Genomic DNA, 57,671 nt, shown 5'->3' with positions numbered 1-57,671 from the left:
CATGCATTATAAGACAATACTGCCGGACAAATGAGGAAGCTGGTTTATTACAGAAGCAGTTTCCGAATTATTTGCGCATATGAAATTAACGAGACAACTATTGAATAAAGGGAAATCTGATTACTTATCTCACCTTTTTTAGAATATGTATGTACACCGGGCAGCCAAAAGGCTGCCCGGTATCTTTATCTGCTTTTACCATTTAGATTAAGCATATTAGTTTTTATGATGAATTTTCTCACTCCAATAGTTTTGCTTGTAGGAAACATTTTTAAATTGTAGAATATAAATAAGTAAAGGCAAAAATTTTTATCTAAAATGTTTCCTTAGTGCAAAACTTATTTATAAGAGAAACTTAATTCAGGGATGGAGTGAATGAAGGATGAACAGTACAGAGAGGATTGTAGAAAAAGCCTGGAAAAAAGAAAACAGACGGGCCAGCCTTGAAGAAGTCCATAAAACGATACCCATAAAAAAAACTGGCAGTTTTTTCAGGAAATTGCTCGGATTTATTGGACCTGGTTACCTGGTTGCAGTGGGATATATGGATCCCGGGAATTGGGCAACGTCCATTGCAGGAGGATCAGCTTATGGATATTCCCTGCTTTCAGTCATTTTAATTTCTAATTTAATGGCTATCCTTCTGCAGGGGCTTTCTGCTAAATTGGGAATAGTATCCGGCAGGGATTTGGCACAGGCGTGCAGGGACCATTTCAGCAAGCCGGTTTCCTTTGTTTTATGGCTATTATGCGAACTTGCCATTGCTGCCTGTGATCTGGCAGAAGTAATAGGGGCTGCCATAGCTTTAAATTTGCTGTTTGGAATTCCTCTCGTGTACGGTGTGTGCATTACGGCCTTTGATATCCTGCTGATTCTGCTGCTCCAAAATAAAGGATTCAGGTATATGGAGGCCTTTGTTATTTCCTTAATCGTCACTATAGCCGTCTGTTTTGGCATTGAATTATTTTTATCTAAGCCTGATATGGGCGGTGTTTTAACAGGATTTGTACCAAGTTCAGAGATCGTTTCAAACCCGGCCATGCTATATATTGCTCTTGGAATTCTTGGAGCTACTGTTATGCCTCACAATCTGTACCTTCATTCATCGATTGTCCAGACAAGGGATTTTGATAATACAAAGGAGGGAAAGAGGTCTGCCATCAGGTTTGCAACAATAGATTCTACCATTGCCCTCATGCTTGCACTATTTGTAAATGCGAGCATCCTCATATTATCAGCTGCCGCCTTTCATAGTACAGGGCATCATGATGTAGCCGAGATACAGGATGCTTATCATTTATTGGATTCATTGCTTGGAACTGGAATTGCAGCCATATTATTTGGGGTGGCGCTGCTTGCTTCCGGCCAGAATTCCACTTTGACAGGCACACTTGCCGGCCAGATTGTGATGGAGGGTTTTCTCAATATTAAATTAAAGCCATGGCTGCGCCGTTTAATCACCAGGATGATAGCGATTATCCCGGCAGTCATTGTAACTTTGATTTCTGGTGAAAAGGGAACAGGGCAGCTTTTAATCTTAAGCCAGGTTATCTTATCACTTCAGCTATCCTTTGCTGTCATTCCTCTTGTTATGTTTACCAGTGATAAAAATAAAATGGGCGAGTTCGTCAATAAACCCTGGATCAAATGGCTAGCCTGGTTCACGGCTGCTATAATCGCTATCCTGAATGTTTATCTGCTTTGGGGAACATTCTTTTTATAAGGCTGTTTTCGTAAACTTTGCTGCTATGGAACAAGTGGTTGATTTCCGCTCCAGGATGCTCGCTTTCTGCGGGGCGGGGGTGAGCACCCTCGGCGGCGCCTGCTGGATCTCATCTGTTCCGCTCAAAAGCAGAGGTTTCACCTTACGCTCCAATTAACCTGACTAAACAATGGGATCACCTCACAAGGGCCGAAATATAAAAAGCTGTACTTTTTCAATATTGATTAAGTACAGCTTTTTTGTTTACGGCTTTTTTGTAATAGGGACTCTTTTCACTCACCATAACCCGCTGTGCACAATAATGGATTCTATTTTATGGAATAATCCTTAAAAATAAAGATTAGTCCTCCTGAGACTATATTGATATTTTAAATAATATTAGGCGATCGGTATAAACGGCATGTATGCTCTGCGGCATCACTTCGAGTGCAGCTTCGAGGGGCGGAAACCGCGGCCTGGTTCATTTTATCACTTAAGGAAGTTTAGCTGATTCGGAGGAAGGGTAATTAAAAGTGACTAAAAGTTATAGTGTAATAGAAAGGGGAGGTTAATGTGCAGGAAAGCTTTCGCATAACGGTAAATGGAGTCGAAATGGAAACAGATAGGGAGAAGAGTGTACTAGAAGTTCTTTTGAACAGTTCAGTTGAAGTGCCGCATGTTTGCTATCACCCCAGCTTAGGGCCAATAGAAACATGTGATACGTGTATTGTAAAAGTGAACGGCGAGCTGGTAAGATCTTGTTCTTCACATATAAATGATGGAGATATAATTGATACCAATGCTCCGGATGTTAAAGAAGCCCGGGTCATTGCCATGGATAAGATTCTTTATAACCATGAGCTGTATTGCACGGTTTGTGATTATAACAATGGAGGTTGTGAAATACATAACACCGTGAAGGAGATGAAAGTTAACCATCAAAGCATTCCCTTTGATCATAAACCATATGTTGAAGACAATTCCAACCCATTTTACCGCTATGATCCGGATCAATGCATTCTTTGCGGCCGCTGCGTAGAGGCATGCCAGGATGTTCAGGTGACTGAGACTCTATCCATTGATTGGGAACTTGAACGGCCTCGGGTCATTTGGGATAAAAATGTTCCTATCAATGAATCTTCTTGCGTTTCTTGCGGACATTGTTCGACGGTTTGCCCATGCAATGCGATGCTTGAAAAAGGCATGGTCGGTGAAGCGGGCTATCTGACCAATATTGCTAAACAAACCCTTCGGCCCATGATTGAAGTGACTAAGGGTGTTGAAACCGGCTACGGTTCCATTCTTGCCATTTCAGATATGGAATCAGCCATGAGGGAAGAACGCATCAAAAAAACCAAAACCGTCTGCACATTCTGCGGAGTAGGCTGCAGCTTTGATATTTGGACAAAAGACAGGAAAATCCTGAAAGTTGAACCACATGCAGAAGCACCGGCCAATGGAATTTCGACTTGTGTGAAAGGAAAATTCGGCTGGGATTTCGTCAATAGTGAAGAACGCCTTACAAAGCCGCTTATCCGGGAAGGAGATTCTTTCAGGGAAGCAGAATGGGATGAAGCTCTGACATTGATTGCAGGCAAATTCACTGAAATCAAAACACAGCATGGTCCCGATTCTCTGGCATTTATTACTTCTTCAAAGTGCACCAATGAAGAGTCTTATTTAATGCAAAAACTGGCAAGGGCAGTAATAGGCACAAACAATGTGGATAATTGCTCAAGATACTGCCAAAGCCCTGCAACCAAGGGATTGATGAGGACTGTAGGCTACGGAGGGGATTCAGGTTCCATTACGGATATTCAGAATTCTGAGCTTGTCATCATAATTGGCTCTAATACTTCAGAAGCCCATCCTGTTCTTTCGACAAGAGTGAAAAGTTCGCATAAATTACGAAACCAAAAACTGATTGTAGCAGATCTCAGAAAGCACGAAATGGCAGACCGTTCAGATTTATTCATCCAGCCGCGGGCCGGATCTGATCTTGTTTGGCTGTCGGCTGTAACGAAGTATATCATTGACCAAGGCTGGGCAGATCAGGAATTCCTCGATAAAAAAGTAAACGGCCTGGAGAAATATATAGAAAGCATCCAGGGCTTTACACTGGAATACGCCGCACGTGAAACTGGTTTATCACAGGAAGTGCTGATTCAAATTGCCGAAATGATTCATGAAGCAAAGTCCTCATGTATTCTTTGGGCTATGGGGGTTACCCAGCATGTTGGAGGAAGTGATACCAGTACAGCCATTTCAAACCTGCTGCTGATCACTGGAAACTATGCCCGTCCGCATACAGGTTCTTATCCGCTGCGCGGCCATAATAATGTACAGGGGGCCAGTGATTTTGGATCAATGCCAGACGCCCTGCCAGGGTATCAGATGGTTACAGATGACGCTGTACGTGCTAAATATGAAAAAGGATGGGGAGTCAAGCTTCCTGCGAAACCAGGTATGAACAACCACGAAATGATTGAAGCCATCCATTCAGGCAAATTAAAGGCTATGTATGTTAAAGGAGAAGAAATGGGACTGGTTGATTCCAACATCAATCATGTGCATGCCGCATATCAGGAGCTGGATTTCTTCGTAGTGCAGGATATGTTCCTGTCGCGTACAGCGGAATATGCGGATGTTGTTCTTCCGGCAAGTCCAAGCCTTGAGAAAGAAGGAACTTTTACCAATACAGAACGCAGGATCCAAAGGCTTTACGAGGTACTGGAGCCGCTTGGCGATTCCAAGCCGGACTGGAAGATTATCATGGAAGTCGCCAATCGCCTTGGTGCAGGATGGAGCTATGATCACCCATCCGATATTATGGCGGAAGCAGCCATGCTGTCTCCAATCTATGCAGGTGTGACGTATGAAAGATTAGAAGGATATAAGAGCCTTCAATGGCCAGTTGCTGCGGATGGCAATGATACTCCTGTTCTATTTTTGGATAAATTCCCGTTTGATGATGGGAAGGCCCGCCTATTCCCGGTAGAATGGACTCGGCCTATCGAGTTCGGTGAAGAGTATGATATCCATGTCAACAACGGACGCATTCTCGAACATTTCCATGAAGGCAATATGACTTATAAATCCAAAGGGATTTCTTCAAAAACGCCAAGTGTATTCCTCGAAATTTCTCCTGAGCTTGCGGAGGAAAGAGGAATAAAGGATGGAACACTTGTCAGATTGACTTCTCCTTATGGAAACGCGAAGGTAAAGTGCCTGATCACAGACAGGGTAAAAGGAAAAGAAGTATATCTTCCTATGAATGACTCGGGAGATGCGGCCATTAACCTGCTGACAAGCAGCCATGCCGATAAAGATACAGATACACCTGCTTATAAAGAAACATCGGCCAAAATGGAGATTTTGAAAGTAGAAGGAGTCAATCCATTGCCTAGAATAAATCACAGAAATGGAAATCCTCAGCCGCAAATCGGTGTCCAGGTTCAGAAAAAATGGGCAAGGAAGGATTATACATTCCCAGGTGATGCTGTGAAGCGGCACAGAAAAGAGGAGGTTGGGCATAATGGCTAAAGCAATCAGGAATATCGAAAGAATTAAGATTTCCAAAGAGGATAAGCGGAAACAGGACCTCGAGGAAATAGAACATGCACTCCTGAAAAATAAGGATGCCATTTTAGAATCTTTGCAGGTAATGGAATATATGCAAAGCCGCGGAGTTTTAGCTATGATGAACGGCTTGCTTGGCCAAAGCGATAAGGTGCTGGATATTCTGGTGAAAACGGCTGACAGGCCAGAAACGACCAATATGCTTAAAAATCTTCTGCTTATGGTCGGAACGCTTGGTGTACTTGATGTTAAGCAATTGGAGCCAGTTATTTTAAAAGTGAATTCAGGGATTGCGAGAGTGGCTGAAGCGAAGGACACGGAGGAAAAAACAAGCTATTTCGATCTGGTCCGTTCCCTTAAGGATCCGGAAATCAACCGGGCACTGACCTTCATGCTTACCTTCTTAAAGGGAATGGGGCAGGATACGAAGGAACAGGAAAGAAATACGATGGAGCCTCATCATCAGGAACATGAAAAAAGAAAGAACCGGGATTTACGGTAATGAAGAAGGAGGAGGGGGAGGGAATTCCTCCTCTTTTTTTTAGCTTAAGTTTATGCAGCATTATTATGGAAGAATCATTGTTTTGCAGTAAATAAACACAGCCTGCTCCATTTATGCTGCAAAATGCGTTACGTTTCCGAAAAAGGGCAATATTTGTTAGAGTAGGGTAGTAACGGGATGAAAGGCAGGTACAATTATGAAACAGGAATTATCCAATAAGAAAATTAAGTTAATTGCCTTAGATATGGACGGAACACTGCTTAATGAAAATGACGAGGTTTCTGAAGAAAACCGGAAGGCGATTAAAGCAGCGGAAGCCAAGGGAGTTAAAGTAATTTTAAGTACAGGAAGATCGTATCCCCGCTGCAGTGAATATGCTAAGGCTTTAGAGCTTTCATCTTATCTGATAACGGTAAATGGCGGCGAAATTTTTGACAGCAGCGGCAAACTCATCGAGAGGACATCCGTAAATACAGATCTTGTGCAATGGATGTGGGATTTAAGCCAGAAGCATAAAACACATTATTGGGCGGTAAGCTCTGAACAAGTATATCGTGCAAATATGCCTGAAAATATCCATGATTCAGAGTGGATTAAATTTGGCTTTGATATCGATGATGACGCCGTAAGGGAAGAAATTCTGCAAGAGCTCAGAAACGATGGCACATTGGAAATCTCAAACTCCAGTCCGACAAATATTGAGGTAAATGCATTGGGTGTCAATAAAGCTGTAGCGATTGAAAAAGTGTGCAGCTTTATGGGACTAGCCATGGAAAATGTCATGGCTTGCGGTGACAGCTTGAATGACATTGCGATGATTAAAGAAGCAGGCATTGGAGTTGCCATGGGAAATGCACAGAAAACAGTGAAGGATACTGCTGATTGGGTGACTGCTACCAACCGGGAAGACGGTGTGGCTAAAGCCATTCATAAATGGGTGCTTGACGTAAAATAATGAGAAGGTTTTGTGAAGGTGGTTATTTTTATTGTGATCTGCGGGAGATTCCATTGTTAAACAGGGCAGGGTGTAGTGTGCGAGTCTTCTGCGTGATTAGCTGGATAGGTGAGAATGCCTGAAGGAGACTCACCGCCCCGACCGCCCTCGGTAAACAAACAACCATCTTGATCGTGCAGAAAACAGCCAATAATAATGAGGTGGATGCTATACAGCATTCACTTTTTTAAAACAAGACATTCTAACATTATTTATAGGTGAATTAAATCGGCAGGTAATGACTTAGGGGGGAACATGATGACAAAGGATGAGTATGATGTAATTTTTTTTGACGGAGTCTGCAATTTCTGCAATGGGGCCGTAAACTTCATCATAAGGCACGATTCCCGCTCACGGTTTAAATTTGCCTCTCTGCAGTCTCGCTGCGGGGAACAGTTTTTAGATCGGCATCCACATCTGAAAAAAGTGGACTCTATAATCCTTCTCGAGGGGGGCAAAACGTATACACATAGTTCAGCTGCATTAAGAATTGCCGGTAAAATGGATGGTATCATTAAAGCGGCTGCTCTTCTATTCATCGTACCGAAACCTTTTCGCGATTACTTATATAACATTCTGGCCAAAAACCGATATAAATGGTTCGGCAAAAGAGAGACATGCCGCATTCCGACCAAAGAGGAAAGAACCCGTTTTTTATAAACTACCATAAAGGTTCTTCCTCGGCGGAAAGGCAGAGACTGAAGGCCGCCCATAGCCCGGCACTCAAAACACAGCATAAGGAAAGTGATATGAATCAGCATGGGAAAATCCAATATTAATGGAGCGATAAATAAAGCAGATAACTTTTTTCGTGATTTCAGGGAAATATACTGAAAATGCCCGCAGTATAAACATGCCTTTTCTTATAGATTGTTGTTTTTTAATATGTTTTGTAAAGCGAACCCGTTGTTAAACCGGGTTGATTGGAGTGTAAGGTGCGAGACTCCTGCGGGATTAGCGGGAAGATGAGACCCCGCAAGCGAAGCTGAGGAGGCTCACCGTCCGCCCTGCGGAAAGCGAGCATCCTGGAGCGGAAATCAACTACCTTGTTCCATAGCAACAAAGTTTACAAAAACAGCCAAGAAAATAGATAAGTGTAAGCCTGCCATAATGAACAGGTTTTTTTGCATTGAGTGCAAACTGTCATCCTATGATCTCCTTCTGTATTACATTTCTATATTTTCATTGGGAGTTTGCCAGTTAAAGAAAAACTTGAACTATTACTAGTGGAAACGTATGATGAAATAGATATATTTTATCTGAAAATTTAATAAAATGGAGGCGTTTACTTTGAGAAAAAGTATCCCGGAATCATGGTGGAATGAATTGGAATTGCCTGTCATCTCTGCACCCATGTTTTTAATATCAGGGCCAGAGCTTGTTAAAGCATGCTGCCTGAATGGTGTGATTGGCTCTTTTCCTGCTCCGAATGCAAGGCCAATCGAGTTGCTGGATCAATGGATGGGGGAAATCAGCAGTGCTTTGGATGAGGCTAAACAAAATGATCCTCAAAGGAAAATAGCTCCATGGGCCATGAACATGGTGGTTCACAGTACATATAGCCGCCTGGAAGAAGAGCTTGAATTAGTGAAGAAACATAAACCGCCTTTGGTCATTACATCACTCGGTTCGCCAAAAGCAGTAGTTGACATCGTCCATAGCTATGGCGGTGCCGTATTTTCAGATGTCAGCTCAGTGCCGTTTGCAAAGAAAGCAGCAGAAGCAGGGGTTGATGGACTGATTGCTGTGGCATCTGGAGCAGGAGGGCATGCCGGGGATATTAACAGCTTTGCTTTTGTCGACAGTATCCGGACCTTTTGGGACGGAATCATTATTCTTGCCGGATCAATTACAACCGGCCGCAGCATATTGGCGGCACAGGCCGCTGGAGCTGATCTGGCATATATGGGTACCCGTTTTATTGTTGCGAAAGAGAGCATGGCAACAATGGAGTACCGCGAGATGCTTGTCGAATCGTCCCAGGAGGATATTATTCTTACAAATGCATTCTCAGGAGTTAATTGCAATATGCTTAAACCTAGTATCAGCAAAGCTGGAATTGATCCTGAAACACTCGTGAAGAAGGATAAAGTGGAATTTGACAGCATGCAAAAAGAAACTAATTCAAAAGCCTGGAAAGATATCTGGTCTGCAGGCCATGGTGTAGGAGCTATTAAAAAAATTGATAGTGCAGCCGGCATCATTTCCGAGCTTAAAGAGGAATATCAGGAAAGCTTAAAGAAATTGAATGAGCACGCTGGAAGGCTGCAGTCTTTGACACTGACCGATATGTAAGCGTTTTACAAAGAGACTCAAAGCGAATGGGGGATATCATGGAAGCGGGAAAAAGAATTGAAATCATTGAATTGACTGTGAAAAGCAGCGAAAATATATTTACATTTAATCCGGTTTTATTGATAGATGAAGAATCTGTACTGCTAATAGATGCTGGCATGCCATTTCAATCAGAAGAAATCCTTCAGGCATTTGAAAAAGAGGGAATCCCTTTTTCTAAGCTTAAAACCATTATATTCACACATCAGGATCTAGATCATATCGGCGGCGCACCCTCCATTCTAAATAAAGGTGATGGAAGCATTCAAGTTTTGGCACACGCTTTGGATAAGCCTTATATTGAAGGTGATAAAACGCTTATTAAGGCAGATTTGAGCAAAATCTCTGATGAGAAAAAGCGTTCCTTGCCTAAGCAGATGATATCCTTATATGAAAATCTGCCAAAAGTGAAGATTGATAAAACGGTTGAAGATAGAGAAAAACTTGATTTTTTTGGCGGCATGGAAGTCATTCATACACCTGGACATACGCCGGGACACATCTCTTTGTATCTGGAGAAAACCAAAACATTGATTGCAGGAGATGCCATGGTTATCCTTGATGGTATATTAAGAGGACCGATTGATGAAAACACTCCGAATATGAAAGAAGCTATTGGGTCTCTGGAAAAAATGTTAGATTATGATATTGAACAGGTCATCTGCTATCATGGAGGCTTATTCCGGGGCAGTCCGCATGAAACAATCAAGAATTTGCTTGAACAAAATAAATAAAAAAAGATGAAGCACATCCAACTAGGGAGTGCTTCATCTTTTTGTTGAAAATCCTTATTCCTAAATTTCCCTATCGCGATTTACCTCAGATATTATGCGGCCTTCTGCTCCAGGAGCCTGATCTGTTTCAGAACGGTTGTTGTAGCTTTCATCATTCAATCCCCGCTCTTGATGCTCATTTGTTCCATCCCCGCTATAGGATTTATGTTTTTGCTGGATTTTATTGAATTTGCTGAAATCCTGATTAACCATGGTCATTCTCCTTTATATATAAAGTCAAAAATAGTCTGTTCGATTTTTACGCTCATTATTCTATAGCGGAAAACAGCTGATCCTTTATTTATGACTCCCATCTCAAGAACGTTGTTTTTTAATGAGTTCTGCGGAGAGATCTCATTATTAAATTGCCGCCTTGTTCCATTTCATCAAAGTTTACGAAGAATTATATAAAAATCATGTATGGCATTTTCATTGCTTCCATCATCATATTTATAAAGTGAAACCATTAGAAGATAAAAATAAGAGGGTGAAATTAATGGCAGATATCTTGAAGGAGCTTAGAAGATGCAGGGAGTTGAGGATCAGAGGTGTTCTAGGGACAATTATATCGACAGAAGGTTCATCCTATCAAAAAGCGGGTGCAAAGTGTTTTTTTTCGGAAGATGGATTTGTTACAGGACAGCTAAGCGGCGGCTGCCTTGAAGAAGATATAAAGACGCATCTGGAAAAAATCATGGACAACGGGACATCCCGGATAATGGAATATGACTTTCGGGATCCTGAGGAAATTCTTTGGGGACTTGGTTCTGGCTGTCAGGGAAAGATGAAGATTCTTCTTGAATCCTACTGTCCGGAAAATAAAAAAGAAGCCAATTTGATGTTCCGGTACTTTGAAACTGGTGAAAAAAAAGAAATGCACCTTATTACCATTCTGCATTGTGACGATAAATCCCAGATAGGGTTAAAGTGGCTTTTGGATCCCTGCAGCAATGAATTGCCTGTAACATTGCCAAGAGATATAGCTGCAGATTACTTGATTCGGAGGAATAGCAGGAAAAACGGCATTTCGCAAATAATGGATGAATGGAATACTCGAATTTTTTTTGAAATATTGGAACCTCCGCCACAGTTAGTCATTTTTGGTGCCGGACCTGATGCGATACCTTTATCAGAGATGGCTAAAATCCTTAACTGGAAAGTGAATCTGCTGGATTACCGGCCTGCTTATGCAGATAAAGAAAAATTCCCCGGCGCAGACGAAATAATTGTTTATCCATCAGGGAAAGTCCCGGAAGTTGGGGGCAATAAAAATACATTTATAGTGGTGATGACACATCATTTCCATCAGGATCAAAAAATCCTTGAGAAAATAATGAGTTTCAATCAGCGTTATGTGGGTGTCCTTGGTACTGAAAAAAGAACAAAGAAATTAATCATGACAAGTGAACTGCTCCGACATAATCCCAAAAGCCGGGAAATCTGCAGTCCAATCGGCCTCGACATCGGTTCAAAGTCTCCGGAAGAAATCGCATTAAGCATTTTAGCGGAAATTTTAATGGTTTACAGGGGAGGAAGCGGATCAAGGCTTAATGAAGTGGGGCAGATTACATGAAGGATGAAAGGGAGTGAATGCCATCGAACAAGTAAAAAGCAGAGTATGGGGGATAATTTTGGCTGCAGGAAGTTCAAAAAGAATGGGGTCTCCAAAGCTCCTTCTTCCATATCAAAATAAACCGATCCTCTGGCACGTTTTGAATAACAGCAGAAAATCGGCATTAATGGGAAGAACCATCGTGGTCAATCCATATATACCAGGTTTAATGGAGGCAGCTTCACTCCCGGATATTGAAACAGTCATCCTTAATTTCAATACCTTTGAGGGGCTATCTTCCTCAATTAAAGCAGGATTAAGTACTGTTCCCAAAGAGGCGGAGGGTGCGCTGTTTTTGCTTGCTGACCAGCCTTTGCTCACTTGCTGTGATATTAATCGGGTTATCGGCCGCTTCTATAGAGACAAGACCCGTCCATTAATTGTCCAGGCGAGCTATCACAATCAAAAGGGGCATCCTGTGCTTTTTCATAGGTCATTATTTTTAGAGTTTAACAGCCTTACAGGAGAAAGGGGAGGAAAGGTGATTCTGCAGAATAATAAAAACCAGGTTGTATTTGCGGATATGGGCAAAAGTATTGAACCTGATATTGATACAGTGAGTGACTATGAAAACCTGAATATCTATGATAGAGATGATGAGCGTTTTATCTGCGTATGTAAAAGATATCCCTATCTCTGACGGCTGGAATGATTGGGAATGCACGGGTATTGAAAATTGGAAGGAATCAGTGCAGGATGGCTCGATGGTTTAAAGGAAAGAATGTGACCCTCAACGTTGCCGCTCACAAGAGAAATGCCCGGCCAGTTGACGAACAGGTTCACGTTCGGGCTGAATAAAATTTATTGATTCGTGGTTGATTACTCATGAATATTCCTCACTGCCGATTAATACCGAAACAATTCAGGGTTTAAGATAAATTTAAAGCTATAGGAGAGCGGTCCAGATGTCGGAGGGCTTTTTTGCTGAGCACATCTATTGCGTACTGCAAGCAAACATAAGAAAATAGGTATAAGTTTCTTATAAATAACAAACTTAAAGGTAAATGCATAATTGGAAGGAGAGGAAGAGTTATTCAACTTTTATCTGGCAAACATATTGTTGTAACTGGAGGATCGAGCGGTCTAGGTTATTCCATGGCAGAATCTCTGCTTGAGGAAGGAGCATCTGTGGCCATCAGATCGCGTCCTGGAGATAAACTCGACAAGGCCGTCCAGCAGCTTTCTGAGAAGGGGCATGATGTGTACAAGCTGCCGATGGACGTGCGTTCGGAAGAATCAGTACAGGCAGCGGTCGATTGGGTCCGCGGGACATGGGGCGGTCTCGATGTGCTAGTGAATAATGCAGGAATCGGAATGCGGACTGTGAATGCTAAATTTCTGACAGAGCCACAGCCTTTTTATGAAGTGAGCCCTGACTCATTCCGTAATTTGGTTGATACGAATCTTACCGGTTATTTTCTTGCTGCCCGGGGGTTTGTTTCTTTAATGCTGCAACAGGGAAAAGGAAAAATCATTAATATTTCAATGAACCATGAGACGATGAAGCGGAAAGGCTTCGTGCCATACGGTCCCTCCCGTGCAGCTACTGAGTCATTGTCTTACATAATGGCTGAAGACCTCAAGGAGCATGGAATTACCGTAAACATGCTTTTGCCGGGAGGAGCTACATTAACGGGCATGATACCTGATGAAGCAAGAAAAGCCTTTGAAGGAAGCGGCAGCCTCCTGGAACCCGAAGTGATGAGGGATGGAATTGTTTATCTCGCATCTGAAAAAAGTGATGGGGTCACAGGAGAACGGATTGTTGCTGCTGAATTTAATCAGTGGCTGAAGGAAAAAAGATAAAAGTAATGGAATCATCATATTATTTCTCTTGTCGGGCAAAGAGTTCCAGTCTGGGAAAGATAAAAACAGACGTAATTGATGCCCGCTATCTCTGCGGGCTGTACTAAATTTCGTTTATAGAGAATGTCTTTTGTTTTACCAGATAAAGGGAAATATTGAAAAAGCGATCATCTCCATGATGGAGGATGATCGCTTTCTTTTTAGAGCTTTTCCATGTCTTCAATGATTTCGTCAATGGTCAGGGAAACATCGTTTGTGCGCCGGGCAATGGAAATACTGAACTCCAAAAGCTCTTTATATTTTTCTATTGAAATGGATTGATTGTTTTTTTCGAATTCATTCAGCTGAAGGCCAATATTTTGAAGGTGGATTAAAACTTCTTCCATTGAACCGCTATCGAAATCGATCATCATGATTCCCCCAATTCTTGTATGTCTATTACATATTTTATCGGATAAATCCTAAAATATGTAATATGGAAATGATTTCTTTGGGCTGTGTTTTTTTCCAGGGAATGTTTGCAACAGACTATGCATAGAGAATATCACATATTAAATTCAAAAGAAACCATTCTTAGCTTGCTATTTTTTTTGCATGTTTCCCGCTTTTTCCGTCTTTCATCCTGCTGAATATGTAGGCTAGGACTGAGCCGGAGATGTTGTGCCAAACACTGAAAATGGCACTTGGAACAGCGGCGAGCGGCGAGAAATTTGCAGAAGCGATTGCGACTCCCAAGCCGGAGTTCTGCATTCCGACCTCCATGGCGACTGCCTTTTGTTTCGCCAAATCCATGCCGCATAAACGCGAGAAAAAGAAGCCTAGAACAAATCCCAGAGTATTGTGAAGCACGACAACAGCAAAAATCAGCCAGCCTGTTTTGGCAATCTGCTCCTGGCTCCCTGCCACAACAGCAGAGACGATAAGAACGATGCTGATTACAGAAACGAGCGGCATGGCCTTTTGGCCGCCTTTTGCTCCTTTGGCAAAAAACTTTTTTATAATAAACCCGAGCGCCAATGGAATAATAACAACTTGTACAATAGATAAGAATAAAGAACCAATGCTTATGTCAACCCACTTGCTTGCAAAAAGCAATATAAGAAGAGGGGTTATAATGGGTGCAAGCAGTGTTGAAACTGAAGCAATGGATACAGCAAGAGCGACATTTCCTTTTGCAAGGAAAACCATGACATTGGAAGACGTGCCGCTAGGACAGCATCCAACCAAAATTACACCGACAGCGACCTCTGATGGAAGATTTAAACCTGCCGAAAGGCCAAAAGCCAGTAACGGCATGATGAGAAAATGGCCGGCTACACCAAGCGCTACTTCCTTCGGCCTTCTGAAAACTTCCTTAAAATCTTCCGCCGAAAGCGAAAGACCCATACCGAACATAACAAGGCCGAGCAATGGAACAACATAGGCGCCAATGCCTTTAAAAATCCCTGGATATAAATAAGCTAATATTGCTGCCAATAAAACCCATAAGGTAAATGTTTTACCTGCAAAGTTCCCGATTTTTTCAATTGTCTGCATGTTGTGCCTCCCAAATATGTGAAATAAAAATAATTGTACTACATCATCAGAATTTTACAAATATATTTTTATTCCTGCTTAAATTTTGAAATATAATCAGGGAAAAGGGTATATTACATTGTTAACTTTATTTAAATGTGATATTATGATGTCAGACAAAATGACCATAATCATCATTTGGTCAAAAAGGAGGCAGAACATTTGGCCGTGAATCGAAAAAGGCAGATCACAGATGCTGCTGCAAAATCGTTTTCTATGTTCGGTTATAAAGCTACAACCATGGATCAGGTGGCAAAGCTTGCGAATGTAGGTAAAGGGACGATTTATACCTTTTTTAAAAATAAAGAAGAGCTGTTTGACGATATTGTTCACAGCATGGTGAAAGAAATGATCCAGGAAGCGGAAAGCGCCCTAATTCCTGATGCCCCTTTTTCTGAAAATGTACACCGGATGCTGAGGAGGCTGCTTGACTTCCGGACTGAGCATGTATTAATGATTAAGCTTCTGCAGGAAGAAAAAGAAATAGGTACACCAACGGTTCACGGAATGCTGAATCATATTGAAGACGAAATAATAGGGTACTTGAAAATAAAAATTGAGACGGCAATTGCAAAGGGGCATATCGTGCAATGCGATCCTGAAATTGCTTCGTTTATCTTACTGAAAACTTATGTATCTCTTGTTTCCGACTGGGAAAGAAATCATCCGCAGCTTTCTTCAGAGCAAATTACGGAATTAATGGAGTTCTACCTAATGAAAGGATTATCAAAATAGATGATCCTTTCATTCTTGTTTAAAAATGACTGATTGAAGAATTCAGTCATATAGTAATCTCAACTTTATGTACATGGAGCAACAGGTGCTTCAAGGAGGAAATTATGAATATATTTAATTCGGTTAAAGGAGAATATAGAAATATCTATAAAACCCCGAAACTGCTCATTGCAGTCATCGCTATTTTATTTATCCCATTTTTATATGGAGGAACTTTCTTATGGGCCTTTTGGAATCCTTATGGAAATGTCGATAAGCTTCCTGTGGCTATTGTTAACCTCGATAAGGGAGCGGATTATAATAACAAACAATTAACAGTTGGTAAGGATCTGGCAGAAAAATTAAAAGAAAAGAAAACTTTTGATTTTCATTTTATCTCTGAAAAAGAAGCCAATCGCGGCTTGAAGAACCAAAAGTACTATATGAAGATTGAAATTCCTGAGGATTTCTCTAAAAATGCAACAACCCTGCAGGATGATCAGCCAAAAAGCCTGAATTTAATTTATACACCAAATGAAGGTGAAAACTACCTATCTACAAAAATAGGCGATTCTGCCATTGAAAAAATTAAAAATGAAGTATCCGCTGCTGTTACGAAAACATATGCAGAAAGTATGTTTGATAATCTTAAGGATGTTGCAGGCGGTTTGGATAAAGCAAGCAAGGGTGCAGGAAAACTGAATAACGGCCTTTCAGATGCCAAAAAAGGGGCCGGTGATTTGCATAAGGGTATAGGGACAGCCAAAAACGGTGCTGATCAATTAAACAGCGGCGCGGGTTCCGTTCATTCCGGTGCTGCAGAAATCAGGAAAAATCTTGAAACATTAGCTCAAAAATCAGTCACCTTTTCAAATGGAATTCAATCTGCAGCGGAAGGATCCAATCAGCTGACTAAGGGTTTGGAGCAATTCAGCACAGGCATCGGCAAAATGAAGGAAGGCCAATCCCGCCTTCTTGAAGGTGCACAAAAATCAGAGGCAGGTACAAAAGCATTATCTAATGGCCTCGATCAATCTTTAACTGGCATTGGAACCATTCAGGAAAAGCTGCCTCAGTTCACTCAAGGTGCAAGTTCACTTGCAGATGGAGCGAGTACGCTGGCTTCGTCGCTGAATCAGCTTCAGTCTGGTGCCTCCCAGACTAAACAAGGGTCAGCTGCTGTAAACGATAACTTGGAAAAAGTTATCAGCAATGTTGACACAATGAAAAATGCAGCGGCAGATCCAGCCCAAAAAGCTTCATTGGAGAAGCTTGAGCAATCTTTAAACGATATACTTCAAGGAAACCAGGGCGTGGAAACCGGAATCGGCAAGATTTCTGATGGAGCCGGCACGATCGCTGAGAAAGGAAAAGCCTTTAATACAGGTGCAGCCAGCCTTCAAGAAGGACAGAAAGCACTGAGCAGCGGATTTGATCAGCTTGCAGGCGGTCAGGAAAAACTTTCTGAAGGAGCTAAAAATCTTGAGGCGGGCCAGGGGGAGCTTGTTGCAGGATTAACGGAGTTTGGAAATAAAATTGGAACTGCCCAATCAAGTGCCGATAAGCTATTAACTGGCAGCTCCAATCTTTCAGCTGGCCTGAATCAGCTTGCAGGGGGCTCCGTTCAATTGAAAGATGGAACATCCAAGCTATCAGAAGGATCTAAGCAGCTTGAAGCCGGCACTTCAAAGCTGTCCAGCGGTTCATCCAGCCTGGTAAACGGCATAGACAAATTATCGAATGGTTCAAGCGACCTGGAGAAGGGCGTTGGGAAACTAGAAAATGGATCTAAGAATCTTAAAGATCAGCTTAAAAATGGTGCTGAAGACGCTGGAAGCGTCAAGGCAAATAATAAAATATATGATATGTTTGCCCAGCCGGTCAAAGTGGATGAACACAAAGTGAATCCTGTCAAAAACTACGGAACAGGTTTTACTCCATACTTCTTATCATTAAGCTTGTTCGTCGGTGCACTGATGTTTTCGGTCATTTTCCCGATGAGAAAGCCGGCAGTCAGCCCTGATAGCGGCGCAAGCTGGTTCTTCGGGAAAATCGGTGTGATTTTTACTGTCGGCATATTACAGGCTCTGCTTGTTGATGCAGCATTAATTTTGATGCTTGGGTTAGAAGTAAAAAGTCTCGGATATTTTATCATGTTAAGCGTGTTTGCAAGCTGGACATTTTTGTCCATGATATTCTTCCTTGTGGCAGCCTTTGATAATCCAGGGCGTTTTATTGCTATTCTTATACTCATTCTTCAGCTGACAAGCTCAGCAGGAACTTATCCGATAGAATTAGTGCCGGGCATCCTGCAGCATGCTAATGCATTTTTGCCAATGACGTATAGTATTGCAGGCTTTAGGGCCATTGTGGCTTCAGGCGATTATGCTTTTATGTGGCATAACATCGGCTGTCTGTCCATTTTCCTTGTGGCTGCATTAGCAGCAGCTTTTGCTTATTTTCAGCTTTCTTTCAGAAAAAGCGGAAAAATCCATACCGGAAGTGAAGCTGCAGAATAATGGAATAAAAACAGTGTCCCAGAAAGAGGGCACTGTTTTTTTTATGCTGTAAAAGGACATTTTTAAAGGCATAACGGTCACTGTTTGACTTAAGTAAAGGGGAAAAAGCAGGCAGGATTAGAAAAAATCTTTTACCCAAGACAGCTCTATAGAAACACAAATATGCAAAAAAAAAATAGGGAGATATCGACAGCGATTTGCCAATCTGGACATCTATGTCCTTGGAGAAAGAATAGAAAATGAGGTTTCCTAAAGATTTATGCAGGGATTGTAATTCATCGTCGATATTTGTTTATATTCTTGCGGTACTATCTCAGTTACTATAAAGAAAGATAAACATTGCATACCTTTCACTTTGGTTGCATCAAATAAAGCTGCCAGGATATTTGTTACAATCGTTTGATATTTTTTTATGCTTGCAGCCCGATTAAAAGAGGCGGAGGGATAGAAGTTGAAAATATTCTGTATAGAAAAACCAGTTGAAAATGGCTTGAAGATAGAGGATGAAGTTTTAGTTGGCAGAGCTCATAGCGGTGATGGAGAGTCTACGGAACTGCTTATCCAGAGATACAAAAATTTTGTACGAGCGAAAGCCAGCCGCTACTTTCTGATTGGGGGAGATAAAGAGGATATCTTTCAGGAAGGCATGATCGGGCTTTATAAAGCCATTCGGGATTTTAAGGAAGAAAAGCTGACCTCCTTCAGGGCCTTTGCCGAACTTTGCATAACAAGACAAATCATAACCGCCATTAAAACAGCCACACGTCAAAAGCATACACCTCTTAACTCTTACATTTCCCTGGACAAGCCTATTTATGAAGATGAACTGGATCACACATTATTGGATGTAATATCCGGATCAAAAATAAGTGATCCTGCTGAGCTGATTGTTAATCGTGAAAAAGCAGATGATATTCAGCTTAAGATGGGCGAGCTTCTGAGTGATCTGGAAAGAAAGGCGCTGTCGCTGTATATGGACGGCCAAACCTACCAGGAAATTTCAGTGGAGCTGAATAAACATGTTAAATCTATAGATAACGCGCTTCAGCGGGTTAAAAAGAAACTAGAAAGATATTTACTGATGAGTGAGGCTATTGTTTAATCATTCACTGCTTCTTTAATAGACTGTTTTCGTAAACTTTGCTGCTATGGAACAAGGGGGTGATTTCCGCTCCAGGATGCTCGCGTTCTGCGGGGCGGGCGGTGAGCTTCACAATCAGCTTGCGGGGTCTCACCGACCGCTAATCCCACAGGAGTCTCGTCCCTTACACTCCTATCAACCTGTTTTAACAACGGAATTGCTTCGCAGAACATATTAAAAAACAGCATTCTTTAAGAAACGAGCCTTCTAATAAAAAAGATGCGCCATATTAACGAATTTCAGCGGAAAATCGATGATAGTGAATTACAGCATTTTTGAATATCGTAGAGCTGTGATATGGGTGGGCAAATACACATGTATTTGTTCTTTTTTTTGTTTGTGGATATCAGGAAGTCCTTAAAACTAGCTAATCATGTTACAGGAAGATCATATATACTGTGAAAAAAGGAAAACATTACAAGTTACCTTGCAATTAGAAGGATGGGGTTTTACAATTAAATGAGGTATAGCGTCCGGTACTTCATCGTATTTCCTAAAGAGGGAGGGTGCAGGGAATGAAAGAAATTCATGAAACACAGCCTGATGACAAACTTTATCATGGGGAGGAAAATGAGATTTATACGCCGATAGAAGATTATCAAAGAGTAACGGCTGGCGGGCCGTTTAAACGGGACAGCATGGATATCGGGTCCTTTCCAAAGGGCATCAGGATCATTGGCTATTTTTTTGTGTTTTTTATTGTCCTGACTATGGTATTTTCAATTTTTCTTACCATTTTCCTCTAGTATGGTCTCTATTGCATCCTCGCAGATTTATAAGCAGAAGAACTTGATGATCTATTTGCTTTCTAATATGGTATCTGTTATTCTATAGAAGAATTATTTTTGTTCGGTACTTTAGATAGTAAAAGTTAACTTTACGTCTCGATGTTCCAACAGAGCAAGGATAGTATTATATTGTGCCTGGCGCACGAGGAGGAAACACAAATGGAGCAAGGTAAAGTAAAATGGTTTAATGCAGAAAAAGGTTTTGGATTTATTGAACGCGAAAACGGAGACGATGTATTCGTTCATTTTTCAGCTATCCAAAGCGAAGGCTTTAAGTCTCTTGACGAAGGCCAATCAGTAACTTTTGAAGTAGAACAAGGCCAACGCGGACCTCAAGCTACTAACGTTCAAAAAGCATAATAAGACAGACCATATATAAAAAGACTCTGATTCTTCAGAGTCTTTTTTTTGCACTGTTAAGTTTCAATGCTTAATTTAGCTCCATGCTGGTTTTGGCAGAAAGCGAGAAGGGATAAACCAAACGCTCAGCAGCACATATAGGCAATATGTTTTTTTCTTAGCAAAGACTATTCGAGTCAGCAATTTCCGCCCATAAGCATGACAAGTATCATGGTTTAGACATGATACCTATGTCTGCAAAAGCCTTTTTTATTTCTTTATACTAACATTAGAGAGAATAAGGAAGGAATATGCAGATGATAAAAGAAAAGCAAAGAAACTTAAGAAAGCAAATTGCTCCATATGAAAAAGCAGATATAAAAAACAGTGTTTTGCAGATGATCAATACCTTTGTTCCATTTTTTGTTTTATGGATTTTAGCATACAAAAGCTTGAGCATATCTTTTTGGCTGACACTAATTATTTCTATTCCTGCAGCAGGATTTTTAACGCGGATCTTCATTATTTTCCATGATTGCTGCCATCAATCTTTCTTTAAAAATAAAAAATATAATAAAATTTTGGGAACCATAACCGGAGTATTGACACTTTTTCCTTATAACCAGTGGAAACACAGCCACTCTGTTCATCATGCCACGAGCAGCAACTTAGATAAACGCGGGACTGGAGACATTTGGGTTTTGACTGTTGATGAATATGCAGCTGCTCCCTTATCAAAGCGTATTGCATATAGAATTTACCGCAACCCGTTTATCATGTTTGGCATTGGCCCTGTTTATGAGTTTCTTATAAAAAACAGATTCAACAGAAAAGGCGCAAGAATGAAAGAACGAATGAATACTTATTTAACGAATGTATTAATTGCATCGGCTGTCGCATTTTTCTGCTGGGCACTCGGGTGGGAAGCGTTTCTTTTGGTGCAGGGACCGATTTTTCTGATTTCTGGTTCGATGGGAATTTGGCTGTTTTATGTTCAGCACCAATTTGAAGATTCTTACTTTGAAGAAGATGAAAATTGGGATTATGTAAAGGCTGCAGTTGAAGGAAGTTCATTTTACAGGCTCCCTAAAATCATGCAATGGCTGACAGGCAATATAGGCTATCATCATGTCCATCATTTAAGTCCAAGGGTGCCTAATTATAAACTGGAAGCAGTACATGAGAATACTCTGCCATTGCATAATGTTCCAACAATTACTTTGATGACAAGTTTAACATCTTTGCGTTTCAGGCTTTGGGATGAAAAAGATAAAAAGTTTGTAGGATACAAAGCAGCATATGAAAAAAGAAGGAACACAAAGGCTTCAAACCGCATAATCAGCAGGAAAGCTGATTTGAATTGAGTTTACAAAAGGCAGATTGGGATGGATATTCCTTTAAGGGTATTCGTTCTGATGTGCCTTGTTGTGGTAATATAAACATACCCGGAAACTTTGAGATTATAAGAATAGGCTTTTTTCTTAAAAATTGTTGTTTTATAAATCTGTGAGGCGATCCTATTTTTAAGACGGGCTGATTGGATTGTAAGGTCGGTACTCCTGCTTAGATGATTGGGCCAAGAGACCCCGCATGCGCAGCCGGGAGGTTCACCGCCCGCCCAGAGGAAATCAGCCACCTTGTTCCATAACAACATAGTTTAAGAAAACAGCCTAAGCAAATGAGGGTTATACGATGAAAATTAGAGAAGCAATTACACAAAAAAACTCAGGGGTCTCACCATACATATGGTGCGTATTAAGCATATTGCCCTTTTATTTCATTTTCCCCGCTTCATCCATTCACCAGATTATCCTGGGCATTTCCCTTACTTTACTATTTTTTATTTCATATCGTATTGCGTTTCTTTCAAAAGGGTGGCAGGTTTATTTTTGGCTCACCATTTTGATAGGCATTTCCCTCGCCTTGACAATCATATTTAATTATGTGTATTTTGCGTTCTTCCTGGCGCATTTTATAGGAAACATTAAAAAACGGCCTGCGTTTATCACCTGGTATTTCTTACATCTGGTCACTACATCCGTTTCTATCAACTATAATATGATCCTTCAGGATAAGCTATTTTTAATGCAGCTGCCATTTATCATCATTACCTGGATCAGTGTAATTCTCATTCCTTTGACGATATACAACAAAAAAGAACGCGGTGAGCTTGAAGAAAAACTGGTAGATGCCCAAAAACGCATTTCGGAACTGGTTATCCTCGAAGAGAGGCAGAGAATTGCAAGGGACCTACATGACACATTGGGGCAAAAGCTTTCTTTGATCGGTTTAAAAAGTGATCTTGCAAGAAAATTAATTCATAAAGATCCTGAGCAAGTGAAAAATGAACTGAAGGATGTGCAGCAGACAGCAAGAACCGCTTTAAATGAAGTAAGAAAATTGGTATCGCATATGCGGGGCATTAAATTAAAGGAAGAAATTATCCGCGTGAATCAAATCCTGGATGCTGCCCAGATCGACTTTCAATATAAACAGGATGCTGAACTGTCAAATGTCCCTCCGCTAATTGAAAACATTGTCAGTATGTGTCTGAAGGAAGCCGTCACAAACGTGGTTAAACACAGTGGTGCAACGGAATGCAGCGTCCATGCAGTGCAAAAAGGGAATGAAGTTTGTGTGACTGTGCATGATAACGGAACTTCTGTTATAACTGAGACGGATTTTATCAAAGGCCACGGCCTGCTTGGCATGAAAGAAAGACTGGAGTTTGTCAATGGAACACTGCAGATCTTATCTGGAAATGGGACTTCATTAATCATAAAAGTGCCTATTGTCAAAACTGCGGAAAAGGAGAGACCTTAATGATACGGATTGTACTTGCTGAAGATCAGCGAATGATGCTGGGTGCACTCGGCTTGCTGCTTGACCTTGAAGAAGATATGGAAGTCGTCGGAAAAGCATCAAATGGAAAAGAAGCCATATGTCTGGCAGCCGCCCAAAAACCTGATGTATGTATAATGGATATTGAGATGCCGGAGAAAAGCGGGCTGGAAGCTGCAGAGGAACTTAAGGGCAGCGGGATTAAAGTCATTATATTAACCACCTTCGCCCGCTCTGGTTATTTTCAGCGCGCTTTAAAGGCAGGTGTCAGCGGATATCTGCTAAAAGACAGCCCAAGCGAGGAGCTCGCCGTATCCATCCGCCGAATCATGGAGGGCAGAAGAATTTATGCTCCGGAGCTAGTGGATGATGTATACGGGGAGGAAAATCCGCTTACTGAACGGGAGAAAGAAGTTTTAGGGCTTGTTGCTGACGGAAAAAATACCAAGGAGATTGCCGATCAGCTTTCGATAAAAGCAGGCACGGTCCGCAATTACATTTCGGCTATCCTTGAAAAGCTTGAAGTTACAAACAGAATAGAAGCCATAACCCGCTTTAAGGAAAAAGGATGGTTTAAGTAATGGCATTCCTGTTATGGTAACCGAAAAATGTATACAGACACTTTGGAAAAAACAAAAAGAGTGAATAAATCACTCTTTTGTATTCCAGATATATAAATCCTCTATGCTGCAGTTTAACTCTTTAGAAATCGTCATTGCGTTGTTAACGGACATAATTTGTTTGCTTTGATATTCTGTAAGCTGGGCTTTGGAAATACCAGTTTTAGCAGACAGCTCATCAAGTGCAGTGTTGTTTTTAATCAAAAGTTCTTTAAGCTTGCTTTTTTTCGCTTTATAAATTGTCAAAAATCACACCTCACTTTCATCAATGATAGCACGATGCCGGGGAAAAAGAAAGTTCCGCTGGAAAACACCCCTTTGATCATGAGTTCTAACCCGGAACAATTGGGAAACAGCATTCATAAAAAGATATGCAAAGCTGAATGCATATAGAACTGCAATAATAATTTTTATTTTTAGGGCTTCCATCGCTTGGTCTTCATTGACAATTTCTTATGCATTGAATATACTGTACTAGTGTAGGTTTTACAAATATTTTCCTGAAAAGGGGTTTATTTTATGTTGGGTGCTGTTCTTAACTAATCCGTAATTTCATACGGTCATTCCCGTGAAGCCGCGATTTTTTAGAAATTGGAAGGCTTGTTTAGGTATGCGGGGGATGAATGAAGGTTAAGAACATTATCATGGCATAAGGTAGATGGAATTCTGCTGCTGTGTGTTTTCACGCAGTTTTTTTGTTGAGCAGAATCCAATAAAAGTGCAGGAAGAAACGATCCTGGCTGCTGCCCGACCGCAATGAACAATTGTTCATTGCGGTTTTTTGCGGTCAAAAAAATTAGGAGGAAGCAGAATTGAACGAACAAACATTGAAAATTTTAGGTTATGACAGTATTAAAGGCATAATTTCAGAATACGCTCTTACTGACTCAGGAAAGCAAAAAATTCTCGCGACAGAGCCAATAAGTGAGGTAAAAAGAATACGGGCACTGCTTGGAGAACTTGATGAGGCAACTGTAATCATTAATAAAAGTGCGAGTGTTCCTTTATCAGGATTGGATGGTATGGAACAAATTTTAAAGCTGCTCAAGGGCGGAAATATTCTTCGTCCTGAACAATTTGCTAAACTGCTGTTATTTCTGGAAAGCTGCAGTAAAATGAAGGCCTTTATGAGAGATAAGGAGTATATGGCACCGATTGTTTCTTCTTATGTGTATTCGTTAGAGGACCTTAGTGATTTAGCTGGAGAAATATACCGCTTCATCCGGAATGGGATGGTCGCTGACACGGCATCTAAAGAGCTAGGCAGGGTAAGGAAACAAATCACGATTAGCAAAGAGCGGTTAAAAGAAAAACTTCAGAACATGCTGAAGTCCTCGAAATATAAGAACATGCTTCAAGACTATACTGTGAGCGAACGGAATGGGCGCTATGTTCTTTCTGTCAAAAAGGAATATAAAGGGAAAATTCGAGGAGCTATACTTGATATTTCGGCCTCTGGCTCTACTTTATTTATTGAACCTGAAGAAGCTGCTGCGCTTCAGGATGCCATTACGCTCCTTAGGGTGCAGGAGGGAGTGGAGGAAGAAAAAGTTCTTGCGATGCTTACAGAAACTGTATTGGGAAATGAAGCTAAAATCATTCTTGCCACAGAAATCATGATCCACTATGATGTGCTATTTGCCAAGGCTAAATACAGTGTTTCGATAAATGGAAGAAGCGCCGAAATCAATCATTCACACCGCATCAAACTCGTTGAAGCAAGACATCCTCTATTAGGGGATAAAGCTGTTCCGCTAAATCTGGAAATGGGAGGCGGCAAACATGCCCTTGTGATTACTGGACCAAATACAGGAGGAAAAACTGTATCCATTAAAACAGTAGGTCTTTTAACAGCCATGGCTCAATCAGGTTTTCATATTTCTGTAAGAGAAGGCAGTATCATTGCAGTTTATGATAAAATTCTGGCAGATATAGGTGACGGCCAAAGCCTTGAACAAAATTTAAGTACCTTTAGCTCGCATATTGTAAATATTATTTCTATTCTTGAAGAAACGAATGACAGCACACTGGTCCTTCTGGATGAATTGGGCTCGGGGACGGATCCTGCAGAAGGAATGGGGCTCGCTGCTGTGATACTGGAACAGCTTTATAAAAAAGGAGCATCCCTTCTTGCCACTACCCATTATAATGAAATCAAACAATTCGCAGAAGAGCATGAAGGGTTTATCAATGGATCGATGGAATTCGACCTTAAGTCGCTGAAGCCAACTTATAAACTGCTGATCGGAAAAGGAGGAGAAAGCCAGGCTTTTGCCATCGCTTTAAAGCTGGGCATGCATCCTGAGCTTATATCCAAAGCACATCGTATCACATATCAAGAAGACAAAGATTATAAAGGACTATCAGATTCCCCAGCGCGTTCTTTAGACAAACAGCTTGCTGGAAGGCATGCAGACCGCTTAAAAAAAGGAAAAGAACCGAGGATAACAGAGTCAATACAGTTCGAAATGGGGGATAATGTAAAAATTTCACCTCAGGGGGAGATTGGGATTGTGGAGAAAGGACCGGATATCAGAGGCAATTTTTCAGTGTTGGTTAAAGGTGAAAAACATAGCATCAATCATAAGCGCCTGAAGCTTTATATTCCAGCTCAAGAGCTATATCCGGAAAATTATGATTTCTCTATTGTATTTGACAGCAAGGAAAATAGGAAAATGTCCAAGTTAATGGAAAAAAGCCATATGGAAGGTGCATCTATAGAATTAGAAGACTGATTAAAAGCCCTGAAGCAACATAAAGCCGGGATTGAAAAGCAGGCATGGAGGGAAAAAAAACGGCCGTCCGCTGAATGTCCCGATTAGCAGATAATAGTAAGGCGTCAGATGCTCTGTAATCTGGCGCTTTTTATAACGGCCCGTAAAGCCCATAAATTTCTGCACTATGCTGATTGAATTGTGCCGGCATGACTGTTTGCTGCATCTCTGGCGGACACCAGGGGCAGTTTTGCGGCTGGAGATGCAAGTTTTCATTTAAAAATGTGAGCAAAATTTTTGAAGAGGAGGAGAATTTGCTATAGGGTTATAAAAAGAATGTCATGGGTAAATAACCATTACATTATTATAATGATTAAAAGCAGAAGCAAAATAGTTGAAAGTCAAAAAAGGTCAGAGTATAATAAATGTACAAGGTCAAAGAAAGTCAAAGTCAAAGTCAAAAATGAACCTTGCTGAATGATAAAGGATTATATCAAATTTTAAAAGAACCTTAAGGAGGAGTACTTTATGTTTTGTGAAAAATGCCATCAAAATCAAGCAAGCATTGCAGTTAAAATGACTTATAACGGCCAGGCGCATGAATTAAACTTGTGCTCCGTTTGCTATAAAGAAGAACGAAATAAATTGGGTGCAGCCATGAATGGAATGAACCCTCATATGGGCCAATTTCCTTTTGGCAGCTTTTTCCCTAATAATAATGGAGAAAGTCCTTTTAACCCCAATAGCACGGATAAACGCCAAGAACAAAGGCAAACTGATCAGCAGGGCGGCGGCCTCCTGGATCAATTTGGCCGCAACCTCACTTCAGCTGCAAAAGCGGGATTGATTGATCCTGTTATCGGCCGCGATAAAGAAGTAAGCAGAGTAATTGAAATAATAAATAGAAGAAATAAAAATAACCCAGTGCTGATTGGTGAACCAGGTGTAGGTAAAACCGCAATAGCAGAAGGACTTGCGCTTAAAATTGCTGAAGGTAAGGTGCCAGTTAAGCTGCGCTCAAAATTGGTTTATATGCTTGATGTAGCTTCGCTGGTCAGCAACACAGGAATCCGCGGACAATTTGAGGAGCGGATGAAACAGCTGATCGCTGAGCTTCAGGAGCGCAAAAATGTAATTTTGTTCATCGATGAAATACATCAGCTTGTCGGTGCAGGATCTGCTGAAGGCTCCATGGATGCGGGAAATATCCTAAAGCCTGCTCTTGCCCGTGGAGAATTGCAGCTTGTCGGTGCCACAACTCTTGCAGAATACAGAAAGATTGAAAAAGATGGAGCACTGGAACGGAGATTCCAGCCAGTGCATGTGGATGAGCCCTCAACTAAAGAAGCGCTAATGATTCTGCAGGGTTTAAAAGAGCATTATGAAAAATTTCATGAAGTTTCATATAGCCCAGAAGCCCTTGAAGCAGCTGTAGAGCTTTCACACCGCTATATCCAGGATCGGTTCCTTCCAGATAAAGCGATCGACTTGATTGATGAAGCAGGTTCTAAACTTAACCTGACCATCGAAAGCGGGCAGGAGGAAAATGTAAAAGAGCGGCTTTCTGAAATTTACAAAGAAAAAGAGCAGGCGCTTAAAGAGGAGGCCTACGAAAGGGCAGCTGCACTGCGTTCTGAAGAAGTGAAACTCGAACAGCTTCTTGAAAATGGAGCAAATGCAGAGCGTCCGATGGTAACGGTGGAAGATATCCAGAAAATCATCGAGCAAAAAACAGGAATTCCTGTCGGAAAACTACAGGAAGATGAACAGGAAAGAATGATTCATCTTCAAGAAGAGCTTGGCAAGAAAGTTATCGGACAGAAAGAAGCAGTTAAAAAGGTAGCTAAAGCCATTCGCAGAAGCAGGGCCGGATTGAAATCAAAAAGCCGTCCAATTGGTTCCTTCCTGTTTGTAGGCCCAACAGGTGTAGGTAAAACCGAATTATCTAAAACTCTTGCCGCGGAATTATTTGGCGATAAAGAATCAATGATCCGCTTGGATATGAGTGAGTACATGGAAAAACACAGTGTATCAAAATTGATCGGCTCACCTCCTGGGTATGTCGGCCATGAGGAAGCTGGACAGTTAACAGAAAAGGTGCGCCGCAGACCTTACAGCATTCTCTTGCTGGATGAAATTGAGAAGGCCCATCCTGATGTTATGCATATGTTCCTGCAAATCCTTGAGGATGGCCGCTTGACTGACGCCCAAGGTCGGACTGTTAATTTCAAAGATACTGTGATTATCATGACTAGCAATGCAGGTGCAGCAGAGAAGCCGAAGGTCATGGGATTTGGCGCAAGCTCTGCCGTTGAAGAAGCAACCATCCTTCAATCTTTGGGCAATTTCTTTAAGCCGGAATTCCTGAACAGATTCGATAGCATCATTGAATTTTCATCATTGGAAAAAGAAGACTTGCTGCAGATTGTAGATTTAATGCTTGCTGATCTTTACGAAACAATCCGTGTTCAGGGATTGTCCCTGGAAGTTACAAAAGAAGCTAAGGATAAACTTGCTGACCTTGGCTACCATCCTGCTTTTGGGGCAAGGCCGCTTCGAAGGGTCATTCAGGAGCAGCTTGAGGATGCTATAGCAGACTTTATCTTTGAAAAGCCTGAAGTGAAAAACTTTAAAGCAGTCGAAGAAAATGGAGAAATAAAAATAACGGCAGCTCATTAAAAAAACCTTCTGGACGTCAGTTCAGAAGGTTTTTTTTTAATGGGCGGACAAGTAAATCATGTAAAACTCAGTTGTACTCCTATGATATTGAATATTCTATTGTTTTATGGAATTATCCCTATTCACTTATAAAGTATTCTGAGTTCAGCTTTTTCCTCCATTATTTCATAAGAGAACAAAAACATCATGGTGAATCGGCGCATCTAAAGGACCTTTCAGCGGCCAGGAAAGGTTTTTTTGCTCCTCGTTTTTCCAGCTCGCCGAATAGGTTTTTATAGTTTGTAAAGGATAGTTCACCTTGCAGATATTTTTCCTGTATATAATCTAAAAGCTCATTGGCATGTTGAGGTTTTCGGTTTTTATAAGAGATAAAATGCTGAATCAAAATTTCTAAAACCATGATCGCCCTCCGTTTGGTTTTTTCCAGTAAATAACTCCTTGAGAAATATAACATGATTAACGTCTAGAATTGTTTTTTTTGAAAATTTTAACTTCAGACAAATTCTTACAGTCTTTTTATAATATTTGTCAGATAAACTTCACAGCCGAAACGGCATGAAAGAATGAAAAATTGGCCAATCATTAAAAATGAGCTAAATGACACGTTAGTTTGTCCAGACACATTTGCCATGCTTGTCATAACCTATAAAGAATTTCACTTTGGCAGACAAGCACATATAGGGAGGCAAAAGGATGGCAAGGGATTTTTATCAAAATTACCGTAAATTAGTAAAAGGCCCGCAGAGTACAAAAAAGGCTGAGATGATTAAAGACAAGTATGTACTAAGGGAGCTGCAGCAGGCAGAACTTAAGGCAAGCTGGTTGGCAGAACAGGAAAAGCTATTCCGGAATTTACAGAAAGAATTAAAGGAATTTCCTAAAACCCTTCAAACGGAAGTGTGGACCGCTGAAACACATCACCACAAGCCAGAAGCTATACACATGCAGGAGAGAGTGCCGCCGAAACCTGCTGAGTTTGTTGTACACGCGCAGGAGATAATTGAGCCAAAAGCTGCTGAGATTGTACACGTGCAGGAGAATGTTGAGCCAAAAGCTGCTGAGACTGTCCGCGTGCAGGAGCAAATGGAACCTAAGCTTGAGTCTGTACAGGAAGAATTAATAGTTATGCCTGTGGAGCAAACGGCATATGTAGAAAAACAAGAAGAAAGGCAGGAAGCTGTTCCGGCTAACCATGCTAGCGGAAATAAAAATATTAAGGTGAGCGTTGTTATACCTTCGTATAATAAGTATGAGTATGTGAGTTTGTCTCTTCACTGCTTAACAAGGCAAACCTTTGACCCGGCACAATTTGAAGTCATATTAATCGACGATTGTTCAACAGATGAAACACCGCGCCTTAAGAATGAATTTGTTTCTGATTTTACGTTTAAATATATCCGGCCACATACGAATTTGGGCCGTTCACGAGCCCGGAATCTGGGAATTGAAAACAGTGAAGGTGAAGTCGTGATTTTTATGGATGCAGAAATGCTGACAGAAAGAAACTTCATTGAAGAACATTATAAACACCATATTCATGAAAGCAATGTAGTCGTTACAGGTGCTATGCATTACCGTGGTGTCTACACGTTTTTGACTCCTCTATTTAACGAAAGCCAGTGGTCGCATATTGATGGATTCCTGCCTAGGAGTGCCTACTTTGCAGGCCGCTATTACGATTACAAGGCAACATACCGGAATGAATTAACCTATTTTCCGCTGGCAGGCAAAGAGGATATCAACGAGGGAAGAATTCATGATATATCTTTTCCCAATTGGTATTTAACAAGTATTTTAAATAGCGGTCTTTCACATTTTGGTGAAAACCTTAACGGTTTCGCCCTGCCATATATAGCCTTTTTAACAGGTGATGTTAGTGTGAAAAAAGCGATGTTAAACCAGACAGGCTATTTTGATGAATCATTTCAAGGGTATGGTGCAGAAGATTGGGAGCTGGGATACAGACTGTTTAAAAATGGAGCAAAATTCCGGGTAGATCCCGCTGCATTTTGTTATCACCAGGAGCATCCAACCTCTTCAGGAAACTTCAGGGAGGCAATGGGCAATTTATATAAATTCATGAATAAGTCACCTGAAATTGAAGTACTGGCACTAGCCCTAGAGCAGCGGCCGGGACTGAATTTTCTTGAAATCCACTATGTTGTAACACAATATAAGGAGATGGAAGCAAAGTTCCCTAATCAATATGCTGCCTTTAAGTCTGCTTTTATTTCAATGATGTTTAAGGTTGTAGAGCTTCTGAGGGATGGCCAGACAGTGACGCGGCTTGTTAGAGATATAGATTTTCAGGAAAATGAAATACTCGATCAGCTGAGTGTAATCAGGGATCATAGATGGCACATGCTTGCAGATGCCTTTGAAAGGCTTGCAAAACTGTAAAATGGAAAAGGAACTCCTGAAGAAATCGGGAGTTCCAATTAGAAATCTTATTTTGCAATACTGGCGCCAAGGGAAAACAAATTTTAAGTATTTTTCAGAATTTATAAAAAACAATTTACATAGTACATAAGTAATAGGTATAATAGGTTATATTATATGGGAAATTAAGGTAAAACATAGCGGCTTGTCATGCAGATTTCCTGATAAATGAGTTTTGAGAAAAGGGGACAAAGCTATGCTGTTATTGCCTAACTATGTAATTAATGAAGATACCATTTTAATTGCCTCACATTTTGACTCTTTAAGCAATTGGCATTCTAAAGTTATGGAAGGGAAACATATCTTTTATGTGGCTATGCCGCCATACCGAATTGTTGAGGAAAGCATTATTTATTACGGAAGCAGTATGTCTGGGGCCATTAAAAGTTCGCATTCCATCTTGGGAAACATTAAAATGAGTCCGATTCCGATTAATTTGAAACAGGATATCTATTGGTTTCCTTCTGTGTCAATGAAAAGAGATGATTGTGTATGGCTTGCACACCACCATATAGACGAAGTGAATAAGCTTTCTCCTAAGCGGACACTCATTTTGCTGAAATATGGACACAGTGTCATTCTGGATGTGAAGGAACAGACCATTAAAGAAAGGGTATCCCGCACAGCCCACCTTCAATATTATTTAAATAAACGAAGCAGGGAAAAGTTCAGCTTTCTGTTCGAGCCTCAGCAGGGTTTTCACTTTGTTAAAGAAGCAGGAGAAGTCAATTACACGGTTAAGAAAAAATAGGTCCTATTAGACGGTAATATCATTTTTAAAACTAATAACACTGCTGCGTTTTATAAGTTATTTTCTAATTGATTGATATTTTTTAATGGATTCTGTAAGGCAGTCGATTAGGTGAATCGGATTGATCGGATCCTGCTGTGCGGGATTTGCGGGACAGCTAGACCCCGCAGGCAGAGCGCAAAAATCAGCCACACTGTTATAGCAGCACTGTAAACGGAAATAGCCTTATGATAAAATAGATTCAGTATTTTTATCAATTCAGATAGAGTAAGGAAGGAAATCCATTTGAATAAAAAAAGGTTTTTGGGCTTTGTTGCAGGCTATTTAACCATGAATCTGTTTTTTCACAGTATTCATGCACATGCAATGGGTATTAAGCTGGAATCCATGGGGGGAAGGTTAGGTGCTGTGGGTACAGGTATCGTGATCCTGATTTTATTGGCAATATTCATAAAGAGGGTATTTTCCCGTTCCTTTTTTCACGGCTTCCTTGTATCCGCTGGTCTTTTTCTCAGCTTCGATATTGTGGTGTTTCATTGGCTTTTCGGGCTGCACCAAATCACTAATGGACCGGAAGCTAATTGGCTTGAGCCGATATTTGTGGTTTGCGGCACAATAACTATGTTCTTTGGAATCAGGAAAGAATGGAAAATTGAAACAGGAAGGGATAATATCATTTCACAATAAAAGAAATCCAGCTTCTTTCAGCTGGATTTTTTTTATTGGCTGTTTGATAGTACTGTGATTTGGGCAAGGCCCGATCAGCATAGAGCTTATAAAATTATTTTAGCTGGTCATTCAAAACACTTTCCTCAAGTACTGAAAACTTATCTCCATACACTCTGGTAATGTGATTTTCACCCCATAAGCAAAGAGAGTCTAAAATTTCCTTTAGGCTCCATCCGTATTCACTCAGCTCATATTCCACTTTAGGGGGTATCTGCTGGTAAATGATACGGTTGATCACTCCATCATCCTCTAATTCACGAAGCTGCTGCGTCAGCATTTTTTGGGTGATATTCGGCATCAGGCGCTTAAGTTCGCTTGTCCGTTTTTTCCCATGAGTCAGATGGCAAAGAATGACACATTTCCATTTCCCGCCGATTACTTCAAGAGTGGCTTCAACGGATATATTATATTTCTTAGCTTGCATGTTTATTCCTCCTAAAAAGACAGGTACTAAAAAGTGCCTATATCACTTAAAAGTGCGTACTTTTAATAATGGTTGATATAGAGCATAATAACATTTGCCGGTTAAAAGGTCCATATGAACGTTCCTTTTAGCTTGCAGCAATGTTTCATACACTATAACAATTTTTTTAGGGGGATATAAATGATTAACGATAAAAAAAGAAGCACCTTGGCATTATTGGCACTCGCAGTAAGCGCCTTTGCCATTGGGACTACGGAATTTATTTCTGTTGGCCTTCTGCCGCTTATATCAAATGATATGCACATTTCCGTAACGACTGCGGGTCTTACGGTTTCCTTATATGCACTTGGGGTTACTTTTGGAGCACCGGTTTTGACTTCATTGACCTCAAATATGCCAAGAAAGACATTATTGCTGCTGATCATGATTGTATTCATTATTGGCAATAGCATTGCAGCCAGTGCTTCGACAATTGGAATTTTGTTAACTGCCAGGGTCGTTGCGGCCTTTTCACATGGTGTATTCATGTCCATAGGTTCCACAATCGCGGCTGATTTAGTTCCAGAAAATAAAAGAGCCAGTGCCATTTCCATCATGTTTACCGGTTTGACCGTAGCTACTGTGACGGGTGTTCCGCTCGGCACTTTCATCGGACAGCAATTTGGCTGGAGATATTCATTCATAATCATTGTGGTAATTGGAGTCATTGCCCTGATAGCAAACAGCATTTTAGTTCCATCTGACTTAAAGAAAGGGGCTAAGTCCACTTTCCGTGATCAGTTCAAACTGGTGACAAATGGACGATTGCTTCTATTGTTTATCATTACAGCCCTTGGATATGGAGGAACATTTGTAGTGTTCACTTATCTGTCTCCTTTGCTGCAAAATATTACAGGATTCAAACAAGGAACGGTTGCAGGAATTCTTCTTGTTTACGGAATTGCCATCGCAATTGGAAACATGGTTGGAGGCAAACTTTCAAACCATAAACCAATCAAAGCTTTATTTTATATGTTTTTAATCCAGGCAGTCGTGTTATTCATTTTAACCTTCACTGCGCCATTTAAGATTGCTGGACTTATTACCATCATTGTTATGGGTTTATTTGCCTTCATGAATGTCCCGGGCCTTCAGGTCTATGCAGTTATGCTGGCAGAGCGCTTCGTGCCGGGGGCTGTGGATGTTGCCTCAGCAATAAACATCGCTGCCTTTAATGCAGGCATCGCCATCGGCTCATATCTTGGAGGAATCATTACTGATTCAATAGGATTGATTCACACTAGCTGGATTGGCGGCTTAATGGTGGTTGCAGCTGTAATTTTAACAGGCTGGAGCAGGGCTCTTGAAAGCAAGGACAGCAAAAAAGCAGCTTATGCAAATGAAAAATATATGGAAAAAGCTGAGTAATCTTCTTCCTTAGTTTCTTTTGCTTTGTGAAAGTACATTTGTTGATTTCTCCACTCTGTTGATGGGATGCAAGACGCTTGACTCCTGCAGAAGATCTCCCTCACGCAGGTATTTACTTTATGGTTTTCACACACGCTTCATTTACTTTACGCGAAAATCAGCATGCAGCAAAACTGAAGTACGGTAAAAAAGTACGGTAAAAAATGCCTCGGAGTTCTTGAGGGAAATTGTGGAAAATGATATCATGATGATATCATATAAACGATTTGGGGGAATCAAGATGAAAGAAAAAGAAGTATTTAAAATGAGCGGTTATGCGGGACTCGTTTTGCTTGTTATTCTCGGTACATGCGCATTCATATGTTTGGCTTTTTCAGATGAAACTCCAGCACTAGTTTTACCTGCTATAATACTTGGGATCCTTACCGTACTGGTTCTTTCCGGATTCACCGTTATCCAGCCTAATCAGTCTAAGGTCTTTACACTTTTTGGGAATTATCTTGGAGTGATAAAAAAAGAAGGCTTATGGCTGACCATCCCTTTGACAATACGGAAAAACGTTTCTTTGAGAGTGCTGAATTTTAACAGTGATAAACTGAAAGTGAACGATTTGGAAGGAAATCCGATTGAAATTGCTGCTGTAATTGTTTATAAGGTATTTGATTCTGCCAAAGCAGTTTTTGATGTGGAAAACTATAGGGATTTTGTCCATACTCAAAGTGAAACCGGACTCCGCCATATTGCAAGCCAATATCCATATGATAATGTCAATAATGATTTTGAACTATCTCTTAGACAGCACTCTGATGAGGTAGCCGAAAACCTGACACGTGATCTCCAGGCAAGACTAAAGGTTGCAGGTGTAGAGGTGATTGAAGCAAGGATTATGCACTTGGCGTATTCAAGTGAAATTGCAGCCTCCATGCTTCAGAGACAGCAGGCCAAAGCAGTGCTTGCTGCAAGAAAGGTTATCGTTGACGGGGCAGTATCGATGGTGAAGTCGGCCATCGTCCAGCTGAGCAAAGAGGGGATTGTGGAGCTTGATGAAGAAAAGAAAGCTCAGATGGTTAATAATTTAATGGTTGCCCTGGTTTCAGAAAAAGGGAATCAGCCAATAATTAATACGGGTTCCATTTATTAAGGTTGTGATTTAAAAGGTGACAGAAAAAAAGAAATTTCTTCTCAGAATAGATCAGAAAACCTATGACGCCATTGAACGCTGGGCCACGGATGAATTAAGGAGCGTTAATTCGCAGATGGAGCTTATTTTAAAAAAAGCACTGAAAGAGGCAAAACGGAATAAGTCGGAATAATGGAATTAGTGAAAGGCCGTATACATGCGGCCTTTCTTCATGTATAAATAAAGTTTAAAAGGGCATGGTAAAAGAAAAAACGGTATATATTTATTTACAAACCTCATTGTTTTATATTACACTATGAAAGTCAAATCGTAATTGTTACGATTTCTTAAGGGAGGAAATACAATGATTAAAAAAATGCTGCCTGTTGTTTTGGCTGCTGTCCTGTTCGCTCTTTCGGGCTGCCAATCCAGCAGTAATGAAAACGGAAGAGAAGGCAACGGAAAATTAAAGATCGTTACAACTTTTTATCCTATGTACGATTTTGCCAAAAATATTGCAGGTAATAATGCTTCAGTAAAAATCCTGATTCCTGCAGGGGTGGAGCCGCATGATTGGGAGCCATCGACAAAGGATTTAATCGATATACAAAACGCTGATGTTTTTATATATAACGGAGCATCTATGGAAAATTGGGTGAATAAGGTCCTGCAATCCATTAATCAAAAAAACCTTACTGTCATCGAAGCAAGCAAGGGACTTCCGCTTGCTGATGGAAAAGGAGAAGGAGACAGCAATGTCCAGTCGCTTGATCCTCATGTTTGGCTCGATCCTGCTCTGGCAAAAAAAGAAGCAGAAAATATTTATAGAGGGCTAGTAAAAAAAGATCCGGCCCATAAAAAAGATTATGAGAAAAATTATCTGGCCTTCAGCAAAAAACTGAATGTACTCGATGCAAATTTTAAAAAGACTGCAAAACATGCAAAAAGAAAAGAATTTGTTACCCAGCATACAGCGTTTTCGTATTTAGCTAAACAATATGGCCTAAAGCAAATTGCGGTGGCAGGACTGTCGCCAGATCAGGAGCCATCCTTGAAGGGCCTTGAGGAAATTGCCAATGAAGTTCAAAAACGCCATATAAAAACCGTGTTTTTTGAGACGCTCACAAGTCCGAAGGTCGCACACACACTTGCCAAGGAAGTGCATGCTAAAACAGATGTGCTGAATCCCTTGGAAGGTTTAACAGATAAAGAGCAAAAACAAGGTCTGGATTATATTGCCGTCATGGAAAAAAACAGAAAAGCATTAGAGCATGCCTTAAATGAATGAAATGTGAGCGGAAACCATTAGGCTTCCGCTCACATTTTTATATACAAACAAGAATTTGTCTTTCAAACAGCCCTTTTTTGGCAACACAGCGGTCTGAAATTATAAAGCCTGCTTCATCTGCCATATCGTCAATATTATCAATGGTGATAATTACAGCTTTAGCGGCTATTCTTCGTGCATGCTTCAAGATGGATAATTGAGATTCTGGTGTTGCATGTGTATAGAGATTGTACGGCATATCAATAATAGCAGCATCGAAATACTCATTTATTTCTGAGATAGGACCTGTTGTCACGTCACCGGTTAATCCAAAATAAGCAATGTTTTCCCGTGAGCCATTTGTGACTAATGGATTGATATCCCGTCCAATAATATCGATGCCCATGGACAGTGCCTCTACTAAAACAGTTCCGATTCCGCAGCATGGATCAATCGCCTTTTTGCCTGCCGGATGAGGCACGGCAATGTTGGCGGCTGCCCTGGCTACACGGGTGCTTAGCGCTGTAGAATATTCTCTTGGCTTTTTTAAATGGCGCAGCCAAACCGCTTCACTTTTCGTATATTTACCAAGGTACCAGCGGTCTTCAAATACCCCGACACCAAAAATTTGCCTGGGCTTTCTGAGATCTGCTTTTCCGTTGATCCGCCAGCCGACATCTCGTTCAATTTTCAAACGTTCCTGGTATTCTATTTTTTCTTCTTTATCAAGATCATTGATTTTGATAAAAACCACCCTGAAGGTTTCGTCATGCATATGTATGTTTTCTGCATGCAAGAGAATGTCTGACAGTGTTTCTCCTTCAAAAAGTATGTCAATTCTTTCTTTGATAAAAGGGCTCCTGCTCGGATCAATTTTAACATTGCTTTTAATAACATTTTTTTGACTATCATGTCCGAAAAAAGAACGCATTTCTAAGTGGCATAGAGACCTTTCTTCTGCATTGCAGACATAGGTATATATGTAATTATGGCTGTTTTCTAGTTTATCCAAAATATATTTCATCCTTTTTACATGTTTTCTTTAACATTACTTCTGATTTCTTTTAGCTGAATTACTAGTACTATACGTTATTACAGTATAGCAGACAATACTGGCTTACATGCAAAGTTTGCAGGAATGAGCAGGTATCGCAGCGAAAATACAGTACTTTATATACATAGAGCGGCCATAATTACCCGAAATAACAGCAGAAGCAGGAGAAGAAACAGGGCCATAGGAGAATTAAGACATAAAAAATGCCGTAATGTTCCAGAAGTATGGAACATGTACGGCTTTTTTCCAGGTTATTTTTTTGAACTGCTGTTTCCGTCAATCGGTATGGAAATAAGCTGATTGGAGCCCATGGCATTCGGCATTTTCCCATCCCATTTTTCAATCCAGCTATTTTGAATAACTTCCTTGCTGATTGACTTTTTAATTGTTTCATTATATTCAGCAATTGCTTTCGCCTGTATTTGTTTTTTCTGTGCTTCAGCTTTGGCAATCTTAAGCTCAATCTGCTTTCTTTCTAATTCCTGTGCAGCTTCCACCCGTTTATCAATGGCTGCCTGTGTTGATTTATCAGGTTTTGGAACACCAAGTGTTAGATTGTCTACAGAAAAACCGAGCCGCCCAATATCTTCTGAAAATATTTTCTGGACGTTTACGGCTGCTTCAGACGACTTCTCTCCGTATGTATCGATGACAGAATACTTTGCGATTGCTTTCCGTCCTGCATCCCATAGTCTTGTTCTTAAATAAGATTGTTCTATTTGCTCCACATCTATCGGTCCGAATTTGTTGAAAACGCCTACCACCTTGTCTGGCTGGATATTGTAATTATATGCAAAATCAATGGTGACATTTTTTCCGTCGGATGTAGCGACCTGAATATCCCTGTAATTTACTGTCTGCATTCTGACAGGATAAACAGTAACCTTGTCGAACAGCCCTACTAAGTGCCAGCCTTGCCCAAGCGTTTTATTTTGTACACCGCCATTAGGGCTGTATACAACACCTACATATCCATTTGGTATTTTTTGAATAAATAGTGCGGTAACTCCAAGCGCAAGGACTAATGCCACAGCAACAATGATTCCGCCAAGTGTTTTGCGGTTTAATCCTTTTTTATTTTTCGTTTCCATTTTTGTCCTCCTCTAATTTTTTTTTCATCTTCTTTGCTGTATCCCCGACTTTTGTGAAAGCAGGAGAAATGATCAGCCAAACTCCCAAACATATCAGCAAAACAACAATTATTGAGCCAATCAGCACCTTCAATAAAATCGCCCCCTTCTATTATTCTTGCATTAATTGGAAAAAAAGTCATTAGCATAAAAAATTGTTAATAAAAGGTCAGAAATCATTCAGGATAATTATGGCTAGATTAAGAGATATGCAGAGAACATGTATTTATGTGAGAAAATCACAGAATTACAATGGCATGGTTATTTCTAAAGATTTACAGGAAAAACATTGAATCAGTAAAAATTACAATGTTCAGTAGTAAAGGGTGATCAAGAAGGAAGAATAAGAATTATCTAAAAGTTCCAAAATTACTATATTATCAAAGTTTTGATTGAAATTGTGAATTCTACCTTCTATAATAATGAAGTAAAGGTTTACATACTGTTTTTGCTTATAAATAGGGTGGAATATTAAGAAAATTCTGTGAAGAGTTATAAAAATTTTTATTCCAGAATAATAAATATAATTTTCCGAATTCGAAATATCCCTTAACTGGACGGTATTTTGCCTTATACATACTACGTTAAAAAGGAGCTGCAAAATGAGGAAGTTTTTAATTTTGTTTTCAGCATTTATGATGTCTATTGGTTTAATGGCTTGTTCATCGGAGGGGGAAGGGAATTCCGCCAAAAAGAAATCTTCTGCAGACAGCGCTGCAGATCAGCAAAAAGTGAAAAAATCACTTGTTCATCTTTACTCTGAGCTAGCAAACACTATTAATAGCAAAGATACTGACTTGAATACATACGAAGCATCAGGAGACAGTAGTGATGCAAAGATGAAAACAAACGCACAAGTCTCTGCAGCAGCTGTTGCTGAAGAACTGAAAAAAGTGAAAATACCGGCTGAACTAAAAAATCAAAGCAGTGATTTAGAAGCAGCTATTAAAGATTTTACAGATTCTTATCAAACTAAAGCAGAAGAGCTGAAAAAATCTGCACCAGCACTTGATGGAGCAAATGAAATATTCACAAAGGGCGAAGATAAAATGGGTAAAGTATTTGAAGATGCAAAGCTTTTAAAACCGAGCTTGAATAAAGAAGTTAACGGCTGATTATAAAGCTTAAAAAATCCTGGTGCAGCCGGGATTTTTTTTTGCCATCTTGTTATTAATCCTGAATGGAAGTATTTTCAAGCAAGCTGACATGAAGAATTTCCAATCCACTGCAAGCTTATGGCTGTTCATTGCCGCGGGAAAATGATCTCATTGGACATAGACTCATTTTTTGAATAAACTGAATATACAGTGTTTGTATGGATGCATGAAAATACAATAAAGCAGAAAGCAGGGGAGAAGGATATGGAAAAAGCATTGGTACTTGGCGGCACGCGTTTTTTTGGAAAGCACCTGGTTAACGCACTTTTGGAAAAAGGAGTGGATGTTACGGTTGCCACAAGGGGTAAAAACGAAATTCCTTTTGGTGATAAAGTTAAAACTATTTCTTTTGACAGAAATGATGAAAGCAGTTTTTTCAGTGCCTTCAAGGATGGCAAGTGGGATGTTGTTTTTGATCAGATTTGTTATACAGCCAAAGATGCCAGGGAAGCAATCAATGTGTTTGCTGGTAAAACAGAACAGTACATATTCACGTCTTCCATGTCGGTGTATGAGTTTTCGGAAGACATGCTTTCTGAAGGTGATTTTGATCCTTATCATTATAATATTCCGCAAAATCCCCAAGACGTTTCTTATGGCGAAGGGAAAAGGCTGGCAGAATCTGTGTTTTGCCAGGAAGCACCATTCAAAACCGTTTGTGTCAGGTTTCCTATTGTACAGGGGATGAACGATTATACCAATCGGCTAACCTTTCATATTGACCGGATTGAGGCAGGGAAAGAGATATATTTCAGTAATCCCGAAGCCGCTATTTCTTTCATCACAGAAGAAGAGGCAGGGGAATTTCTATGCTGGGCCGCAAATGCAGGGATTGAAGGTCCGATTAATGCAGCATCAAGCGGCCTTCTTACACTAAGGGAAATGCTGGGGCTTATCGAAAACGAAACTGAAAAAAGCTTTATTTTGGCTGATGATAAAAATCAGGATAATGAATCACCTTATAATTTACCTGTTACATGGGTAATGAGCAATAAAAAAGCAAAAGAATTAGGATTTGCATTTACTGATGTAAATGAATGGCTGCCCGGGCTAATTCATGAAGTGCACCGGAAATAAATAAGTATAAGAATAAAGCTGTATTTCTCAGGAAAAAAGGAGATTTCCGGCTTTTTTCATGTTTTTTTTTATAGATTGCTGTTTTTTAATGAATTTAATTGATCCGAATGGATGGTTAACTCGAGTTTATGAAGCAGAAATCAGCCACCTTATTTCGTAGCAACAAAGTTTACAAAAAACTGCCTTATATATTAAAGCTAAAAAGGAAAAGCAGCAGCAACGCGGTTAATGAAGGCAGTTTTTGAGTGGGAAAATTTACAGGATAAAAAGTCGTGCCAAAAAGTATTGACAGATTCATGCCGTGCTTTTATTATAAGGAATGTAAAAGCGCATACTAAGAAATTCCAAAACGCAAAGGGGTAAAATACAATGGCATTCGAGTTAGTCTTTAATATTATATATATGCTTTTTTCTTCTAACAAAGATAAAAAGAAATAATATAATACGGGATTTTCTCCTCAAACAATCAAGACAAAGAGAATGAAGATCAAAGAAAGCAAATCTTTATTCCTTACATAGTGAAGATGCTTTCCCTTTGCTGCAGCTTTCAAGAAAAGCAAAAACATAAGAATTTTTTTGCTCCATAATTTCATATCAGCTTATCAAGAGAGGCGGAGGGACTAGGCCCTGTGAAACCTCGGCAGCGGACTCCTTTACAGGAGTACTGTGCCAATTCCAGCAAGCGTATGCTTGAAAGATAAGAAGAGAATACCATTGTGCATCCGCCTCTTCTTACATTTTGTAAGAAGAGGCTTTTATTTTGGCCGCCAAGCCCCAAAAACTTGTAATACTGAGAAAGGAGCTGGAAACTCTATGGCTAACCAAACAGCAGAAGCGAGGAAAAGCTGTTTGATTGATACCTTAATCAATCATGGTATATATAAGAAAAACAACGTACATTTATTTCAGCTGACACTTTTGGAACTTGAAGATGAATATGCTAATATTTTCGGAAAAAGTGCAGAATAACGGGCTCGTTGGAAACATGCCTGTTTTACTGTGCATTTATTAGATGGCACAGTAAAACAGGCGTGTTTTCAGTAAATTGGGTCCCTTCATGTAGAGATGCAAAAGTATTTTGCAGGAATACAGTTGTTTAACGAGCATTTCTGCTATGTTTTTGACTCCATAAGGCCTCGTTGAACACATGTTCACCACTCCCCGCCACTTGTCATATTTCTTGCTGGTAGTTCAGTTGTTTCAGCCATTCTGTTCCTTCTTTCACGCCGTTTACAAGACAGATCCAACATGGTTAAATCAACAGTACAGATTAATCTGTGCAGGCAAGAGCAATTATACTAAATGGAAAAGATGTATTAAATAATATCCAAGAAATGAAAGCAGGACGGACCCTATTAAACCAGCTGCAAAAGATGGAAGCCCTAACCGCTTGAATGCAGAGAGATCAACACTAAGACCGAGTCCTGCCATTGCCATTGCAATCAGCATATAAGCTGCCAAAACAGCAAAATTTGATATATAATCAGGAAAAATTCCTAATGTATGGACGGAGCTTGCGGCAATAAATCCGATAATAAACCATGGAACAGGGAGTTTTCTCCAGTCTCTCTTACTCTGTTCAGAAGCCTTGCTTTTCATAAAAAAACCGATCAGAAGAGCAACAGGAACGAGTAAGGCTACCCTGGTCAATTTTACAATGACAGCTAAATCTATAGCATTCTTTCCCGCCGGAGCGGCTGCAGCAATAACATGGGCAATTTCGTGCAGGGTGCTTCCGGCAAATATTCCATATGCATGAGGCGAGAGCCCAAGCACTGGATAAAGTAAGGTATAAATCAGAGTGAAAATGGTGCCTAAAATGGCAACAGAAGCAGCTGCTATGGCAGTTTCCTCATCTTTTGCTTTAATTTGGGCTGCGATTGCAACAACTGCTGCAGCACCGCATATGGCCGTCCCGCAAGCAGTCAGTATGGAAAGCTCCTTCCCTGCTTTGAACCACCGGGAAAACAAGTAAACAGCGGCTAGCGTAAAAGCAATATGTATGACAGCAAGCAAGAACACCAATGGCCCTGCATGCAGGATATCTGCCAGGTTTAATCTCATGCCGAGGAGGATAATTCCAATCCGGAGCAATTTTTTGCTTGAAAAATTGGTCCCAGCCCTGATAGATGGCGGAACTGCAGAGGACGCCCTCCAGAGGACGCCAATCAGTATGCTAATAACTAATTGTCCTAATATACTCAAAAATGGAAGCTGTGATAAGTATTTCGCAGCTATGGCAATAAATAGGGTAAGCCCAATACCCAGGAAAAATCCTGAAGTGCTTCGGCCATGTGATTTTTTCAATAGTGTCAACTCCTAATAGATGTTTATATCTATACTGTATACGTATTAGTATCATAAGTTAAATATATTTATTCTATCGTAATCATTAAAAAAATTAATGATAAAATAAAATGAAGGGAGGAACTGTAATGATTACAGAATCCATGAAGGTTTTTACAGCTGTGGTTGAACTAAGGAATTTTTCCCGGGCTGCAGAGCTTCTGAATTTATCTCAGCCAAGTGTCAGTGTTCATATTAAAAACCTTGAACATGAAATGGGAGCCAAATTAATCCAACGTTCACCGAAGCGTGTCCAAATGACAGAAGCAGGTGAAATTCTGTATAAGCATGCTAAACAAATCCTTTTCCTTCATCAGCAGGCGAAACAGGAAATTGATGATCTGGCAAACCAGGTGACAGGAATGATTAGAGTTGGAGCAAGCTTTACCATCGGAGAATATATACTTCCCAAGATTGTTGCTGAATATGCCGTGCAATATCCCAAAGTAGATTTTGAAATCATGATTTCAAATACAGAAGAAGTACTAAACGGAGTGCATGAGAGCTTATTGGATTTGGGGCTGATTGAGGGTGATTCTTCTTATGATGATATCCAAACACAGTTTTTCCTCGATGATGAAATGGTTTTGCTGCTTCCTTCCTCACACCCTTTGTCGCAAAAGAGGGTGATTGAAAAGGAACTTCTCCAAAACCAGATTTGGATAATGAGAGAACAAGGTTCAGGAACGAGGACCTTCACAGACAGATTTATAGAGGAAAGTAATATTACTGTGCAGCGGTCCTTTATTTTCAGCAGCAGCCAGGGAGTTAAAGAAGCGGTTATGGCTGGTTTGGGCATATCGCTAATATCCCGCTGGACAGTAGGCAGAGAGCTGGAAATGGGAGAAATGAGTATTTGCCGTGTTAAAGGCTGCCCTTTGAATCGGCATTTGTCTTTTGTGCAGCATAAGAAGCATGCACCTTCCAAAGCGATGGAAATGTTCAGGGAAAAAGTATTTAACTTGTCTTTATAAGATAGAAAACCAATATAACATTGAATGTGGAATAACTTTCCTGTATTCAAATGTTTTTCCATATGGTATCGTCAGTTTGAATCATTTTCCATATTTCAAATAATCCCATTTATTTTATGTAAACTAATAGAATAATACAGCGGATTACCCTTCCGATTGAATCTTAACTTGGGTTGTTAATCTGCAGTCTTTGCGGGATCAAGTCTGGTTTTCAATATCAAATAGAAGAAAGCAAAAGTAAAGCTGGTTCCATGTATGCATCAGTTTCAGAGTAATAGTGATTTTAGAGTTGGAGAATGATTGCTGCTAAAAACATTCAGTATCTATAAAGGAGTTTTAATTATGAAAAAAATGTCTCAAAAAGTGGCTGCCTCAGCAATAGCTGCGTCTATATTTTTTGCAGGGGTGGCTGTTGTAAAGCCTGCTGATGCGTCTGCGGCAGCTGTTTCAGCTTCAAAATATCAAAATGAAATTAATACGTTTGCCGCTCATTATGCAAAAATTCTGCATAAAGTTGAAAGCTATAAAACCAAGCTGAACGCTGCAAAAAGTGAAAAAGAGGCTGACAGCATTTATGGTGCATACATGAATTATCTGGACAAAGCAATAGACGACGATTCAGACTTAATCGGATTGAACCATGATCTGCAGAAAATGGACGGCTATTTGTATGACACATTGGTTACCATATACAACCTTGAAGTGGACACAATTAATTATCTGCAAAAAGATTTATCAAAAGAAGAATATAAAAAAGCAAGCGATAAAGCAGTTTCCTTTATAGCAAAGCAAGACAGCTTGTTTAAAAAAGAGGCAAATATATATAAAGCAAAACATCATATAACTTTCAGTAAAGATATGAAATATTTGCTTGACGATGAAACTGCAGGTACATCTCGGGTTAAAAATATCTATACCGTTAAAAAAGGAGACTCCCTGTATCAGATTGCAAAAAAATATCATACTACCTCTGCAGAACTAAAGAAGCTCAATTCCCTTAAAAGCGATGCTCTTAAGATTGGACAGGTATTAAAGGTTCCGGTCCAGCCTGCGGCAGTAAAGACAAAGACATATACCGTAATAAAAGGGGACACCCTAAGTGCAATCAGCAAAAAAGTGCATGTATCAGTTGCGGCTTTAATCAAAATAAATTCATTGAAAAGTGATCATTTATCAATAGGACAGGTTTTAAAATTAAGATAAAAGGATGAAAAAAATTACTGGACATGGAATCTTCCATGTCCAGTTGATTATTAATTAATACCCAGACCAGCACACCGCACCGATAATGATCAAAAGAATGAACAATACCACGATTAATGCAAATCCGCTTCCGTAACCAGTTGCTACTGGAGCAGCATACCCATATCCGCATCCGCCAAAGCACATAATAAATTCCTCCTAATATGTTTTCGAAGAATGCCTTTTGCAATTCCTCCATATAACCTATGTCAGAAACAGAGAACCGGATTGGACTTTGACCTATTTTTATTTTTTTCAGGGTGTTCCATTTAGAAAGCTAAAAAGTGCAGAAGGCTGCTGTAGCGGCTATACTGGATGTATCAGTTTTTTCAGCGCTGATATTTAATTGCTGAAAAGCGGCATCTGATATTTTGTGGAAGGCGGCTATGCAGCAGCATAGCGGATGCCGGAAGCGGAAATCAGCAGGCAAGATCCACAAAGCTATTAAAAAAATCCTGTATAGAAATATGCAAATTTGAAGGAGATAGTATGAATTTAAAGAAATTATTAGCAAAAGGTTATGCAGTGAGCATTTTTTCAATTATTGTATTTGGCCTGATTTCCATTTTTGTTCATGGAGATAAGGTAAAAAGGTTTGATGATTCCATTATTTCCTTCGTCCAGGAATTCGAAACACCGAGGCTGACTGGAATCATGAAATTCTTTTCCTGGATTGGTTCTACTGAAATTGTCGCGATTCTTTCCATCATTATTTTATTAGTATTATATAAGTTTCTGCATCACAGGCTTGAACTTATTCTGTTTATTGCAGTCATTGGCGGCACAGCTGTACTGAACCAGGTTTTGAAAATGTTATTTCATCGTTCCCGTCCAAGCCTGCACAGGCTGGCGGATGCCCAGGGCTTTAGTTTCCCAAGCGGACATAGCATGGAGGCTGTAGCTCTGTATGGTGTTCTGGCATTTTTGCTTTGGCGGCATATTCCTTCTGCATGGGGAAGGAGAATTCTTACATTCCTCAGTATGTGTATGATATTAGCAATTGGCATCAGCAGGATCTATCTGGGTGTCCACTATCCAAGTGATGTAATTGGCGCCTATTTTGCCAGCATTTTTTGGCTTACTGTTTCTATTTCGATCTTTCAAAGATATAAGGATCGCCAAGCGGGAATTAAGAAGAAAGAACTTGAGTGATACTAAGAAAGACACCTATCTTCAAAGGCTTACAGACTTCCAAATATCTTAATAAGGATTCTATTGTCTCTGGTTTAAGAACAAATAAGCAGTGATTGTTGAATTATTTTCGGCAGCAGCTGATTATCAAAGGAGATGACATCTTAAAATATGGTTAATGTTAAAAAGGGTTCTGAGTTATTTTTATTTGAAAAAGCGCTTGATAATACGAAGGTAGGCTTAATCATAACAGACCCTTCGCTGCCTGACCATCCAATTATATATGTAAATAAAGGCTTTTTGGACCTTACAGGCTATGAAAAAGAAGAAGTAGCAGGGAAGAATTGCCGGTTTTTACAGGGGCCGGAAACGGATGAAAACTCTGTTCAGCAAATTCGCGATGCCATCAGAAAACATGAGCCTATAACCATTGAGCTTTATAATTACCGGAAGGATGGCTCTGGGTTCTGGAACGAATTATCAATAGAACCATTATGGGTTGAGGAAGAAAGTAAGCTCTATTTCACAGGTGTACAGAAGAATATCTCGTCTGAGAGAGAAAAAGAAAAGCTGTTAATTGAATCAATGAAGGAGATCAGGCAGCTGTCGGCTCCCATTGTCCCGCTGAGGAAGGAAGTATCCATTCTGCCGATTATTGGCGTCCTTGACAGTAACCGTTATGAAGCTATAATTACAGCTGTGCTTTCTTATATATCTGACAGCCAGACTGAGTATCTAATTGTAGACTTGTCTGCCATTTATGAAGTGGACACATTTGTAGCAAGCTCACTGTATAAGATGGATAAATCCATTTCTCTTCTCGGCACAAAGCTAATACTGACCGGAATTAAATCAACCGTTGCCATTAAATTGATAGACTTGGGAATTACCTTTGGCGACCTAATAACGTTCAAAACAGTCCAAGATGCACTGGAACATATTATACAGCAGGGCAATAGCTGATATAGCAGGTTCGCAGCACAAAAAGCCTCCCCGCCGGGAGGCTTTTTGCTGTTCAACCTGTTTTAATTTCAGTCCTGAAAGCAGCGAGGATTGTGAGGCCTGCGGTAAGGCTCCCTGAATGTTCCGATTGTCCGCACCGTAAATTAAGTTACATTAACCAAACTAAAAACTTGCCTTTACGCTTATGGTTTATGCAGAAAGCTTTGTTGATGGAGCTGCAGCTGCTTTTGGTGTTATCCGTTTATAAAAGACAATGCCGCTGGCAAGCAGTGCCATCCCAAGTATGAAGGTTTTTAGGTCAGCTGTACCTGCATAGATGACCCAAAGCGAATAAATTGTCGATAATCCGGCTATGATACCATCTTGTATTCTGCTTTTTAGTGTGTGATAGGTTTCACCAGTCAGCACCAGTTTCAGCTGAAATACGGAAGAAATAAAATAAGGAACAAGGTAAGATAGGGTCGCAATAATAATTATAAATTCAAAGGCGGAAGAAATCGTATTGGATACGGTAGAAAAAATGAACAACTGCCCCAAAATGTTATTAACAACCAATGCGAATACAGGAATTCCCTTTTTATTCACCTTCATAAAAGCAGGCAAAAACAATCCCTGGCGAGCTGCCTGATATGGCACCTCTGCACTCAGCATCACCCAGCCGATGGTTGATCCGAATAAACTGATTAATCCGATCCCTGCAAGCACTTTTCCGCCCCAAGGGCCGCAAATAGCCGTCATTGCATCAATTAAAGGCTTATTGGAGGAAACAAGCACATCATTTTGCAATACACCCATTACTAATGTACTGATGCCAATATAAATGGCAAGAGCAACAAGCATGCCGAGTGTAGTGGCTCTTTTAACATCCAATTGCCTTTTGGCCCGTGATGCAAAAACAACAGCAGATTCCACGCCGATGAATGCCCAAAGTGTTTTGACTGCGGCGTGGTTGATTTGGCCGAATATCCCGACGGCCTGTCCATTATCACCGGTAATTGGAGCTGCAAATGGAGTTAAATTAGCTTTTTGGAAAGCAAATAATCCGATAATAATGAAAAGAAGAAATCCCGCAACCTTTGCTGCTGTTGCCAGGAAGTTAAGTTTACCAGCTGTTTCAAGCCCTTTTAAAATGATGAAGTGAACACCCCATAACAGGATGGTGCAGACTGCAAAAGTTATGGCATTTCCGGTCTTAAGCATGAAGCTTCCTATTGTTAATAAAGCTTTCTGATTGACCATGACTGGAAAGAACGTGCTCAGATAGCCGGCAAATGTGGTGACTATGGCAACATTTCCTGCCCAGTTTCCAATCCAATAACCCCATGAAGACATAAAGCCTGACAGGGTTGATGCTTGAGAACCAGGCTTGAAAAGTTCCTTTGCATAAATTTGGGGGCCCCCGGATAAATCAGGCTTTCTAATAGCAAGGTTTCCAAATACAAGGGCTGTCATTAGCACGCCCAACCCAGTAATCAGCCATGCAGACATAACTCCGGCAGGGCTTGCAGCTTCGCTTAATGAACGGGGCAGCATAAATATGCCTGAGCCCACCATATTTCCGATAACAAGAGCTGATAAAATCCAAAAACCAAGTTTTTTATGATTCATTTTGCTTCTCCCTTTCTAGTTGTTTTTATAGTAATCAGCAGGAGATTTATGTTTTTTGTTCAAATAGTATAGTATGTGGTAAAAATGTGTGAGAAATTATTCATTTACCTGTAATAATATACGGCGATAATGCTTTTAAGTCAATGGAAATATTTTAGTCTGGCAGAGTGATGAAGGAATGAAGGGGATATGGGCAGAGAGCTTCAGGGCCAGCGGATTGGCATCTCAATAAGCAGATATGTTAGAATGAATTTACATATTAGAGGTGATATATGATGAATTTGATTAATCTGGATAAGCAATTGCAAAGAATTACAGAAACCATTTTAAGTAAAAAAGCAGAACTTGCACTGCAGCGGAAAAATGATAATACAGGAACATACACTGTAAAAGCAAATGAAGCTTTGAAAAAATGGAGAGAAAATTTAATTGAAATATATGCAGATTCTATTTTTAAAGATAAGCAAGATACATTTGAACAGCTGAAAAAGTGGGGAGACAATGTAGTCCATCTTCTTGTTGACATGCAGCTCCCGCTGGATTTAGCTATAGAAGAGGTGCGGTATTACCGTAAAACCATAGGTGTAATAATAAAAGATGAATGTATTGCCTATCAATTTGATTTAAATTCCTTTTTTGAAGTTATTTCCAGGTTCGATTCAGTCGTAGACCAGGCTATACACTGGCTGAGCCTTTCTTATGCCAGGAGCCATGCTGCAAGCTTGATTGTGGCCGAAAAGGCAGTCTATGAGCTTTCCATCCCGCTAGTAAGAATCACTGAGGAAATTGGTGTTCTTCCTCTTGTGGGGGACTTGGATACCAGAAGAGCTCAGCAGCTGATGGAGCGGGCCTTAGCGCTTGGTACAGAATACAATTTAAAGGTCATCATCATTGATCTATCAGGCGTTCCTATTATCGATACCATGGTTGCCGACCAGATTTTTAAAGTCATCGCTTCCCTAAAGCTTGTTGGAATTTCAGCAAGATTAACAGGAATCCGTCCAGAGATTGCACAAACCATGGTGAATCTGGGCATTGACTTCAAGGATATCCATACCTTTTCCAGTCTCCATCTTGCTGTTAAAGATATTAATAAAATACAAGAATAAAATATATTAAAAAGCTGACATATGCCCTGTCAGCTTTTTTGTTTTTTAAATACGCATTGATAATCCTGCTATCTAATGGAGCACAATCCTTCTGGTTCAATTTAAAATGAGGCAGGGGACCCGTGCGCCATTCCATCATAAATATGGACTAAAGCGCAATTCAGGTATAAGGATTTATAGTTAAAAATGATTCATAAATATTTCAACAGACGGCCGAATAGGATGTAATAACAGATTTTTTCAAATTAGGAAAGCAGGTATCGGTAGATGAAGGGGAAAATACATCGGTGCAATTGCCAGCAGTTATGGTCGGTACAAACCAGAAAATCTAAAATTACAGCTCAAACGGTGCTTCTTCAAGGTGAATGGCTTACTGAAGTAAAACCTTGGAGAACATCTAACCCAAAAGGCTTTGTTTCGACGCCTTATAGCGAAAATATTATAATAAATCCTGCAAAAGAACTGCTGGAAAATTTCGAACAAGAGGAAAAACTGTTATATGATAGGCAAAGAGTTTGGTTTAACCTGACAGCAGGGGAGCATTTATATTTTGCCAGTGACGGATCCTGCTATGTAATGAACATCAGGACAACTTGAAGTGCTGATGTTTGATCGTAAAAGCAGGCTGAATTTGGACTATTTCTATACCAGCCTGCTTTTGTTTTTACTTTTCAACATATTTCAAAAATTCTTTCACAGCCCTTAAATATTCTTCATTTTCCTCAAGATATGGCATATGTGCGCTTTTTTCAAATACATGAAATTGTGACCCTTCCACAAGTGTATGGTAATACGCCGTAGATTCAGGTGTTGCTTCATCATATCTTCCGCAGGTAAATAGTGCAGGTATGCTGATTTCATGAAGTTTTGATGTTACATCAAAGTGTTTCAGTGTGCCTGTCGGGGAAAATTCAGAAGATCCCCACATGCTTGTATACACTTCATTGTTCGATCCTTCAGAACTTTTCTTTAAAACTGCCGGCCATGGGGATATCCTGCATACAAATTCCTGGTAATATGCTTTCATCGCCTTTTTGTATTCTTCTGATTCTGTTGTCCCGTTTTCTTCACAGTGTGCGAGGGTATTCGTAATTTCATCAGGCAGCTTTTTCAGCAGCCGGTCGGCATCGCTTTTCCAAAGCTTTGCGCTTAGGCAGGGGCTGGAGAAGATGACACTCTGGACTGCGGCTGGCTTGCGTTCTATTAAATAAGCAGCGGCAAGCATTGTACCCCATGAATGTCCCAGAAGGTGGACTTTGGTGAAACCGAGAGCAGTAGTGACACAATCAAGTTCCTCGATAAATCGGTCCAAATTCCATAACCCAGGCTCTGAAGGCCGATCTGACTTCCCGGACCCCAGCTGATCATAATATATAACTGGTCTATCTGCAGTGATTGCATCAAGGGCAGTCAAGGGATCATGTACAGAACCAGGTCCGCCGTGGAGAACTAAAAGAGGGGTACTGCTGCTGTCTCCTCCGGCTATGCGATACCATATTTTTCCTCCTGGTACTTCTATAAATCCTGCATCAATATTCATAATATCCGCTCCTTTGACTTTTTTTTATTTACTTTGGCACTCCATTGCCCCATGAGTACCAATCATTTTCATACATATTAGTTCAATGTTTAAAATTTGCCTTCACAAGCTGAAGTGTTTTTTCTTGGATATTTCTCAGGTTTTCAATTCCGTTAAATAAAGGCTGTTAGAAGTACAGGTTTGTGTAAAGGGTGTTTCATAATTGAATTATGTAAACTTGTTGTTCACCCCAGATATGTATAGGTTCTCTCCTATCATAACAGGGAAAACTTTAAGAAGACAAGCAGCGAGAGCATGTAAAATCCACCTGTTTTTGAATTGAAAAGAAACTAAAAAAGAAAATAGAAAAAGTATATGGCGGAAAGGATATTTTATTCTGATAACACCGCATTATACTTTTTCTTATAGCCTTGATGTACAGCTGTTAAATCCGTGAGCTTTGCTGTGCAAGACGATATCTTAAATCTGATGTTAAAAAGACACCAACAGGAGGAAGGGTTTTGCTTGATTGAGCTAAAAGTTTTTTTCCAGCCTCAGGATAAAGTTTTGTATTGACATCAGCCGAAGCCACCCATGTGCCAGATTCCCCTGCTAGAGGCGATGGCTGATTCATGACAAGACGGCCGCTTAAGAGAAAATGACGGATGCTGATAGGAGCGTCATCAAATATGGAAAGATTTCCTGTGAAGAAGGCATATGGAGAATTAAACGTAATCTGAAGATTTCCTTCATTCCAATTCCCTTCGATGGGCTGGGGTTTGCCGCGAAAATTGATTGTGCCGCTTACCTTGCGGCCGCTAATCGAGTTAATAGTGAGAAAACCCCAAATGACTGGCCTTCCGGCAATGTCAGCATGTATAGACCAATTCAAGGGTGAAGGCAGGCTGATATTCGATGCTTGAGGATTCGGCAAATGTAATCTCTCCTTTTAAAAAACTTGGTTAGGCAGTAGAACGCTACATTATATGCAGCATGCAAGAAAAGATTTATAAGTCTTTTCTTCGGGATGCTATGAGACTATAAACAACCCTGGAAGAGATTCTGGAAATGAGCTATCAGTTCGTAATAAAAGACCCTTCCGTTCAGACTGTGGTACGAAGCATTGTCATTCATTTGAGTGCCTATACCTTCTCGCGGATTTGCTTCCTGATTATCCAGGGAAATAAATATAGCCTCTTGCCAGCAGGTGCGGCAGAGGCTTACTTACTTTTCAGAGTCATGCAGAGCATTGATTTCATTCAAGTTTGAAAATTATGGTTATTATCTTTCCTGGCAAAGCTCAGAATTCCTGCAATTAAGAACAAAAGAGCAGGAAGGAAGCCGACTCCCAATGAGATAAGTCCAATAGCCGCAGTTCCTATAAGAAAGCACGATCCAGCTGCTTTTATTCGCTGCCTTTTAAGAAACAGAAGCCCCGCCAGGCCAGCGCCTGCTCCTAATAAAGAGGAAATTGTAAGCATCCAGCCCATTTTATTCACTAAAGAAAGGGTCTCATTAAGATCAGCAGTATCAATGGAAGGGTTGCTTGAGACAGCTGTGTCAATTTGATTTTGCAAAATATCCGTATTAATATCGATGACGAGCATCAAAATGCCTAAAAAGGCTAGAAGTACAGATAAGACAATTCCTATGATTCCTAAAATAGATTCTGCTTTTCGTTTCATTCGTTGATTCCTCCTTTATGACTGTGTTAAAGCGTGGCACGGTTTTGTTTTGATGGCGATTTGAACGGAAATTGAGCTCCTGAAGCTAATCAGCAAATCCAATTAAAAGAAATTTTCTGATTATAACCATAACTATTACACCACCAAATTTTGTAATAAGATTCGATATAGATTGCAGCAAGGGAAATGTCCGTTCCATCAGCCAATGAAGAGTTTTAATTTTGGCTGTCCAAGCATGTATATGCAAAACAATGGGGAAGTATCATTACTTGTATGGTTTTTATAAAAATACAGACATGTTCATCAAACAAATTATTTAGTTGTACATACACTAATGGAAAGGCTATTTTCAAAAGGCTCTTTTCTTAAAGGTTGTTGTAACTTAATAAGTTTTCGAGGCAAATCTATTGTTAAAGCAGGTTGATTGGAGCATCCAGTAGCGGAAATCAACCCCTTGTTCAGACAACAACAAGGTTTACGAAAACAGCCTTTCAAAAAAATGCTGTTTATTAATGCTTCTATGAGACGTTCTCATTGTTAAAGCTGAGGGAGGCTCACCGCCTGTACTAAGAAAACGAGCATCCTGGAGAGGAATCCGCCATCGTGCCATTGCAGCAAAGTTTACGAAATTACCAATGTAAAAGAAGGGGAATATTATGAAAAACAGCATACAAGTTGAGAATTTTATTGTTAATGAGATTTCCGGAAATGCGAATATCAATTTTGGCCGAACAGTCCAAAACAGCCATACAGCTAATTTTAAAATTGCTGGCTTATGCCAGACATTCGGGAGTCATTCACCAGTGTATTGCTGCACGAAAACGTTTATTTCTGAATATCTAAAAAAAGTGGATGGATAAGCAATCCTTAACATATTTTTGGTAAAAGCCCTGTTAATTTACACATATGAATATTTCACTTATAGTTGTAGCTAACATAAGAATATTCAGGCGGGGTGTAAAATATGGGAACATTATTTTCAATCGGTGAACTGTTAATTGACTTTATCCCTATTCAAAAAGGGAGGGAGCTTAAAGACGTAGCAGCATTTGAACGTGCTCCTGGCGGTGCTCCTGCAAATGTTGCTGCTGCAGCAGCTAAATGGGGAGGCAGGTCATCGATGATTACCAAACTCGGTGAAGATGCTTTTGGAGATTTCCTGCTTGAAACTCTGAAAGAAGCAGGTGTAGAGACAGAGTATATCAAAAGGACACATGAAGCCAATACCGGCCTTGCATTTGTATCATTGAGGGAAGACGGGGAAAGAGACTTTTCCTTTTACCGCAAACCATCCGCAGACTTGCTTCTTAATAAAGATGAAATAAGCGGTATTGTCTATAACAAGGGGGATATACTTCATTTTTGCTCTGTTGATTTGGTTGAAAGCCCTATGAAGCAGGCCCATCTTCACGCAATCCAGCAGGCGAAAACTGCAGGAAGTTTAATCAGTTTTGACCCAAATGTGCGCCTGCCTCTTTGGGATGATCCTGAAGAGTGCAGGTCAGCAATCCTTGATTTTATCCCGTTGGCACATATTGTGAAAATATCTGATGAAGAATTGGAGTTCATTACGGGATTATCGGATGTTGAACAAGGAATTGCTTCTTTATTTAAAGGAGATGTACAAGCTGTAGTATTTACAAAGGGAGGCAGCGGTGCAGACCTGTATCTAAAAAATAACAAATTCACTTCAGCCGGGTTTGCTGTTGATGTTATGGATACAACAGGTGCAGGCGATGCTTTCATAGCAGGACTTCTTTATAAACTTTTGGAACAAAAGGCAGAATGCGGGAACCTCGGACAAATATTTGTTGACCATTATAAAGAAATCCTGGATTTTTCCAATGCTGCAGGTGCACTTACAACGGCAGGAAAAGGAGCTATTTCAGCACTTCCAGACAAAGCGAATATTGAAAAACTTATCCGCCAAAGGGCATATTAAGCGATTTTAAGGAGAATGGATTGCTAAGGTGTGATTTGTTTGAATTTCACATTAAAAAAGAGCTTTTCATACAGTATTCTTCCAAAGGAAGGCTCAAGACTTTTCTTTCCTAGAAAAATAATGGTATTATAGGGACTGATTCAATTATAAAGGAGATGTTTTTAATGGCTAAAAAAGGATACATATTGATGGAAAATGGAGAAAAAATCGAGTTTGACTTGTTCCCTAATGAAGCGCCTAATACGGTAGCAAACTTTGAAAACCTTGCAAATTCAGGATTTTATAATGGAGTAATCTTCCACCGCGTCATTCCGGGCTTTGTCAGCCAGGGTGGAGATCCGACTGGAACTGGAATGGGAGGCAGCGGAACTACAATCAAATGCGAAACAGAAGGCAATCCGCATAAGCATGAAGCAGGAAGCTTATCAATGGCACATGCAGGCAAAGACACTGGATCAAGCCAATTTTTCGTAGTACATGAGCCACAGCCGCATTTGAATGGTGTTCATACGGTATTCGGAAAAGTAACGTCCGGACTTGAAACAGCAAGAAACATGAAAAACGGAGACAAAATGGAAAAAGTTGAAGTTTTTGATGCTGAATAATCCGAGTTAATGAGAGGGAGCAAATGCTTCCTCTTTTTTTAGGCTGTTTACGTAAACTTTTCTGCATTGGAACAAAGGGTGGATTTCCGCAAAGCAATTCCATTACGAAACAGTTGTATTCGATCGATAAAAAAATTTTTTACATAGAACAATTACGAAGGTTATTTATTTAGTATTACCTCTGGAAGATAAATCCAATGCTTTTTTGAGATCATCGGAATTTTTTGAGCCTATTATAACAATGTCTCCTGAAGTTAACCTTAATTCGACACCATCGCTCCCTGTAATATTATAAAGGCGTTCTCCATTTAGATTAATACGAATTCCCCAGCCTCCAAAACGTTTTAGCGAACTAAAAGAAACACTTTTATAATCCTGGATACTTTGATAATGAAAAACCCGGTATCCAAAATTGAAGGGGACAAATTTGATATATACCCCATCTCCGCGGACTTCAGTTATCAACTTAACTTGGAACGCTAACAAGGGTATTAGCAGACCGAACAAAACCCAAGTTATTACCAACTCAATATCCGAAGCCGGTTTGTCTCCGAATTGAATTCCGTAAATAATCTGTTGGATAAATCCCCACCACAAAATGCCTGAAACCAAAATTATCACTATGATATATAATAATTGTCTTGGTCGTTGAACTTCCCGATATAAAATAGAATCACAGTCTTTACTAATTTTTATCCACTCCTTTCTTTTTAAAAGACTCTTTTCTAAAAGATTGTTGTTACTTAAATAGTTCTCGAGG

At 40.2% G+C, this 57,671-nt stretch carries 54 protein-coding genes and 1 riboswitch; of the genes, 38 read left to right on the top strand and 16 right to left on the bottom strand.

Translation table 11 applies throughout. The annotated features are described in order from the left end of the window. Positions 1–382: 382 nt before the first annotated feature. The 7 genes from BIV59_RS02145 to BIV59_RS02115 all read left to right on the top strand — a co-directional run bounded on the left by BIV59_RS02145 (position 383) and on the right by BIV59_RS02115 (position 9,845). On the top strand, positions 383–1,723 hold the full coding sequence (locus tag BIV59_RS02145) for an Nramp family divalent metal transporter (RefSeq protein ID WP_071349791.1): 1,341 nt from the start codon (positions 383–385) through the stop codon (positions 1,721–1,723). A gap of 552 nt (positions 1,724–2,275) precedes the next feature. Next, complete coding sequence (fdhF, locus tag BIV59_RS02140) at positions 2,276–5,245, top strand: formate dehydrogenase subunit alpha (protein ID WP_083392003.1); 2,970 nt, start codon at positions 2,276–2,278, stop codon at positions 5,243–5,245. Continuing rightward, positions 5,238–5,783 (top strand): helical membrane plugin domain-containing protein, encoded by a 546-nt coding sequence (locus BIV59_RS02135; RefSeq protein ID WP_071349790.1) that lies wholly within the window; start codon positions 5,238–5,240, stop codon positions 5,781–5,783. The genes fdhF and BIV59_RS02135 overlap by 8 nt, the downstream gene beginning before the upstream one ends. Before the next feature lie 196 nt (positions 5,784–5,979). Beyond that, positions 5,980–6,738 carry a Cof-type HAD-IIB family hydrolase gene (locus BIV59_RS02130; RefSeq protein WP_071349789.1) on the top strand — a complete coding sequence of 253 codons (759 nt, stop codon included), beginning with the start codon at positions 5,980–5,982 and terminating at the stop codon, positions 6,736–6,738. A gap of 297 nt (positions 6,739–7,035) precedes the next feature. Continuing rightward, a complete protein-coding gene (locus tag BIV59_RS02125; RefSeq protein WP_071349788.1) occupies positions 7,036–7,437 on the top strand; it encodes a thiol-disulfide oxidoreductase DCC family protein in 402 nt (133 codons plus the stop codon). 630 nt (positions 7,438–8,067) lie between these two features. Then, complete coding sequence (locus BIV59_RS02120) at positions 8,068–9,072, top strand: NAD(P)H-dependent flavin oxidoreductase (protein ID WP_240501837.1); 1,005 nt, start codon at positions 8,068–8,070, stop codon at positions 9,070–9,072. Between the two features lie 38 nt (positions 9,073–9,110). After that, entirely contained in the window at positions 9,111–9,845 is a 735-nt protein-coding gene (locus tag BIV59_RS02115; RefSeq protein WP_139194287.1) for an MBL fold metallo-hydrolase, read from the top strand. Positions 9,846–9,905: 60 nt separating this feature from the next. Here the strand turns inward: BIV59_RS02115 and BIV59_RS02110 are convergent, their stop codons facing one another. Further along, positions 9,906–10,097, bottom strand: a complete 192-nt coding sequence (locus BIV59_RS02110) for a hypothetical protein (RefSeq protein ID WP_071349786.1) — start codon at positions 10,095–10,097, stop codon at positions 9,906–9,908. A 283-nt stretch (positions 10,098–10,380) separates the two neighbouring features. Here BIV59_RS02110 and BIV59_RS02105 point away from each other — a divergent pair, with 283 nt between their 5' ends. The 3 genes from BIV59_RS02105 (at position 10,381) to BIV59_RS02095 (ending at position 13,302) form a co-directional block, all read left to right on the top strand. Continuing rightward, a complete protein-coding gene (locus tag BIV59_RS02105; RefSeq protein ID WP_071349834.1) occupies positions 10,381–11,457 on the top strand; it encodes an XdhC family protein in 1,077 nt (358 codons plus the stop codon). Positions 11,458–11,470: 13 nt separating this feature from the next. Beyond that, a complete protein-coding gene (locus tag BIV59_RS02100) occupies positions 11,471–12,136 on the top strand; it encodes a nucleotidyltransferase family protein (protein ID WP_071349785.1) in 666 nt (221 codons plus the stop codon). 368 nt (positions 12,137–12,504) lie between these two features. Next, a complete protein-coding gene (locus BIV59_RS02095) occupies positions 12,505–13,302 on the top strand; it encodes an SDR family NAD(P)-dependent oxidoreductase (protein WP_346417296.1) in 798 nt (265 codons plus the stop codon). 200 nt (positions 13,303–13,502) lie between these two features. Here the strand turns inward: BIV59_RS02095 and BIV59_RS02090 are convergent, their stop codons facing one another. Both BIV59_RS02090 and BIV59_RS02085 read right to left on the bottom strand, forming a co-directional pair. Then, the gene (locus BIV59_RS02090) at positions 13,503–13,712 is read right to left on the bottom strand and encodes a hypothetical protein (protein ID WP_071349783.1); all 210 of its coding nucleotides are present in this window, start codon (positions 13,710–13,712) and stop codon (positions 13,503–13,505) included. A gap of 163 nt (positions 13,713–13,875) precedes the next feature. Next, positions 13,876–14,838 carry a bile acid:sodium symporter family protein gene (locus BIV59_RS02085; protein WP_071349782.1) on the bottom strand — a complete coding sequence of 321 codons (963 nt, stop codon included), beginning with the start codon at positions 14,836–14,838 and terminating at the stop codon, positions 13,876–13,878. Positions 14,839–15,039: 201 nt separating this feature from the next. Between BIV59_RS02085 and BIV59_RS02080 the strand changes: the two genes are divergently transcribed. The 8 genes from BIV59_RS02080 to BIV59_RS02040 all read left to right on the top strand — a co-directional run bounded on the left by BIV59_RS02080 (position 15,040) and on the right by BIV59_RS02040 (position 23,800). Further along, positions 15,040–15,612 (top strand): TetR/AcrR family transcriptional regulator, encoded by a 573-nt coding sequence (locus tag BIV59_RS02080; protein WP_071349781.1) that lies wholly within the window; start codon positions 15,040–15,042, stop codon positions 15,610–15,612. A 104-nt stretch (positions 15,613–15,716) separates the two neighbouring features. Next, positions 15,717–18,110, top strand: coding sequence for a YhgE/Pip domain-containing protein (locus BIV59_RS02075; protein ID WP_071349780.1), 2,394 nt, complete (start codon positions 15,717–15,719; stop codon positions 18,108–18,110). A 451-nt stretch (positions 18,111–18,561) separates the two neighbouring features. Beyond that, positions 18,562–19,212, top strand: coding sequence for an RNA polymerase sporulation sigma factor SigH (gene sigH, locus BIV59_RS02070; protein ID WP_071349779.1), 651 nt, complete (start codon positions 18,562–18,564; stop codon positions 19,210–19,212). A gap of 554 nt (positions 19,213–19,766) precedes the next feature. After that, positions 19,767–19,997: a hypothetical protein gene (locus BIV59_RS02065; RefSeq protein ID WP_083392001.1), complete on the top strand. Its 231-nt coding sequence runs from the start codon at positions 19,767–19,769 to the stop codon at positions 19,995–19,997. Between the two features lie 201 nt (positions 19,998–20,198). Next, entirely contained in the window at positions 20,199–20,399 is a 201-nt protein-coding gene (locus BIV59_RS02060; protein ID WP_071349777.1) for a cold-shock protein, read from the top strand. A gap of 296 nt (positions 20,400–20,695) precedes the next feature. After that, positions 20,696–21,742, top strand: a complete 1,047-nt coding sequence (gene desA / locus BIV59_RS02055; RefSeq protein WP_071349776.1) for a Delta(5) desaturase DesA — start codon at positions 20,696–20,698, stop codon at positions 21,740–21,742. Positions 21,743–22,070: 328 nt separating this feature from the next. Next, the gene (locus tag BIV59_RS02045) at positions 22,071–23,201 is read left to right on the top strand and encodes a sensor histidine kinase (protein ID WP_071349774.1); all 1,131 of its coding nucleotides are present in this window, start codon (positions 22,071–22,073) and stop codon (positions 23,199–23,201) included. After that, positions 23,201–23,800 carry a response regulator transcription factor gene (locus BIV59_RS02040; protein WP_071349773.1) on the top strand — a complete coding sequence of 200 codons (600 nt, stop codon included), beginning with the start codon at positions 23,201–23,203 and terminating at the stop codon, positions 23,798–23,800. The genes BIV59_RS02045 and BIV59_RS02040 overlap by 1 nt, the downstream gene beginning before the upstream one ends. Before the next feature lie 69 nt (positions 23,801–23,869). On the opposite strand, the gene BIV59_RS02035 is transcribed toward BIV59_RS02040, so the two are convergent. After that, positions 23,870–24,085, bottom strand: coding sequence for a helix-turn-helix domain-containing protein (locus BIV59_RS02035; RefSeq protein WP_071349772.1), 216 nt, complete (start codon positions 24,083–24,085; stop codon positions 23,870–23,872). Between the two features lie 566 nt (positions 24,086–24,651). Between BIV59_RS02035 and BIV59_RS02025 the strand changes: the two genes are divergently transcribed. Both BIV59_RS02025 and BIV59_RS02020 read left to right on the top strand, forming a co-directional pair. Next, on the top strand, positions 24,652–26,574 hold the full coding sequence (locus BIV59_RS02025; protein WP_071349770.1) for an endonuclease MutS2: 1,923 nt from the start codon (positions 24,652–24,654) through the stop codon (positions 26,572–26,574). A 507-nt stretch (positions 26,575–27,081) separates the two neighbouring features. Further along, positions 27,082–29,232: an ATP-dependent Clp protease ATP-binding subunit gene (locus BIV59_RS02020; RefSeq protein WP_071349769.1), complete on the top strand. Its 2,151-nt coding sequence runs from the start codon at positions 27,082–27,084 to the stop codon at positions 29,230–29,232. A 184-nt stretch (positions 29,233–29,416) separates the two neighbouring features. On the opposite strand, the gene yppF is transcribed toward BIV59_RS02020, so the two are convergent. Beyond that, positions 29,417–29,632, bottom strand: a complete 216-nt coding sequence (gene yppF, locus BIV59_RS02015) for a YppF family protein (protein ID WP_071349768.1) — start codon at positions 29,630–29,632, stop codon at positions 29,417–29,419. A gap of 293 nt (positions 29,633–29,925) precedes the next feature. On the opposite strand from yppF, the gene BIV59_RS02010 reads away from it, so the two are divergent. The 3 genes from BIV59_RS02010 to BIV59_RS02000 all read left to right on the top strand — a co-directional run bounded on the left by BIV59_RS02010 (position 29,926) and on the right by BIV59_RS02000 (position 33,109). Further along, the gene (locus BIV59_RS02010; RefSeq protein WP_083392000.1) at positions 29,926–31,632 is read left to right on the top strand and encodes a glycosyltransferase family 2 protein; all 1,707 of its coding nucleotides are present in this window, start codon (positions 29,926–29,928) and stop codon (positions 31,630–31,632) included. A gap of 235 nt (positions 31,633–31,867) precedes the next feature. Next, entirely contained in the window at positions 31,868–32,422 is a 555-nt protein-coding gene (locus tag BIV59_RS02005; protein WP_071349767.1) for a competence protein ComK, read from the top strand. Positions 32,423–32,707: 285 nt separating this feature from the next. Next, positions 32,708–33,109, top strand: coding sequence for a DUF2243 domain-containing protein (locus tag BIV59_RS02000; RefSeq protein ID WP_071349766.1), 402 nt, complete (start codon positions 32,708–32,710; stop codon positions 33,107–33,109). A 94-nt stretch (positions 33,110–33,203) separates the two neighbouring features. On the opposite strand, the gene BIV59_RS01995 is transcribed toward BIV59_RS02000, so the two are convergent. Then, on the bottom strand, positions 33,204–33,575 hold the full coding sequence (locus BIV59_RS01995) for a winged helix-turn-helix transcriptional regulator (RefSeq protein ID WP_071349765.1): 372 nt from the start codon (positions 33,573–33,575) through the stop codon (positions 33,204–33,206). 180 nt (positions 33,576–33,755) lie between these two features. On the opposite strand from BIV59_RS01995, the gene BIV59_RS01990 reads away from it, so the two are divergent. The 3 genes from BIV59_RS01990 (at position 33,756) to BIV59_RS01980 (ending at position 37,390) form a co-directional block, all read left to right on the top strand. Beyond that, complete coding sequence (locus BIV59_RS01990) at positions 33,756–34,982, top strand: MFS transporter (protein ID WP_071349764.1); 1,227 nt, start codon at positions 33,756–33,758, stop codon at positions 34,980–34,982. A gap of 280 nt (positions 34,983–35,262) precedes the next feature. Further along, the gene (locus BIV59_RS01985) at positions 35,263–36,123 is read left to right on the top strand and encodes an SPFH domain-containing protein (protein ID WP_071349763.1); all 861 of its coding nucleotides are present in this window, start codon (positions 35,263–35,265) and stop codon (positions 36,121–36,123) included. Positions 36,124–36,466: 343 nt separating this feature from the next. Then, complete coding sequence (locus tag BIV59_RS01980) at positions 36,467–37,390, top strand: metal ABC transporter substrate-binding protein (protein ID WP_139194286.1); 924 nt, start codon at positions 36,467–36,469, stop codon at positions 37,388–37,390. 37 nt (positions 37,391–37,427) lie between these two features. Here the strand turns inward: BIV59_RS01980 and BIV59_RS01975 are convergent, their stop codons facing one another. The 3 genes from BIV59_RS01975 to BIV59_RS23145 all read right to left on the bottom strand — a co-directional run bounded on the left by BIV59_RS01975 (position 37,428) and on the right by BIV59_RS23145 (position 39,647). Then, positions 37,428–38,393: a TRM11 family SAM-dependent methyltransferase gene (locus tag BIV59_RS01975; protein WP_071349762.1), complete on the bottom strand. Its 966-nt coding sequence runs from the start codon at positions 38,391–38,393 to the stop codon at positions 37,428–37,430. A 281-nt stretch (positions 38,394–38,674) separates the two neighbouring features. Continuing rightward, positions 38,675–39,514 (bottom strand): prohibitin family protein, encoded by an 840-nt coding sequence (locus BIV59_RS01970; protein WP_071349761.1) that lies wholly within the window; start codon positions 39,512–39,514, stop codon positions 38,675–38,677. Beyond that, positions 39,498–39,647, bottom strand: coding sequence for a DUF92 domain-containing protein (locus BIV59_RS23145; RefSeq protein WP_139194285.1), 150 nt, complete (start codon positions 39,645–39,647; stop codon positions 39,498–39,500). The genes BIV59_RS01970 and BIV59_RS23145 overlap by 17 nt, the downstream gene beginning before the upstream one ends. Positions 39,648–40,155: 508 nt before the next feature. Between BIV59_RS23145 and BIV59_RS01965 the strand changes: the two genes are divergently transcribed. The 3 genes from BIV59_RS01965 to BIV59_RS24355 all read left to right on the top strand — a co-directional run bounded on the left by BIV59_RS01965 (position 40,156) and on the right by BIV59_RS24355 (position 42,756). Then, complete coding sequence (locus BIV59_RS01965; protein WP_071349760.1) at positions 40,156–40,668, top strand: hypothetical protein; 513 nt, start codon at positions 40,156–40,158, stop codon at positions 40,666–40,668. A gap of 246 nt (positions 40,669–40,914) precedes the next feature. Next, entirely contained in the window at positions 40,915–41,787 is an 873-nt protein-coding gene (locus tag BIV59_RS01960; protein ID WP_071349759.1) for an NAD-dependent epimerase/dehydratase family protein, read from the top strand. A gap of 596 nt (positions 41,788–42,383) precedes the next feature. Further along, a riboswitch (SAM riboswitch) is annotated at positions 42,384–42,491 on the top strand. Then, on the top strand, positions 42,478–42,756 hold the full coding sequence (locus BIV59_RS24355) for a Fur-regulated basic protein FbpA (protein WP_481747407.1): 279 nt from the start codon (positions 42,478–42,480) through the stop codon (positions 42,754–42,756). It overlaps the preceding riboswitch by 14 nt. Before the next feature lie 324 nt (positions 42,757–43,080). Here the strand turns inward: BIV59_RS24355 and BIV59_RS01950 are convergent, their stop codons facing one another. Further along, positions 43,081–44,103: a YeiH family protein gene (locus BIV59_RS01950; RefSeq protein ID WP_071349757.1), complete on the bottom strand. Its 1,023-nt coding sequence runs from the start codon at positions 44,101–44,103 to the stop codon at positions 43,081–43,083. Positions 44,104–44,222: 119 nt separating this feature from the next. On the opposite strand from BIV59_RS01950, the gene BIV59_RS01945 reads away from it, so the two are divergent. Both BIV59_RS01945 and BIV59_RS01940 read left to right on the top strand, forming a co-directional pair. Beyond that, entirely contained in the window at positions 44,223–45,107 is an 885-nt protein-coding gene (locus tag BIV59_RS01945; RefSeq protein ID WP_071349756.1) for a LysR family transcriptional regulator, read from the top strand. A 342-nt stretch (positions 45,108–45,449) separates the two neighbouring features. Beyond that, on the top strand, positions 45,450–46,310 hold the full coding sequence (locus tag BIV59_RS01940; RefSeq protein ID WP_071349755.1) for a LysM peptidoglycan-binding domain-containing protein: 861 nt from the start codon (positions 45,450–45,452) through the stop codon (positions 46,308–46,310). Between the two features lie 54 nt (positions 46,311–46,364). Here BIV59_RS01940 and BIV59_RS01935 read toward each other — a convergent pair whose 3' ends face one another. After that, positions 46,365–46,496: a YjcZ family sporulation protein gene (locus tag BIV59_RS01935; protein ID WP_071349754.1), complete on the bottom strand. Its 132-nt coding sequence runs from the start codon at positions 46,494–46,496 to the stop codon at positions 46,365–46,367. Positions 46,497–46,838: 342 nt separating this feature from the next. On the opposite strand from BIV59_RS01935, the gene BIV59_RS01930 reads away from it, so the two are divergent. Then, positions 46,839–47,501 carry a phosphatase PAP2 family protein gene (locus tag BIV59_RS01930; RefSeq protein WP_071349753.1) on the top strand — a complete coding sequence of 221 codons (663 nt, stop codon included), beginning with the start codon at positions 46,839–46,841 and terminating at the stop codon, positions 47,499–47,501. A gap of 150 nt (positions 47,502–47,651) precedes the next feature. Beyond that, complete coding sequence (gene ytvA / locus BIV59_RS01925) at positions 47,652–48,443, top strand: YtvA family blue-light photoreceptor (RefSeq protein WP_071349752.1); 792 nt, start codon at positions 47,652–47,654, stop codon at positions 48,441–48,443. A 189-nt stretch (positions 48,444–48,632) separates the two neighbouring features. Here ytvA and BIV59_RS01920 read toward each other — a convergent pair whose 3' ends face one another. Next, positions 48,633–50,051 (bottom strand): amino acid permease, encoded by a 1,419-nt coding sequence (locus tag BIV59_RS01920; RefSeq protein WP_071349751.1) that lies wholly within the window; start codon positions 50,049–50,051, stop codon positions 48,633–48,635. 272 nt (positions 50,052–50,323) lie between these two features. On the opposite strand from BIV59_RS01920, the gene BIV59_RS01915 reads away from it, so the two are divergent. Together BIV59_RS01915 and BIV59_RS01910 are read left to right on the top strand one after the other, a co-directional pair. After that, positions 50,324–51,160, top strand: coding sequence for an STAS domain-containing protein (locus BIV59_RS01915; protein WP_240501835.1), 837 nt, complete (start codon positions 50,324–50,326; stop codon positions 51,158–51,160). Positions 51,161–51,427: 267 nt separating this feature from the next. After that, positions 51,428–51,757 (top strand): hypothetical protein, encoded by a 330-nt coding sequence (locus BIV59_RS01910; protein WP_071349750.1) that lies wholly within the window; start codon positions 51,428–51,430, stop codon positions 51,755–51,757. Between the two features lie 67 nt (positions 51,758–51,824). On the opposite strand, the gene BIV59_RS01905 is transcribed toward BIV59_RS01910, so the two are convergent. The 3 genes from BIV59_RS01905 to BIV59_RS01890 form a co-directional block, all read right to left on the bottom strand. Then, a complete protein-coding gene (locus BIV59_RS01905) occupies positions 51,825–52,700 on the bottom strand; it encodes a proline iminopeptidase-family hydrolase (protein ID WP_071349749.1) in 876 nt (291 codons plus the stop codon). Positions 52,701–53,124: 424 nt separating this feature from the next. Beyond that, complete coding sequence (locus BIV59_RS01900; RefSeq protein ID WP_071349748.1) at positions 53,125–53,613, bottom strand: hypothetical protein; 489 nt, start codon at positions 53,611–53,613, stop codon at positions 53,125–53,127. A 325-nt stretch (positions 53,614–53,938) separates the two neighbouring features. After that, positions 53,939–54,364 (bottom strand): DUF4064 domain-containing protein, encoded by a 426-nt coding sequence (locus BIV59_RS01890; RefSeq protein WP_071349746.1) that lies wholly within the window; start codon positions 54,362–54,364, stop codon positions 53,939–53,941. 656 nt (positions 54,365–55,020) lie between these two features. Here BIV59_RS01890 and BIV59_RS01885 point away from each other — a divergent pair. From BIV59_RS01885 to BIV59_RS01875, 3 genes are all read left to right on the top strand, one after another. After that, positions 55,021–55,224, top strand: a complete 204-nt coding sequence (locus BIV59_RS01885; protein WP_071349745.1) for a spore germination protein — start codon at positions 55,021–55,023, stop codon at positions 55,222–55,224. Positions 55,225–55,328: 104 nt separating this feature from the next. Then, complete coding sequence (locus tag BIV59_RS01880) at positions 55,329–56,306, top strand: carbohydrate kinase family protein (RefSeq protein ID WP_071349744.1); 978 nt, start codon at positions 55,329–55,331, stop codon at positions 56,304–56,306. A 164-nt stretch (positions 56,307–56,470) separates the two neighbouring features. Next, positions 56,471–56,911 carry a peptidylprolyl isomerase gene (locus BIV59_RS01875; protein WP_071349743.1) on the top strand — a complete coding sequence of 147 codons (441 nt, stop codon included), beginning with the start codon at positions 56,471–56,473 and terminating at the stop codon, positions 56,909–56,911. A 165-nt stretch (positions 56,912–57,076) separates the two neighbouring features. Here BIV59_RS01875 and BIV59_RS23455 read toward each other — a convergent pair. Further along, on the bottom strand, positions 57,077–57,671 hold a 595-nt coding region (locus BIV59_RS23455), incomplete at its 5' end, for a DUF6141 family protein (RefSeq protein WP_083391999.1).

The sequence above is a fragment of the Bacillus sp. MUM 13 genome, assembly GCF_001866725.1.
Classification (GTDB): domain Bacteria; phylum Bacillota; class Bacilli; order Bacillales; family DSM-1321; genus Peribacillus.
Note: the sequence above shows the minus strand (reverse complement) of the source record. Positions and strands in the feature narration are given on the sequence as shown.

What these genes read in the sequence shown, in the direction of transcription:
- BIV59_RS01990 (WP_071349764.1), top strand. Translation starts at nt 33,756, where the DNA reads ATGATTAACGATAAAAAAAGAAGCACCTTGGCATTATTGGCACTCGCA.
- BIV59_RS01875 (WP_071349743.1), top strand. Translation starts at nt 56,471, where the DNA reads ATGGCTAAAAAAGGATACATATTGATGGAAAATGGAGAAAAAATCGAG.
- BIV59_RS01890 (WP_071349746.1), bottom strand. Translation starts at nt 54,364, where the DNA reads ATGAAACGAAAAGCAGAATCTATTTTAGGAATCATAGGAATTGTCTTA.
- BIV59_RS01945 (WP_071349756.1), top strand. Translation starts at nt 44,223, where the DNA reads ATGATTACAGAATCCATGAAGGTTTTTACAGCTGTGGTTGAACTAAGG.
- BIV59_RS01980 (WP_139194286.1), top strand. Translation starts at nt 36,467, where the DNA reads ATGATTAAAAAAATGCTGCCTGTTGTTTTGGCTGCTGTCCTGTTCGCT.
- BIV59_RS01970 (WP_071349761.1), bottom strand. Translation starts at nt 39,514, where the DNA reads ATGGAAACGAAAAATAAAAAAGGATTAAACCGCAAAACACTTGGCGGA.
- BIV59_RS02075 (WP_071349780.1), top strand. Translation starts at nt 15,717, where the DNA reads ATGAATATATTTAATTCGGTTAAAGGAGAATATAGAAATATCTATAAA.
- BIV59_RS02090 (WP_071349783.1), bottom strand. Translation starts at nt 13,712, where the DNA reads ATGATCGATTTCGATAGCGGTTCAATGGAAGAAGTTTTAATCCACCTT.
- BIV59_RS01935 (WP_071349754.1), bottom strand. Translation starts at nt 46,496, where the DNA reads ATGTGCTTTGGCGGATGCGGATATGGGTATGCTGCTCCAGTAGCAACT.
- BIV59_RS01910 (WP_071349750.1), top strand. Translation starts at nt 51,428, where the DNA reads ATGAAGGGGAAAATACATCGGTGCAATTGCCAGCAGTTATGGTCGGTA.
- ytvA (WP_071349752.1), top strand. Translation starts at nt 47,652, where the DNA reads ATGGTTAATGTTAAAAAGGGTTCTGAGTTATTTTTATTTGAAAAAGCG.
- yppF (WP_071349768.1), bottom strand. Translation starts at nt 29,632, where the DNA reads ATGGTTTTAGAAATTTTGATTCAGCATTTTATCTCTTATAAAAACCGA.
- BIV59_RS02115 (WP_139194287.1), top strand. Translation starts at nt 9,111, where the DNA reads ATGGAAGCGGGAAAAAGAATTGAAATCATTGAATTGACTGTGAAAAGC.
- BIV59_RS02085 (WP_071349782.1), bottom strand. Translation starts at nt 14,838, where the DNA reads ATGCAGACAATTGAAAAAATCGGGAACTTTGCAGGTAAAACATTTACC.
- BIV59_RS02045 (WP_071349774.1), top strand. Translation starts at nt 22,071, where the DNA reads ATGAAAATTAGAGAAGCAATTACACAAAAAAACTCAGGGGTCTCACCA.
- BIV59_RS02010 (WP_083392000.1), top strand. Translation starts at nt 29,926, where the DNA reads ATGGCAAGGGATTTTTATCAAAATTACCGTAAATTAGTAAAAGGCCCG.
- BIV59_RS02105 (WP_071349834.1), top strand. Translation starts at nt 10,381, where the DNA reads ATGGCAGATATCTTGAAGGAGCTTAGAAGATGCAGGGAGTTGAGGATC.
- BIV59_RS01965 (WP_071349760.1), top strand. Translation starts at nt 40,156, where the DNA reads ATGAGGAAGTTTTTAATTTTGTTTTCAGCATTTATGATGTCTATTGGT.
- BIV59_RS01905 (WP_071349749.1), bottom strand. Translation starts at nt 52,700, where the DNA reads ATGAATATTGATGCAGGATTTATAGAAGTACCAGGAGGAAAAATATGG.
- BIV59_RS01920 (WP_071349751.1), bottom strand. Translation starts at nt 50,051, where the DNA reads ATGAATCATAAAAAACTTGGTTTTTGGATTTTATCAGCTCTTGTTATC.
- BIV59_RS01995 (WP_071349765.1), bottom strand. Translation starts at nt 33,575, where the DNA reads ATGCAAGCTAAGAAATATAATATATCCGTTGAAGCCACTCTTGAAGTA.
- BIV59_RS01975 (WP_071349762.1), bottom strand. Translation starts at nt 38,393, where the DNA reads ATGAAATATATTTTGGATAAACTAGAAAACAGCCATAATTACATATAT.
- BIV59_RS02110 (WP_071349786.1), bottom strand. Translation starts at nt 10,097, where the DNA reads ATGGTTAATCAGGATTTCAGCAAATTCAATAAAATCCAGCAAAAACAT.
- BIV59_RS01960 (WP_071349759.1), top strand. Translation starts at nt 40,915, where the DNA reads ATGGAAAAAGCATTGGTACTTGGCGGCACGCGTTTTTTTGGAAAGCAC.
- BIV59_RS02040 (WP_071349773.1), top strand. Translation starts at nt 23,201, where the DNA reads ATGATACGGATTGTACTTGCTGAAGATCAGCGAATGATGCTGGGTGCA.
- BIV59_RS02005 (WP_071349767.1), top strand. Translation starts at nt 31,868, where the DNA reads ATGCTGTTATTGCCTAACTATGTAATTAATGAAGATACCATTTTAATT.
- BIV59_RS01885 (WP_071349745.1), top strand. Translation starts at nt 55,021, where the DNA reads ATGAAAAACAGCATACAAGTTGAGAATTTTATTGTTAATGAGATTTCC.
- BIV59_RS01915 (WP_240501835.1), top strand. Translation starts at nt 50,324, where the DNA reads ATGATGAATTTGATTAATCTGGATAAGCAATTGCAAAGAATTACAGAA.
- BIV59_RS01940 (WP_071349755.1), top strand. Translation starts at nt 45,450, where the DNA reads ATGAAAAAAATGTCTCAAAAAGTGGCTGCCTCAGCAATAGCTGCGTCT.
- BIV59_RS02060 (WP_071349777.1), top strand. Translation starts at nt 20,199, where the DNA reads ATGGAGCAAGGTAAAGTAAAATGGTTTAATGCAGAAAAAGGTTTTGGA.
- BIV59_RS02130 (WP_071349789.1), top strand. Translation starts at nt 5,980, where the DNA reads ATGAAACAGGAATTATCCAATAAGAAAATTAAGTTAATTGCCTTAGAT.
- BIV59_RS02020 (WP_071349769.1), top strand. Translation starts at nt 27,082, where the DNA reads ATGTTTTGTGAAAAATGCCATCAAAATCAAGCAAGCATTGCAGTTAAA.
- BIV59_RS01930 (WP_071349753.1), top strand. Translation starts at nt 46,839, where the DNA reads ATGAATTTAAAGAAATTATTAGCAAAAGGTTATGCAGTGAGCATTTTT.
- BIV59_RS01880 (WP_071349744.1), top strand. Translation starts at nt 55,329, where the DNA reads ATGGGAACATTATTTTCAATCGGTGAACTGTTAATTGACTTTATCCCT.
- BIV59_RS02135 (WP_071349790.1), top strand. Translation starts at nt 5,238, where the DNA reads ATGGCTAAAGCAATCAGGAATATCGAAAGAATTAAGATTTCCAAAGAG.
- BIV59_RS02125 (WP_071349788.1), top strand. Translation starts at nt 7,036, where the DNA reads ATGACAAAGGATGAGTATGATGTAATTTTTTTTGACGGAGTCTGCAAT.
- BIV59_RS02145 (WP_071349791.1), top strand. Translation starts at nt 383, where the DNA reads ATGAACAGTACAGAGAGGATTGTAGAAAAAGCCTGGAAAAAAGAAAAC.
- BIV59_RS01985 (WP_071349763.1), top strand. Translation starts at nt 35,263, where the DNA reads ATGAAAGAAAAAGAAGTATTTAAAATGAGCGGTTATGCGGGACTCGTT.
- BIV59_RS02065 (WP_083392001.1), top strand. Translation starts at nt 19,767, where the DNA reads ATGAAAGAAATTCATGAAACACAGCCTGATGACAAACTTTATCATGGG.
- desA (WP_071349776.1), top strand. Translation starts at nt 20,696, where the DNA reads ATGATAAAAGAAAAGCAAAGAAACTTAAGAAAGCAAATTGCTCCATAT.